At 27.7% G+C, this 40707-nt stretch carries 39 protein-coding genes and 1 other annotated feature (1 of these 40 cut by a window edge); of the genes, 32 read left to right on the forward strand and 7 right to left on the reverse strand.

From position 1 onward, the window contains the following. From Q3287_RS01320 to Q3287_RS01435, 24 genes are all read left to right on the forward strand, one after another. A protein-coding gene (locus tag Q3287_RS01320) for a UbiD family decarboxylase (RefSeq protein WP_407963389.1) crosses the window boundary here: on the forward strand, window positions 1–683 show its 3' end. It extends 709 nt beyond the left edge of the window; the window shows 683 of its 1392 coding nt (coding positions 710–1392); its start codon lies beyond the left edge, outside the window; it ends in the stop codon at window positions 681–683. 123 nt (window positions 684–806) lie between these two features. Beyond that, on the forward strand, window positions 807–2270 hold the full coding sequence (locus Q3287_RS01325) for a VanW family protein (protein WP_167640089.1): 1464 nt from the start codon (window positions 807–809) through the stop codon (window positions 2268–2270). 64 nt (window positions 2271–2334) lie between these two features. Next, window positions 2335–2928 (forward strand): helix-turn-helix domain-containing protein, encoded by a 594-nt coding sequence (locus tag Q3287_RS01330; RefSeq protein WP_054276403.1) that lies wholly within the window; start codon window positions 2335–2337, stop codon window positions 2926–2928. 129 nt (window positions 2929–3057) lie between these two features. After that, window positions 3058–4455 carry a tetratricopeptide repeat protein gene (locus tag Q3287_RS01335; protein ID WP_407963390.1) on the forward strand — a complete coding sequence of 466 codons (1398 nt, stop codon included), beginning with the start codon at window positions 3058–3060 and terminating at the stop codon, window positions 4453–4455. 179 nt (window positions 4456–4634) lie between these two features. Then, a complete protein-coding gene (locus Q3287_RS01340) occupies window positions 4635–5006 on the forward strand; it encodes a CidA/LrgA family protein (protein ID WP_054269922.1) in 372 nt (123 codons plus the stop codon). Then, the gene (locus Q3287_RS01345) at window positions 4999–5688 is read left to right on the forward strand and encodes an LrgB family protein (RefSeq protein WP_054269923.1); all 690 of its coding nucleotides are present in this window, start codon (window positions 4999–5001) and stop codon (window positions 5686–5688) included. Before Q3287_RS01340 ends, Q3287_RS01345 begins: the two co-directional genes overlap by 8 nt. A 522-nt stretch (window positions 5689–6210) precedes the next feature. Further along, a complete protein-coding gene (locus Q3287_RS01350) occupies window positions 6211–7077 on the forward strand; it encodes a YitT family protein (protein ID WP_054269924.1) in 867 nt (288 codons plus the stop codon). A gap of 241 nt (window positions 7078–7318) precedes the next feature. Continuing rightward, window positions 7319–8128: an MORN repeat-containing protein gene (locus Q3287_RS01355; RefSeq protein ID WP_054269925.1), complete on the forward strand. Its 810-nt coding sequence runs from the start codon at window positions 7319–7321 to the stop codon at window positions 8126–8128. 146 nt (window positions 8129–8274) lie between these two features. Next, window positions 8275–9339, forward strand: coding sequence for a CAP domain-containing protein (locus tag Q3287_RS01360; RefSeq protein ID WP_407963391.1), 1065 nt, complete (start codon window positions 8275–8277; stop codon window positions 9337–9339). A 27-nt stretch (window positions 9340–9366) separates the two neighbouring features. After that, window positions 9367–10086 (forward strand): polysaccharide deacetylase family protein, encoded by a 720-nt coding sequence (locus Q3287_RS01365; protein WP_054276406.1) that lies wholly within the window; start codon window positions 9367–9369, stop codon window positions 10084–10086. A gap of 21 nt (window positions 10087–10107) precedes the next feature. Then, the gene (locus Q3287_RS01370) at window positions 10108–10692 is read left to right on the forward strand and encodes an anthranilate synthase component II (protein WP_407963392.1); all 585 of its coding nucleotides are present in this window, start codon (window positions 10108–10110) and stop codon (window positions 10690–10692) included. 1 nt (window position 10693) lies between these two features. After that, the gene (gene pabB / locus Q3287_RS01375) at window positions 10694–12043 is read left to right on the forward strand and encodes an aminodeoxychorismate synthase component I (RefSeq protein WP_167640094.1); all 1350 of its coding nucleotides are present in this window, start codon (window positions 10694–10696) and stop codon (window positions 12041–12043) included. Beyond that, window positions 12033–12776, forward strand: coding sequence for an aminotransferase class IV (locus Q3287_RS01380; RefSeq protein ID WP_243193119.1), 744 nt, complete (start codon window positions 12033–12035; stop codon window positions 12774–12776). The genes pabB and Q3287_RS01380 overlap by 11 nt, the downstream gene beginning before the upstream one ends. Before the next feature lie 33 nt (window positions 12777–12809). After that, on the forward strand, window positions 12810–13511 hold the full coding sequence (locus tag Q3287_RS01385) for a hypothetical protein (protein WP_407963393.1): 702 nt from the start codon (window positions 12810–12812) through the stop codon (window positions 13509–13511). A gap of 25 nt (window positions 13512–13536) precedes the next feature. Beyond that, a complete protein-coding gene (gene folE / locus Q3287_RS01390; protein WP_054269932.1) occupies window positions 13537–14109 on the forward strand; it encodes a GTP cyclohydrolase I FolE in 573 nt (190 codons plus the stop codon). 64 nt (window positions 14110–14173) lie between these two features. Continuing rightward, window positions 14174–14965 carry a dihydropteroate synthase gene (gene folP / locus Q3287_RS01395; protein WP_161803429.1) on the forward strand — a complete coding sequence of 264 codons (792 nt, stop codon included), beginning with the start codon at window positions 14174–14176 and terminating at the stop codon, window positions 14963–14965. Window positions 14966–14975: 10 nt separating this feature from the next. Then, complete coding sequence (gene folB / locus Q3287_RS01400; protein ID WP_407963394.1) at window positions 14976–15341, forward strand: dihydroneopterin aldolase; 366 nt, start codon at window positions 14976–14978, stop codon at window positions 15339–15341. Beyond that, window positions 15334–15840 (forward strand): 2-amino-4-hydroxy-6-hydroxymethyldihydropteridine diphosphokinase, encoded by a 507-nt coding sequence (gene folK, locus Q3287_RS01405; protein WP_054269933.1) that lies wholly within the window; start codon window positions 15334–15336, stop codon window positions 15838–15840. Before folB ends, folK begins: the two co-directional genes overlap by 8 nt. Beyond that, the gene (gene aroF, locus Q3287_RS01410) at window positions 15821–16606 is read left to right on the forward strand and encodes a 3-deoxy-7-phosphoheptulonate synthase (protein ID WP_054269934.1); all 786 of its coding nucleotides are present in this window, start codon (window positions 15821–15823) and stop codon (window positions 16604–16606) included. The genes folK and aroF overlap by 20 nt, the downstream gene beginning before the upstream one ends. Before the next feature lie 222 nt (window positions 16607–16828). Beyond that, window positions 16829–18655 (forward strand): DNA primase, encoded by a 1827-nt coding sequence (gene dnaG, locus Q3287_RS01415; protein WP_227832485.1) that lies wholly within the window; start codon window positions 16829–16831, stop codon window positions 18653–18655. 17 nt (window positions 18656–18672) lie between these two features. Next, entirely contained in the window at window positions 18673–19839 is a 1167-nt protein-coding gene (gene rpoD, locus Q3287_RS01420) for an RNA polymerase sigma factor RpoD (protein WP_054269936.1), read from the forward strand. Between the two features lie 165 nt (window positions 19840–20004). Continuing rightward, entirely contained in the window at window positions 20005–20694 is a 690-nt protein-coding gene (locus Q3287_RS01425; RefSeq protein WP_054276412.1) for a class I SAM-dependent methyltransferase, read from the forward strand. Between the two features lie 13 nt (window positions 20695–20707). Next, window positions 20708–21805: a Nif3-like dinuclear metal center hexameric protein gene (locus tag Q3287_RS01430; RefSeq protein ID WP_407963395.1), complete on the forward strand. Its 1098-nt coding sequence runs from the start codon at window positions 20708–20710 to the stop codon at window positions 21803–21805. A 63-nt stretch (window positions 21806–21868) separates the two neighbouring features. After that, a complete protein-coding gene (locus Q3287_RS01435) occupies window positions 21869–22441 on the forward strand; it encodes a flavodoxin family protein (protein ID WP_407963396.1) in 573 nt (190 codons plus the stop codon). A gap of 63 nt (window positions 22442–22504) precedes the next feature. On the opposite strand, the gene Q3287_RS01440 is transcribed toward Q3287_RS01435, so the two are convergent. Then, on the reverse strand, window positions 22505–22972 hold the full coding sequence (locus tag Q3287_RS01440) for a pyridoxamine 5'-phosphate oxidase family protein (protein WP_407963397.1): 468 nt from the start codon (window positions 22970–22972) through the stop codon (window positions 22505–22507). A gap of 147 nt (window positions 22973–23119) precedes the next feature. Next, window positions 23120–23385, forward strand: a binding site (T-box leader). Window positions 23386–23552: 167 nt separating this feature from the next. On the opposite strand from Q3287_RS01440, the gene Q3287_RS01445 reads away from it, so the two are divergent. Beyond that, window positions 23553–24104 carry a tryptophan transporter gene (locus tag Q3287_RS01445; protein ID WP_054269941.1) on the forward strand — a complete coding sequence of 184 codons (552 nt, stop codon included), beginning with the start codon at window positions 23553–23555 and terminating at the stop codon, window positions 24102–24104. Between the two features lie 126 nt (window positions 24105–24230). On the opposite strand, the gene Q3287_RS01450 is transcribed toward Q3287_RS01445, so the two are convergent. From Q3287_RS01450 to Q3287_RS01460, 3 genes are all read right to left on the reverse strand, one after another. Next, the gene (locus Q3287_RS01450) at window positions 24231–24707 is read right to left on the reverse strand and encodes an HD domain-containing protein (RefSeq protein ID WP_054269942.1); all 477 of its coding nucleotides are present in this window, start codon (window positions 24705–24707) and stop codon (window positions 24231–24233) included. Window positions 24708–24825: 118 nt separating this feature from the next. Then, complete coding sequence (locus Q3287_RS01455; RefSeq protein WP_407963398.1) at window positions 24826–25917, reverse strand: DUF5808 domain-containing protein; 1092 nt, start codon at window positions 25915–25917, stop codon at window positions 24826–24828. Further along, window positions 25910–26299: a GntR family transcriptional regulator gene (locus tag Q3287_RS01460; protein ID WP_054269944.1), complete on the reverse strand. Its 390-nt coding sequence runs from the start codon at window positions 26297–26299 to the stop codon at window positions 25910–25912. Before Q3287_RS01460 ends, Q3287_RS01455 begins: the two co-directional genes overlap by 8 nt. Window positions 26300–26489: 190 nt before the next feature. Between Q3287_RS01460 and Q3287_RS01465 the strand changes: the two genes are divergently transcribed. From Q3287_RS01465 to Q3287_RS01490, 6 genes are all read left to right on the forward strand, one after another. Further along, on the forward strand, window positions 26490–26936 hold the full coding sequence (locus tag Q3287_RS01465) for a hypothetical protein (protein ID WP_054269945.1): 447 nt from the start codon (window positions 26490–26492) through the stop codon (window positions 26934–26936). 242 nt (window positions 26937–27178) lie between these two features. After that, complete coding sequence (locus Q3287_RS01470) at window positions 27179–27904, forward strand: response regulator transcription factor (RefSeq protein WP_407963399.1); 726 nt, start codon at window positions 27179–27181, stop codon at window positions 27902–27904. Continuing rightward, a complete protein-coding gene (locus tag Q3287_RS01475) occupies window positions 27891–29141 on the forward strand; it encodes a sensor histidine kinase (RefSeq protein WP_407963400.1) in 1251 nt (416 codons plus the stop codon). Before Q3287_RS01470 ends, Q3287_RS01475 begins: the two co-directional genes overlap by 14 nt. A 79-nt stretch (window positions 29142–29220) precedes the next feature. Beyond that, window positions 29221–29898: an ABC transporter ATP-binding protein gene (locus Q3287_RS01480; RefSeq protein WP_054269948.1), complete on the forward strand. Its 678-nt coding sequence runs from the start codon at window positions 29221–29223 to the stop codon at window positions 29896–29898. Further along, window positions 29899–32460: an ABC transporter permease gene (locus tag Q3287_RS01485; protein ID WP_407963401.1), complete on the forward strand. Its 2562-nt coding sequence runs from the start codon at window positions 29899–29901 to the stop codon at window positions 32458–32460. A gap of 233 nt (window positions 32461–32693) precedes the next feature. Beyond that, on the forward strand, window positions 32694–33968 hold the full coding sequence (locus Q3287_RS01490) for a 4Fe-4S dicluster-binding protein (protein WP_407963402.1): 1275 nt from the start codon (window positions 32694–32696) through the stop codon (window positions 33966–33968). Between the two features lie 55 nt (window positions 33969–34023). Here Q3287_RS01490 and Q3287_RS01495 read toward each other — a convergent pair whose 3' ends face one another. Then, complete coding sequence (locus Q3287_RS01495; RefSeq protein ID WP_407963403.1) at window positions 34024–37068, reverse strand: serine hydrolase; 3045 nt, start codon at window positions 37066–37068, stop codon at window positions 34024–34026. A gap of 206 nt (window positions 37069–37274) precedes the next feature. On the opposite strand from Q3287_RS01495, the gene Q3287_RS01500 reads away from it, so the two are divergent. Beyond that, on the forward strand, window positions 37275–37574 hold the full coding sequence (locus tag Q3287_RS01500; RefSeq protein ID WP_054276420.1) for a rhodanese-like domain-containing protein: 300 nt from the start codon (window positions 37275–37277) through the stop codon (window positions 37572–37574). 57 nt (window positions 37575–37631) lie between these two features. On the opposite strand, the gene Q3287_RS01505 is transcribed toward Q3287_RS01500, so the two are convergent. Next, a complete protein-coding gene (locus tag Q3287_RS01505; protein ID WP_407963404.1) occupies window positions 37632–38201 on the reverse strand; it encodes a TetR/AcrR family transcriptional regulator in 570 nt (189 codons plus the stop codon). A gap of 197 nt (window positions 38202–38398) precedes the next feature. Beyond that, entirely contained in the window at window positions 38399–40627 is a 2229-nt protein-coding gene (locus Q3287_RS01510; RefSeq protein WP_407963405.1) for a YhgE/Pip family protein, read from the reverse strand. Window positions 40628–40707 lie beyond the last annotated feature (80 nt).

Raw genomic sequence — 40707 nt, forward strand, 5'->3', positions numbered from 1 at the left:
ATATAAGTAGAGCTGAAGAGGCAAATACTTCTGGAGATTATGAAAGAGCATTACAGTATATAGAATATTTAAAAGAAGATTATTCAGATGATGAAAAAGTGCAAAGTCTAGAGAAAAAATATAAGAAGAATTTATCATTGTATACTTTAACATCTGATGACATCATAAATGTAATATCCAAAAAAAGTGGCAAGGATAAGTCAAATCTATCTATAAATTCACTTCCACAAATGATAAAAAATAATAAATATTATTATGCTGAAGTATATGAGTATGACAAATTAGTAAATGAGGTTTTAGTAAGTGCAAAAACTAAAGATTTATATTCATATAAAGATGGTAAGAAAGATTACAAAGTAGACTATGGAGATGGATACTTTAGGATATTAGAGGATGGAAGTTATCAATTTGGTATTACTAAAGATAAAGCTAAATTTGTATTAACTAATACTCTTGATGAAAAAGATAACAAATATAAAAAGGTTGAGATATTAGATATAGAGAAAGCTGAGAGGTATGTAAAGAGTAAAAAAACATTAGAAGAATTATTTGGGAAGTATAAAAATATTTATTATTACGCTATAGTAAACAAAGGATTATTTAAAGGTAAAGAGGTTTATGCTATTAATATTTACAATGAAAAAATATATGCCATATCAGAAAAAGGACTAAATGAATATTAATTAATTATATTGATAATGTTAAATTATTATATAATTAAAAAGTTTTTGGGTTTTTAAGGCAGATTATGTAGTAATATAATAGTAGGTGTATATAAATAATTTTATTGTAAGGAGAAGTATGGGATGAGTAATGTGAACAAAAAGCTAGTTATAGCCATTGGAGCTGTAGCATTAGTAGTCATAATTTTTATAGGCATAATGTGTGTGCAATTTAATGGGGAGAAAATAGCAAAAAACACATATGTTAATGGAGTAAACATTGGCAAATTGACTAAGGCACAAGCAAAACAGGAATTAAGTAAAAAATACAAATTAGAAAATGTTGAGTTTATCTACAATGATAAAAACTGGAAAGTTAAAAGTAAAGATTTAAATTTATCTGCAGATTTGGATAAAACAGTAGAAAATGCATATAATTTAAATAGAAAGAATGGTTTCTTTGGAAATCTATCAAAAACTATTTCAGCAAATTTTGGAAAGAAAAACAACTTAGTAGTAGTGACAAATTATGATAAAAATAAGCTAAAATCAGAAATGGAAAAGATAGCTAAAGAAATAGATGTAGAGGTAAAAGATGCAACACTTGATATAAGTGGTGAAAAAGTAAAAGTTGTACCAGACTCTGATGGTCTTAAAATGGATATTTCTAAGAGTATGGAGAGTTTTGAGAATCAAACTAAAAAAGGAAATTATAAGAATAAGTTAGTAGTAAAAGCTACTCCAGCAAAGATAAAAAAAGAGCAACTTGCTAATATAGACACAAATTTAGGCAAGTATTCAACAACATTTAAAACTTCTCAAGTAAATAGAAGTATAAACATAAAATTAGCAACAGATAATATAAGTAATGTATTACTTATGCCAGGAGAAACTTTTTCATTTAACAAGCATACAGGTAAAAGAAGTAAAGAAAATGGATATAAAAGTGCACCTGTAATAATGGAAGGTGAGATGGAAGAAGACTATGGTGGAGGAGTTTGTCAAGTTTCGTCAACACTATATAACTCTGTGTTATATGCAGGATTAGAAATTGTTAATGTAAAAAATCATACAATACCATCAAGTTATGTTCCAAAAGGAAGAGATGCAACTGTTGCAGATAGTGGAATAGATTTCTTATTTAAAAATAATCTAAAGCATCCAGTTTACATAAAAAATTACGTTTCAGGGAATCAAATTGTTTGCAATATATATGGAAGTGCAGAAGACAAACAAAATATAACGATATCAACAAAATTAGATGGTGTTTCACAAACTACAATGAAAAGAGTTAATGATTCTACAATGCCTAAAGGCAAAGAAAAAGTGGAAAAGAGCGGAAGAAATGCATATTCTGTATCAACATATAGAACATTTAATGATGCTAATGGTAAGAAAATTAAAACTGAAAAAATAGCTAATTCATATTATCCTAAGAAGGAAGGTATTATATTAGTTGGAACTATGGAACCAAAACCAGAAGAAAAGCCAAAGACAGATGAAAATAAAAACAATCAAAATTCAAATAATCAAAATAATCAACAAAAACCAGAAACACCACCAACTGATAATAAGCCTAATGAGACACAACCACAACCGCAAGCTTAAAGTTCTCAAGAATAGGATTTATGTAGAGTATTAAAAAATATAAATCTAAATAGGAGGGATTACTTTGAATTTAAATAATATAACGAATTACGTTCAAAGTATTTGCGAGAATATTTCTAATGTGTTGGATGTAGATGTTACTTTAGTTACAAAAGATTTAACTAGGATAGCAGGGACAGGAATATTCAGAGGTAAAATAGGAGAGACAATCTCAGAGAAATCAGTATACTCTCTTGTTTTAAAAGATGGAAAATCCTATGTTATAAATAAGGAAATAGAAGAGAACTGTAATCAATGTGCCAATAGAGAAAATTGTAAAGAGTTAGCTGATATATGTACTCCTGTTAAAATGGGAGAACATATACTTGGAATTTTGGGTATAGCTGCATTTAATGAAGAACAAAAGGAAAAAATACTTTCAAAAGACAAGGAGTTAACTGCTTTTGTAAGAAGTATGTCTGACTTAATATCTTTTAAATTAGATGAATTATATAAACAAGAAGTTAAGACTATGGATGACCTTGAGAGGGAAGCTATAGAAAAAGCTATAAAAAAATATGGAAGTAACACAGAAGGTATGAAAAAGGTAGCTGAGGCTTTAAATATAGGTATAGCTACACTGTATAGAAAAGTAAAAAAATTCAACATTAAAAGTTAGTAATATTGGAAAAAGGTAACCTTTTCACAAGAAGAAGAGGATTACCTTTTTTATTATGAGGATAATGGCAAAATATGTATAGTTTTGACTTGACATATTAAATATGTTATCTTAAATATATATTTTAGAGTGGAGGTGAGTATTATTTTAGTTAAAGATATAAAACAGGACATAGAAAACATGCCTAGAAAAATTTTAGATATATCTTTGATAGAAGATAATAAAAGTGATTTGACTTTTTTTAACATAGAAGAAGAAGATGGTGACGAGACACTAAAAGCATTAAAGCAGAGCTATGTGACTACAAATTATAAAGAAGAGACACTATTGAACTTACAAGGAGCTTTAAATTCAAAGTCAGACACAACATCAAAGGAATTAAAATTAGAATCATACAAAAGATATAATAATGCACTGGATTTGGCATATAAGAACTATATAACTAGTGCTATTAATATGGTGAATAAAGCTTTAGAAATAAATCCTAAAGATATTGATATACTAAATCTTAGAGGTCTTTTAAAGCTATTAAAATGTGACTTTGCTAAGTCATTTGAGAGCTTTTATACAGCTTTATGTTATGAAAATAACCATATATCGAGAAAATATGTAAATCTAATTTCATCTGAAGATTTTAAAACATTTTTAGGAAGGTACAATCATTCTATAAGATTTATAAATGAAGAATTAAATTATGAGTCAATACATATTTTGGAGAATATAATTGAGGAAGAACCTGAACTAATAGAACCATATGTGATTTTATCTTTGTTGTATGATAAACTAGGTAATGTAAAGAAGAGAGAAGGATACTTAGATAAACTTAAAGAGTTAGATAAGGATAATCCAGTATTTGAAAAGAATGAGGAAGAAAAAGAAGATACAAGTAAAAAAGAAGAAGTAAAAAAAGTTAAAAAGAAGAAAAATATTTTACCATATATTATAGTTGTTTGTGTTTTAGTAGGTATGGGTGTATATTTGATTCAAAGTAAAAAGAGAATAGAAAATTTAAATAATCAAATAAGTAGTAAAGATGAAAAGCTAAATGAAACTGATAAAAAGCTGGGAGAAACAAGTGAAAAATTAGAAAAAACGAATAAAGAGTTAAGTGAGGCTAAAAATAAAGAACCAGAAAGAGAGATAACTGTAGCTGATGAGGAAGATTTATACTATCAAGCTCTAGATTTAAAGAAAAATAAAGAATATGAAAAAGCCATAGATAATTTTAAAAGTGTAGTTTCTTCTGGGAAAACTAAAAAATATATTTCTGAATCAATATATCAATTAGCCATAACAAATAAGCTATTAGGAAATAAAGATGAAGCTATAAAATATTATAAAAAATATATAAATACTTATACTAAACATGACCAGTATTATGATGATTCATATTATGAGTTAGGGATGCTTTATTATGATAATGGTGATTTAAAAAATGCACAACAAACCTTCTATAGTTTAAGAAGTGAAGTTCCAGACAGCATGTATAACAATTCAAAAATAAAAGAGATTTTAAGTGAAAAATAGGTTTATATAGTTAAGTTTTTTGAAACAACCAAGTATGTATTTTATTAAATTAAAATAAAAATAAATTTAAAAGAGATTGTATCAAATTATAACTTTCTATTTGAAGAAAGATATTTGCTTGTTGAAAAAACTACAAATATGTGATTTGAAGCAATCTCTTTAGTTTTTGGAGGTGGAAAATGAAAGTTTTCAATCAGTTAGTAATAATTTTATGTATATGGGTCATAGGAGAGTATATAAGTTCCTTTATACAGGGAATTATACTTATTCCTGGAAGTATAGTTGGGATGCTATTATTATTCTTGCTACTACAACTTAAGGTATTAGATTTGAGTAGTATAGAAAATATAAGTGGATTTTTCCTTGATAATATGGCTATATTCTTCATCCCAGCAGGTGTGTCACTTATAAAATCATTAGACCTGATAAAGGAAAATGTACTAGTGCTTTTATTAGTCATATGCTTAAGCACACTAATAGTAATGTATGCCACTGGAGTTATAGTGGAAAAAATGATAAAAAAGAAGGAAGAAGGACAAAAAGATGTATAATGTATTACAAACGCCAGTGTTTGGTATAATAGTGACAATAGTATTTTTTAATTTAGGGAGATATATCCAACGAAAAACGAACAATCCTATATGTAATCCCATGTTAATTGCAATCGTAGGAATAATAGTGTTTTTAAGCATAACTAAAATTCCTTATGAGAACTACAAGATAGGAGCAGATAGTATAAATTTCTTTCTAGGTCCTGTTACAGTAGTACTTGCAGTTCCACTTTATAAGCAATTTGAATTATTTAAAAAGCATATGGTTGAAATTATTGTAGGTATAGGTTGTGGTATAGTAATTTCTTTTATATCTGTATTGATAATTGGTAAGATAGCTAATTCAGATGTAAGTATTATAAACTCTTTGATTCCAAAATCTATAACAACACCAATGGGAATATCTTTAGCAAATTCCTTAAATGGTATAGAATCAATAACGGTTGTGGCTATAATTTTTACAGGTATCTTTGGTGGAATGGTTGCTTCTACAGTATTTAAACTTGGAAATATAAATCATCCAGTTGCTAAAGGAATTGCGCTTGGAACGTCTGCACATGCTCTAGGGACTACAAAAGCTTTTGAACTTGGAGAAGTAGAAGGAGCTATGAGTGGTGTTTCTATTGGAGTATCTGGTACAATTACAGTAATATTAATTCCAATTATAATGAATTTTATATAAAAATAAAATTAAAATTAGTATTGTGGATACTTAAAACAAAATAAAATAAAAAAATTTTAAAATAAAAAGTGAATGAAAAAAATGCAAATAATGAAATAAAAAAATCATATACTGAAATTATGAAAACAAAAATTTCATTTAGCAATTAATTATGAACAGATAAATATTAAATTTAAATTTGCTAAGATAAGATAAATTACTGTAAAAATAGATATTTAGAAAAGAATACTATAAATTTACTATATTGCAAGTTAAATAATAAATAGTATCATATTGTGCTAGAAGGATTTTTATTTAAAGCATAAATGAGATGATTTGAACGTTTTTAAAGATTAAAATATAAAAAATTGCACTAGACATATATGAAAAAGATACTATAATAGATGATGTAATAGATGACAGTTCAAGAAATTATATAAAAATTTATTTGAAATATTATCTATTACATCAGGAATAATATAATATATGTAAAGATAAGTTTTTAAAATTCTAAAGATTTAGAAAGATTGAAGGGAGAAAGAAATGAGTGAAGTTAAGAATACCCTACAAAAACATCCAGTTTTAAGATATTCAACAATGTTATTTGGGATGTTGATGACATCTATAGGTATAAATGGGTTCTTAAGACCAGCACATCTGCTTAGTGGAGGTGCTACAGGTATAGCAACATCTATAAACTATTTGACAAATATAAATGTGGGTCTATTAACATTTTTAATCAATATCCCAATATTTATTTTAGGGTTCATATACCTTGAAAAAGAGTTTTGTATTTCAAGTTTAGTAAATATGATTGTATTTTCATTATTATTAGGTGCGACTCAGGAAATAAGTCAGATTATACCTATACATGATATATTACTCCAAAGTGTATATGGTGGGATACTATCTGGTTTAGGTGTTGGGGTTGTATTTAGAACTAGGTCTTCCCAAGGTGGTACAGATATAATAGCTGCAATACTAAAAATTAAGAAGAACATAGAAATGAAAGATACTGCTTTAGCAATAAATGGATTAATAGTACTTACAGGAAGTTTCTTATTTGGATTAGATTTAGCATTATATACTCTTATAGGTTTATTTCTAAATGCGTATTCAATGAGCTTCATTAAAGATGCAATGAATTATCAAAAATCTGTTATGGTAATGTCAAATGAAGTCGATTTAATAGCAGAAGATATAATGAAGAGTTTAGTTAGGGGTGTAACTTTTTTAGATGCAGAAGGTGCATATACTCATCAGAAAAAGAAAATTATATATACAATAGTTTCATCAAATGAGATACCAAAGATAAAAGATATAGCTTTGAAGTATGATAAAAAGGCCTTTATATCTGTAAATGATGTCACAGAGGTAAAAGGAAGAGGATTTAAAGCAAAAGATTTATAGAGAATTTTATAGGCTGAGAGCTATAATATATAAATTTATATTATGGCTCTCAGCCTATTTAAATTTAATAGGTGGAAGATAAAGATTTTATTAATGATTTGTGTATCACTTTAAAAGATGCTATTTTAAAATTAAAATTGAAAAAATTACTTAATGTGTAGAAAACATGACCACTATTAGGATATAATAAATTTAATGGATTTAGTAAAATATCTAGTAATAACGTTGGAGGAATGGCATTATGAATTTATCTAAAGAATATGTTAATTTGTATGATAATTATTTGAAATATATAAATGAAGTAAATAAAGAGATTAAAAGTATAAAGAACATGAAAAAACGTGTTTTAAAAAAGGGAGATTTTGCTCCAGAAAATGAAGTATTAGAATTAGAAGGAAAAACAATTCGTGATATAGATGAAGTAGATACAAAAAAACCAAAAAATAAAATATATAAATTTTCAAATGGGGATGTATATGTAGGTAAGTTTTTAGAGGGAAAGATGGAAGGTCAAGGCTCTTATACTTTTTTTGTAGATGAAGGAACAGAAATGGAGTACATAGGAGAGTTTAAACAAGATAAAAAAAATGGAAAAGGAAGTTTTGTATTTTCAAATGGAAATGAATATATAGGTAATTTTGAAGAAGATACAATGAATGGTATTGGAAATATGCTCTATAATAGTAAAGATGAGTATATTGGAACTTGGAAAAATGGTAAGAAGGATGGGAAAGGTATTTACAAGTGGAGTGATGGATGTATATATGCAGGTGAATTTAAAGGTGGAAAGATGGAAGGGTATGGTATTTGTTACAATAGTGAAGGCGAAATACTTTATGAAGGAGAATGGAAGAATAATTTGATTCATGGTAAAGGGACTTATATATGGGAAAAAGGCAAGAAATATGTAGGTGAATTTATGCATGGAAAAAAACATGGGCAAGGAACTTTTTATCTAAATAATGAATTGGTTTATGAAGGGACTTGGAAATTTGATAAACCATCCATTTTTGATAGAACATTAGATGAAATATTTTCTTTAAGACTGTAGCTTTATCTATTAGTAGGTAAAGCTTTTTTATAATACTTAGTAAATTTGAATAGGTATGAATGTTATTTATTAGTATATATTATCAGTATTAGTATAATAAATGAATATTAAAAAATTTTAATTCGATTTTATGAAGGAGGGATATATTGAAGAAATTAATTGCATTAGTGTTGGTAATACTTATTGTTTTATTTTATAGTCCTGAATTGTTAGAGGAAGTATATGATTTAAAAGAAAAAATTTCTCAAAGTGAAATATGGAATGAATTTTTAGACAAGATAAATATAGGTGACAATTCAAAAAAAGATAAAAAAGAAAAAAATCAAAATTTACAATTGAATAATACTGAAAATGAAAATCTAGATGAATCAGATATAAAGAGTTTTGAAAAAATAAGTCTGGGAGACAATTTAAATCAAGTATTATCAAGTATTGGGAAACCTGGAAGAATTGATACTAGTGAATATGGCTTTGATTGGTATGTATATAATCAATATGGAAAAGAATTTGCAATGGTTGGTGTTGAAAATAATGAGGTAGTAGCACTTTACAGTAATTCTATGAATTCATGTGAAAACCAAGATATAAAAATAAATCAAGATAGGCAAACAGTTAGAACTAGGATTACACCATTAAAATATAAGAGAAAAGGAAATACTAGATATATAATAAACTCAGAAAATCAATATGATATAATAAGTAAAGAAGGCAAGTATATTACAATTTTCTACGATATTCATGAAAAAAATAGAGTTTGTTCATATTTAATAATTGATAAAAGTACTGAAGATGAGTTTAAAGAATTATATCCAGATGATAGAGAAGAGCTTAAAAAATGTTTTGAACTAGAAGTTATAGACCTTGTAAATAGTGTTAGGAATCAAAGAGGATTAAATTCACTAATATACAGTGAACAAGCTACTTTGAGTTCAAGAAAGCATAGTGAAGATATGAGAGATAATAATTTTTTTGACCATATAAATAAAAATAATGAAACTCCATTTGATAGAATGAAAAGGGAGGGAATTGTATATACTTCGGCTGGGGAAAACATAGCAGCGGGGCAAATTAACGCAATATATGCACATGAAGCTTGGATGAATTCTGAAGGACATAGAAAAAATATTTTGGGGAATTATAATAATATTGGAGTTGGAGTAATATTTGGAGGAAGCTATAAAACATATTACACTCAAAATTTTTATAAATAACTAAAATGTTTGAAAGGAAGTTTAAAAATGACACCATGGAAAAAGAGGACAACATATAAGTGTTTAGTAGCGATAGTCTTGTTTTGTGGAATAATACTAGTATCTAATTTTGGTAAGGTCTCTGCTTTGATGACAGATACTAATGGAAATGTTTTAATTAAGCATGGTTCAAGGGAAAAAAAGTTAATAGCAATTACCTTTGATGATGGACCACATCCAAAAGAAACTAGCCAAGTTTTAGATGTATTAAAGAAATACAATGTAAAAGCTACTTTTTTTATAGCTGGTAAACATGCTCAATGGTATAAAGAACCATTAGTGAGAGCCAGTAAAGAAGGGCATGAAATAGGAAATCACACTTTTAATCACCCTGATATAAGTAATTTAAGCTCTAATCAGATAGAAGAGGAGATTGTTAAGTGTGAGGATATCTTAAAAGAAGTGACTGGAAAGAAACCTACATTATTTAGACCACCATTTGGAAGTTATAGAGAAAAAGACTTAATAGAAATTGCAAAAAAGCATGACTATAAAGTTGTTTTATGGACAGGTGTAGATGTGAAGGACTGGAAAAATCCTGGAGCTAACAGTATTGCTGATAAAATAATTAATAAAGTACAAAATGGAGATATAATACTTTTACACGATTATGCAACTAATGATACAGTTGAAGCTTTAGATATGTTTATCCCAAAAATGATGGAAAAAGGCTTTAAATTCGTAACAGTTTCTGAGTTAATAAAATAATTTTTAGGGGGGGATTTAAGTATGATTCTAATGATAGACAATTATGATTCTTTTGTGTATAACCTAGTACAATACATAGAAGAATTAGGGGAAATAGTCGTAGTAAAGAGAAATAATGAAATCAAAATAAGTGATATTGAAGAACTTAATCCAGAGGTAATTGTATTATCTCCAGGACCATGTTCTCCAAAAGAAGCTGGTGTTTGCATAGATATTGTTGACTATTTTAAAGGGAAAAAGCCTATACTAGGAATTTGTTTGGGTCACCAAACTATTGGATATGTTTTTGGAGGAGATATTATAAAGGCACAGCAACCTGTACATGGAAAAGTGCACAGTATAAACCATATTAGTAAAGGGGTTTTTAGTGGTCTTAAGAATCCTTTGAATGTCACTAGGTATCATTCACTAATAATTGATTCTAATAAAGTTCCTGAAGAACTAGAAGTTACAGCAACAACTGATAAAGGTGAAATAATGGGAATTAGACATAAAAAATACTTAATAGAAGGAGTACAATTTCATCCAGAAGCTATTTTATCAGAGTATGGTCATGAGATGCTGAAAAACTTTATAACAGAAGCTAGAGAAAGGATACATATGTAATATGATAAGAGAGATAAACACTAAACTTAATTCTTTTGAGATATTTACTATTTTTAGAAACGAACATGACAGTTTTATATTAGACAGTGCTATGGATAAAGAAAAATTAGGAAGATATTCTTTTATAAGTAGTAAGCCATTTAAGGTATTAAAATATAAAGATACTGACGAAAATCCATTAGAATTTTTAAAAGAAGAACTAAATAAATATAGAGTTAAAAATGATACTAACCTTCCATTTATAGGAGGAGCTGTAGGATATTTGTCTTATGATTTAGGTAATTATATGGAAGAATTGCCTAGAAGTGCTGTAGATGATATTGGGATGCCTGATATGTATTTTGGTTTGTACAATCATGTAATAGTTGTAGACCATCTTATGGAAAAAACTTACATAGCTACTCCAAATATAGATATGAAATTAGAAGAAAAGATAGTTGATGATATCGAACAAAAAATACTAAAAGAAGAAGAAAAAGGTATAGATAATATATGTTATCAAGAAAAAGAAGTTAAACCTATAAGACTTAAATCTAATTTCACAAAGAAAGAATTTAAAAATGCAGTTCAAAATGTTAGAGAGTACATAAGACAAGGGGATATATACCAAGCAAACTTAACGCAAAGGTTCAGTGGAGAAACAGAACTTACAAGCTTTGAACTATACAGAGATTTAAGAAGATTTAGTCCAGCACCATTTGGAGCATTTTTAAACTTTGATGATGTACATATATTATCAAACTCTCCAGAAAGATTTATAAGATGTATTGATAAGAAAATAGAAACTAGACCAATAAAAGGTACTCGTCCAAGAGGTAAGGATAGGGAAGAAGATTTAAAGCTTCAACAAGAACTTAAAAATAGTGAAAAAGATAGAGCTGAATTACTTATGATAGTGGACCTAGAAAGAAATGATATTGGTAGAATATCTAAAACAGGAAGTGTAAAAGTTCCAGAACTATTTGTAATTGAACCATATGCAAATGTAAATCACTTAGTTTCAACAGTTGTAGGTGAATTAAAAGATGATAAGGATGCTACTGATATAATAAAAGCTACTTTTCCAGGTGGTTCTATAACAGGAGCACCTAAGATTAGAGCAATGGAAATTATAGATGAATTGGAGCCAACACAAAGAAGTGTATATACTGGTTCAATAGGTTATATAGGTTTTAATGGTGATATGGATTTTAATATAGCAATTAGAACAATAATAAAAGATGATAGAAAGGTTTATTTCCAAGTTGGAGGAGGAATGACTTGGGATTCTGACCCAGATGAAGAATATCAAGAAACAATGGATAAAGCAAAATCTATAATGAAGGCTTTGAGGGGTTATTATGAAGAATAATGTAGGTTTTGATAGCAGTTTAAGTAAGTTTGGAATTGGTTTATTTGAAACTATTAAAGTTGAACATGGTATAGCAATAGATTTAAATCTTCATATAGAAAGAATGCTTAATTCAATAAGGTGTTTAGAACTAGATATAAAGCATGAAAAAGACTTCTTGATAAATGAGATTAATACATATATAAAAAAAGAAACTATTGTTGATAAAGCACTTAGAATTACTGTTTTTGATAAAGGTTACAATATATCTATCAGAGATATCCCATATAATCAAGAAACATATGAAAATGGCTTTAAGTTAACTGTCTCACCAATCATTAGAGGAGATAGTTTGATTCATAGACATAAAACTACAAATTATTTTGAAAATATATATACTAAAAATTTTGCAAATAAAGATGGTTATGATGATGGTATATTTGTAAATTCAGTGGGTGTAATCTTAGAATGCTCTATGAGTAATATATTTTTTATAAAAGGAGAAATAGTATATACTCCTAGTGGTAAATTACCAATATTAAATGGAATAATAAAAAAGAGGATTATAAATATTTGTGACGAATTACATATAGAGTTGGTAGAAAATGAAATTAATATATCAGAAATTAGTAGTTTTGATTTTGTTTTTGTCACAAATAGTCTTATGGGAGCTATGAAAGTTACAGAAATTGACAAAATAAAATTTTATGAAAAAAATGCTATTTTCGATAAAATAGTAGAATATTTAAAGTAAATTAAAATATTAACAATTTGTTGGAGATAAGAAATGATAAGTTGTGTTTATAAGGTATATAGTGAAGAGATAACAACGATAATAGAAAATCCAAATACTTTAGCAGTATTTTTGGTTGGTTCTAGTAAAGACTTAGATTTTGCTCTTCACGATGTAGAAATAAATGATATTGATATATTCGTTTTTGTAAAAAAGGGGGAAAAACAAGAGCGAGTACTGTTTGAAAAAGAGGGAATAGAATTTGACATAAACTATTTTTCAAGAGATGGTGTAAAAAAATTATTATCAGATAGAGAGTATTTCTTTATTAAAGAGATGAAGGATGCTAAAGTTCTATTTGATAAAGAGCAGACATCAAAGAATATAAAGGATATAAGTAGGGATATTTACTTAAAAGGGCCTAAAAAAATGTCGCTGGAAGAAAAGTCTTTTTTAAAACAAGATATTGGGGGAAAAATATCAAATTTAAAAAATAAAGAAAAATTTGATGTTTTTGAATATCATTTTTTGACGAATTTATATTTAAAAGATATAATAATTGGGTACTTTAATATAAATGATAATTGGGTACCAAAAGATAAAAAATTGCTAAAAGTTTTGGAAAAAGAAAATAATGAGCTTTTTGAACTAGTATCAAAGGTAAGTGAAAGTTATGACTATCAAAAACTTTTAGATGTTTATAATTATATTTTTAAAGAAATTGAGACAAAAGAGATTATAAAACTAATCTTCTAGTCACAAATCAATGGGGGGAGTTTAAATGAATAAAGTTGATAAAGAAAAGATACAACATGCAGTAAGGGAAATATTGGAGGCAATTGGAGAAGACCCAGATAGAGAAGGTCTAATTGAGACTCCAAATAGAGTTGCTAGAATGTATGAAGAGATATTTTCAGGTCTTACTGAAGAACCAAGAGACCATTTAAAAGTTCTTTTTGCAGATGAGAAACATGAAGAATTAGTCTTGGTAAAAGATATTCCATTTTATTCATGTTGTGAACATCACTTAGTTCCTTTTTTTGGAAAAGCTCATATTGCTTATTTACCAAAAGGAGGAAGACTTACAGGTCTTTCTAAACTTGCTAGAGTAATAGATACATTGGCAAAAAGACCACAATTACAAGAAAGAATTACTAAAAATGCTGCAGATATAATAATGGAAGAATTACAGCCTTATGGTGTTTTAGTTGTAGTGGAAGCAGAGCATATGTGTATGACAATGAGGGGTGTGAAAAAGCCAGGTTCAAAAACTGTTACATCAGCAGTAAGAGGTATATTTGAAAAGGATATTGCATCTAGAGCTGAGGCGATGAGTCTTATTACTATGAAATAGTAGTTGTTGTAGATATAATCATTTGTTGAGATATAAAATTTAATTTAAGGGAGTGTCAGTAATTGTGTTTGATTATGGTAAAAGAACTTATATAATGGGAATATTAAATGTAACTCCAGATAGTTTTTCAGATGGAGGAGATTTTAATAACTTAGACATAGCAATAAAACACGCAAAAGATATGGTTGACCAAGGCGCTGATATAATAGACTTAGGAGGAGAATCTACACGTCCAGGTCATAGTTATGTAGACTCAGATGAAGAACTAAGAAGAGTAATCCCTGTAATAAAAAAACTTAAACAAGAATTAGATATACCAATATCAATAGATACTTATAAGGCAGATGTTGCAGAAGAAGCACTAAAATTAGGTGTTACTATGGTAAATGATGTTTGGGGTCTTAGAAAAGATAAAAATATGGCCTCTGTAATAGGTAAATATGATGCAGAAGTATGTATAATGCACAATCAAGATGGGACAAAATATGAAAAAGATATAATGGAGTCAATAAAGGACTTTTTTGAAGAAAGCATAGAAATGGCAATTAGCTGTGGAGTAAAAAAAGAAAAAATAGTACTTGACCCAGGAATAGGATTTGGTAAGGATTTTGAACAGAATATAGAAGTATTAAGAAGGTTAGGCGAATTGAAAGACTTAAGCTATCCTATTTTACTTGGCACATCTAGAAAATCGGTAATAGGTAAGGTCCTTCCAGTTGAACCAAAAAAAAGATTGGAAGGTACAATAGCTACTACTGTACTAGGTATAAGAGATGGTGTAGATATAGTTAGAGTACACGATGTTTATGAAAACTTAATGGCAGCTAGAATGACTGATGCAATATATAGAAAGTAGGTATAATATAATGGATAAAATATTACTTAGTAATCTAGGATTCTATGGATATCATGGTGTGCTTAAAGAAGAAAATTTTCTAGGTCAGAAATTTTTTATCGACATGGAGCTTTATGTTGATTCAAGAGAGGCTGGACTTAGTGATGATATAAATAAATCTGTAAACTATGCTGATGTTTACAGTGTTGTTAAGGATATTACTGAAAATAAACAATTTAATCTTTTGGAGGCTTTAGCAGAAAATATTGCAGAAGAGGTCTTAAATAAATTTGTGCTTATAAATGGAGTCATGGTTAGGGTTAGAAAACCAGAAGCTCCTGTGAATGGAATTTATGACTATTTTGGTGTTGAGATAAGGAGAACAAGAGATGAATAAGGCTTATTTGGGAATAGGTACTAATATGGGGGATAGATTTAATAATTTATCAGAGGCATGTGAGCTTTTAAGAAATAGTGAATCTATCTATAATGTAAAAGAATCAGGATTATATGAAACAAAACCATGGGGATATACAGAACAAGCAGATTTTCTAAATATGTGTGTAGAAATAGAAACAGAGTTTGAACCATATGAGTTGTTAGAATATTGTCAAAAAATAGAGAGAGAACTACACAGAGAGAGAATAGTACGCTGGGGTCCAAGAACTATAGATGTAGATATACTATTTTTTAATGATGTAGTCTCTACTGACGAAAAACTATTAATACCTCATCCAAGGATTCAAGACAGAGCTTTCGTTTTGATACCACTTATGGATTTAAATGAAGAACTTCTAATAAATGAAAAATCAATAAAAGAACATTTAAACCTCCTATCTGCTGAAGAAAGAGAAGAAGTAAAGGAGCTTGTAGGTTATGAAAGAAAACCTATTTAATGGTAATTCAAAAATAGAGATAAATACAAATAATAAAGAGATAGTTGTAAAAAAAGACAAACTTATAATAGCTGGACCATGTGCAATAGAGAGTTATGAGCAACTTTTAATGACTGCTAAATTTGTAAAAAGTCATGGTGCAAATATTTTAAGAGGTGGAGCATATAAGCCAAGAACATCACCAAACTCATTTCAAGGATTAAAAAAAGAAGGTCTTGAAATATTAAAAGCAGTCAAAAAAGAGGTTGGCATAGCTGTTATTACAGAACTTATGGATGTAAGAGATATGGACGATCTGTATAGTATAAGTGATATAATTCAAATTGGCTCAAGAAATATGCAAAACTTTACACTTTTAAGTGAAGTAGGAAGACAAAACAAACCTGTTATGTTAAAAAGAGGAATAGCATCGACAATTACTGAATGGATAGGTGCTGCAGAATATATAGCAATAGAAGGAAATAGCAATATTATAATGTGTGAGAGAGGTATAAGAACATATAATGATTATACTAGAAATACATTAGATTTAGCTGCTGTACCTATTATCCAAAAAGAAACAGGTCTTCCTGTTGTGGTAGATCCAAGTCATGCTACTGGAATTAGATACTTGATAAAACCTATGTCAATGGCATCACTTGCATGTGGAGCTGATGGAATAATGGTAGAAGTGCACCCTGACCCAGAAAATGCTCTATCAGATGGTGCCCAATCTCTTTGTTTTGATGAGTTTGAAGATTTAATGGAATCAATTAAGAATTATTAAAAGAGGCAAAAGCCTCTTTTTTATTCGTAATGGTTATTGATACGAATTTACAGGTTATATATAATTTAATAGTTAGACCATTTGATATAAATAAAGACTTAATATTGATATAATTAATATAAAAAATAAAAATTTTTTGATTAATAAGAAGGATATCAATAAAAAAAGTCGAATTCTGTATATTGAGTGATTGACAAATTTAGAATATAGTGTAGAATAGAAATGTTAACACAAAAAATTACACCAGAAGGTGATAATATGAATGATATAAAAGACATTATTGAAGAAATAAAGGCTAGATGCGATATAGCAAGTATAATATCTGAATATATGAATATAAAACAATCTGGAGCTAATTATAAAGGATTATGTCCATTTCATGGTGAAAAGACACCATCTTTTTATATAAACACATCAAAACAAATTTATAAATGTTTTGGATGTGGAGAAGGTGGAGATGTAATAAATTTCGTCATGAAAATGGAAAATTTGGATTTTATGGATGCTGTAAAAATTTTAGCAAATAAATGTGGTATAGAAATTAACACTAACATGAATGAAGAGACTAGAATTAAAATAGAAAAATCTAAAAAATTCCAAGATATTCACACAGAAGCTGCTAGATTTTATCTTTCAAACTTGTTGGGAAGTAAAAATCTTGGGTATGAATATCTAAGAATAAGAGGACTAGATGATAAAATTATTAAGAAATTTGGTTTAGGATTTTCTTTAGATTCATGGAATTCACTTATGAATACTTTAATCAGTAAAGGATATAAAAAACAAGATTTATTGGAGTGCGGTCTAATTGCAAAAAACAGAGATGGAACTAATTGCTATGATAAATTTAGAAATAGAGTTATGTTTCCTATATTCGATTATAGAGGAAATATAATAGGATTTGGGGGAAGAGTATTAGATGATTCTTTGCCAAAATACTTAAATTCTCCAGACACAATAATTTTTAATAAAAAACAGAACTTATATGGATTAAACTTTGCTAGAAAAAATTTAGAGAGTAAAACTATAGTCTTAGTTGAAGGATATATGGATTTAATTTCGCTTTATCAGTATGGCATAAGAAATGTAGTAGCAACCCTTGGAACAGCCTTGACTGAACAACAAGGCATTTTAATAAAGAGATATGCGGACACTGCTATTATATCTTATGATTCTGATGAACCAGGAATAAAAGCAACTTTAAGAGCTATGGATATACTTACTAAATTAGGTATTAATGTAAAAGTATTGGATTTAAAAGATGCTAAAGACCCAGATGAATTTGTAAGAAAATATGGACTTAATGATTATAAAAAAGCTATGGATGTTTCTACTCACTACATAAAATATAAAATAGATCATCTTAAAAAAGAATTTAATATTCAAAAAGATGAAGAACGAGTGAAGTTCGCAAAAGAAGCTTCTAAGATTATAAAACAATTGACAAGTCCTGTTGAAATTGATTTTTATACAAAGTATTTAAGCAATCAAATAGATATTAATGTCGAGTCTATAAAGAGAGAAGTGTATGGTAAAAATTATAATAAGCCATATAACAACAAAAATCAAAAGAAAGCAGAAGAAAAAATAATTGAAAAAGTCGAAGTCAGACAAGATGGAAAACAATTAGTTGAAGAGACTCTAATAAAAATAATGTTAGAAGATAAAAAAATTAGAGAAATAGCGTTACTAAAAGTAGAAGAAAGTGATTTTTTATTGAAAGAAAGTAAAGAAATTTTAAATTACATGATTAAAAATCAAGAATTGGACAAAATAACTATTGACAAATTGAAAAGTTTAAACATATCCGAAGAATACTTAAAAGAATTAAATTCAATTTCTTTGAATAGTATAAACTTAGAGAACACAAAAGAAATAGAAGGAATAGTAACAAATATCAGAAAAAATTCATTAGAAGAACAAATTAACAGCTTGTTGAGAGAGCAACAAGAATTAGAAAATAATAATGATATGAAAGAGGTAGATGGTAGAGTTATGGAAATTGCTTTAAAAATAGTTGATATAAATAAAATTTTAAAGAGCTTGTAGAGAAAGGAGGTTTGAGTGTGGAAAATAAATCGAATAAAAAAGAGTTAAAAAAAGTTACTGCTAAGACATTAATAGAAAAAGGAAAAAAGCAAGGTTCATTAACACTTGCAGAGATAATGGAAGCTTTTTCAGAGACTGAACTTGATAAGGACCAAGTAGAAAATCTTTATGAGACTTTAGGAAATCTGGGAATAGAAATAACAGAAACAAAAAATTATAAAGCTGATATAGATTTTTCGACTACTGATGATGATTTAAGTATTAGCAACCTGGATGAAGATACAGAAGCGATTTCACATGAAGACTCTTCTGCAATAGAAATAGAAACTGTGGATTTATCTTTACCAAAAGGGATAAGTATAGATGACCCTGTTAGAATGTACCTAAAAGAAATAGGAAAAATTCCTCTACTTAAACCACATGAAGAAGTTGAATTTGCTAGGAGAATGCACGAAGGTGATGAGATAGCGAAACAAAGGTTAGTTGAGGCAAACTTAAGATTGGTTGTAAGTATAGCAAAAAGATATGTAGGAAGAGGTATGCTTTTCTTAGATTTAATACAAGAGGGAAATTTAGGTCTTATAAAAGCAGTCGAAAAATTTGACTATACAAAAGGATATAAGTTTAGTACTTATGCAACATGGTGGATAAGACAAGCCATAACACGTGCCATTGCAGACCAAGCTAGAACTATAAGAATACCAGTTCATATGGTAGAGACTATAAATAAGCTAATAAGAGTATCAAGACAACTACTTCAAGAACTTGGAAGAGACCCAAAACCAGAAGAAATTGCAAAAGAAATGGAAATGACAGAAGATAAAGTAAGAGAAATAATGAAAATAGCTCAAGACCCTGTGTCTTTAGAAACACCAATAGGAGAAGAAGAAGATAGTCATTTAGGAGACTTTATTCCAGATGATGATGCTCCAGCCCCAGCAGAGGCAGCAGCATATTCTTTACTAAAAGAACAAATAGAAGATGTACTTGGCTCATTAAATGATAGAGAGCAAAAAGTATTAAAACTTAGATTTGGCCTTGAAGATGGTAGAGCTAGGACTCTTGAAGAAGTTGGAAAAGAGTTTGATGTAACTAGGGAAAGAATAAGACAGATAGAAGCAAAAGCACTAAGAAAATTAAGACATCCAAGTAGATCAAAAAAACTTAGAGATTATTTAGATTAAAAAGATACATCATTAATGTTTTTGTTATAAAGGCCATGGGATAAGTGATATCTCATGGCTATTTTGTAGTAGAGATTTAATTTTATTTTTTATAATAACCTTAATTTAATGATTATAATTTAATATAAAGACTATAAATGAAGGCAATTGAAAGGAGATATATATTTGAAATTAACAGATAGATTATTAAAAATAGCATCATTGGTATCAGATGGTAAAAAAATAGCTGACATAGGAACTGACCACGGATATATACCAGTATATTTGTTAAAAGAGGGAAGAGTACCATTTGCAGTATTGGCAGATGTTAATAAAGGGCCTCTTGACAATGCACATAAAGAGGTCATACAGAACAATCTTTTAGATAAGGTTGATTTACGACTGGGTTCTGGTATAGAGGTTCTTGAAGTAGGAGAAATAGAAGAAATAATAATTGCTGGTATGGGTGGAATTTTGATAAGTGAACTTCTTGAAGCTAAAAAACAAGTGGCGCATAATGTAGAAAAATTGATACTACAACCTATGCAAGCACAAGAAGAACTCAGACGTTATCTTTTAAATAATGGTTATGAAATCTCAGAAGAAGTTTTGGTGAGAGAAGATTTTAGGATATATGAAATAATAGTTGCCAAATACACAGGTAAAAATACTATAATAGAAGATGAGATATATTTTGAAACTGGAATAAAACTTTTAGAAAATAAGAACTCTCTTTTTAATGAATTTATAGAAAAAAAGATAAAGACATATCGTGCTATAGTTAATAACCTAGAAGGAAAGAATGGGGAAGCAATAGACAATAAGAGAGAAGATAGTAAGACTGCAATAAAAAAACTTGAAAATTTAATAAAATAAATTGGAGGTATATATGTTATTAAAGAGTCTAACTAGAAAAATTGAAAAAAAGTATCCTCTAAACTTAGCTGAGGATTGGGACAATGTAGGTCTTATAGTTGGAGATTTTGATATGGATGTAAAAAAAGTATTAGTATCTTTGGAAGCTAATGAAAATGTTATTGATGAAGCCATCTCAAAAAACATAGATTTAATTGTGACACATCATCCTTTTATATTTGGGAAAATTAATAAGATTAATAGTGCAGATTTAAAAGGTAGGCTTATACAAAAACTTATTAAAAATGATATAGCACTTTATTCTATGCATACCAACTTTGACATAGCATTTGATGGTCTAAATGACTATTTTATGGAGATTATGGAATTTGGTAACTCAAAGGTTTTAGATGTGACTGAAAGCGAGACTTTATATAAACTTGCAGTATATGTACCATGTAATTATTCAGATGAATTGAAAAGAGTTTTAAGTAATTCAGGAGCAGGTCATATAGGAAATTATAGTGATTGTGCATTTTTAATAGAAGGTGAAGGACAGTTTAAGCCATTAGAAGGCTCTAATCCGTTTCTTGGAAGCATAAATGATATAGAAGTTGTAAATGAGGTTAAAATTGAAACTGTAGTGCCACAGAAGCTTTTAGGTGGGGTAATAAGTTCTATGTTGGATGCACATCCTTATGAAGAAGTAGCATATGATTTGTACAAGTTAGAAAATAAAGGGAAGACATTTGGTCTAGGTAGAGTTAGTAGACTTGATGAAAGTATGACATTAGAAGACCTTTCAAATAAAATAAAAGAAAAATTAAATATGAAACATATCAGGGTAGTTGGAAATCTTAATACAAATATAACCAAAGTAGCAGTTGTAACAGGAGCTGGTTCTGAGTTTGTAAAAAAAGCTAAGAGACAAGGTGCAGAAGTATTAATAACTGGAGATGTAAAGTATCATGAAGCACAAGATGCACTTGATATTGGAATGTGTATAGTAGATTGTGGTCATTTTGATACAGAAGATATATTCAAAGATGTCATGAAGAGATTTTTGAGAGACTTTAATGAAATTGAAGTAATAAAAAGTGATGTATATTTGAATCCATTTAGTATTATTTAGTAGTATTTAATTATAAAAAATACTATATAAAAAATAAATTTGAATTTACTTAGGGGGATAAAGATGAAAGCAGCAGTAATTTTTCATAGTGTTTGTGGGAGTACATATTTATTAGCAAGAACATATAAAGAAGTGCTTGAAGAAATGGATATAGAAGTAGATATGTTTAAAGTAAGTGACGAAGTTGCAAAAACACTTCTTCAATATTATTTAATAAATTCTAAAGAATATAAAGACGAGTTTGAAAGTGTAAATATAATTAAATCTGGAAAAGAATTGCTAGACTATGATGCTATATTTATGGGTTCGCCAACATATTATGGAAATGTATCTGGACCAATGAAGATGTTTATGGATAGTTTTTCTGATATTTGGGTAGGTGCTCCTTTGAGTGGGAAAATATTTGGTTGTTTTGCCACAGCAGGTTCACAACATGGAGGAGGAGAGCTATCTTTGCAAGCAATGAATATATTTGCTCAACATATGGGAATGACTCTTTTATCAGTTCCATGTACAATAAGAGGAGGACATCCAGCATATGGAATACTACATATAGCAGGTGATAACTCTGATATAAGACCAAATGATGATGTTAAGCTGGGGATAAGAGATTATCTAAAAAGAATTAGTCTATAAGAATGTCAAAAGAAAGTGCCTAAAAGTGGCTATATAGCTACTTTTAGGTATTTTAATATGTTATTATAAACGTGAAACTTTGCCAGAAATATGGTCGATTTCTATTTTAACTACAGTTGTTAAATTTATGTCTTTCTCTATGTATTTCATTCCCTCTTCAAAAAATCCTTTAGAATATTTTTTTATGATTTCTACAAGAGCATTTTTCTTTTCTTCATCTTCTACAGTTGAAGCTTTTCCAAACACTATAGCACTGGAATATGTAGTACTAAATTTGTCTGGAATAACATTTTCATTAGCAACTACTAAAAAAGAAACTTTGTTGTTTTTTGATATATTATCTAATTTATGACCATTTCTTGCACAATGGAAGTAAATAGAATCATTAAGATACACATAGTTTACAGCTACTCCATAAGGATAGCCATTTTCAGATATAGTGGAAAAAGTACCAAATTCACCATTTTTTAACACTTCTACAGTATCTTCTTTTGTCATTTCTCTCTTTTTTAATCTCATTTCTCTAAACATATTATCATCCTTTCTAATTTTGATTATTAAATTAAATTTTAAAACATTTACAAAGATTATACTATGCTTTTTACAAATTTAAAATAAAATAAAAATTAGAGTTGACAATTATAAAAATTTAGAATATTATAATAGCAACAGCAAATTAAAAATCCTATGACAAGGAAGAGTAATTATGTTTAGCTTCAAGATAGAGAGCTGAGGATGGTGGAATCTTAGCAAGAAGGAATATAGTGAATGGACCTTAGAGGAATGAATTGAAATCATATTATTATGAGAGTAGACTTTATCGTCAGTCGCACGTTACAGCGAATAAGGTATGTAAGTACCTGATAATGAGATGTATAAGAAATAAGTTTATGTTTATTTTTTATATAATTTAGGTGGCAACGCGGATAATCTCCGTCCTATTAATTTAGGACGGAGTTTTTTATTTTACAAAAATTTCAAAATAAAAATATATAAATGATATAAAAGGTGGTGAAAAAGATGTTATGAACTCTCAAAGCTAATGAAAATGATTTAGAAAATTGGCAAAGAAATAAAATAAATATTAATAAAATTAGGGGGAATTATTACAATGAAATCAAATACAAAAAAATTAACTTTAAATGCTATACTCTTAGCTATGGGATTATTAATACATCAACTTACACCTGCTATAGGACTTCCAATGCAACCAGATATATCTCTAGCAATGATGTTTATAATAATGATATTGAACAAAGATGATTATAAAATTTGTCTAGTGGCAGGAATTGTGACAGGAATATTTGCAGCATTAACAACTAAATTTCCAGGAGGTCAAGTTCCAAATATACTTGATAAAACTGTTACAATAAATATAATGTTCATGATAATGTATATAATTTATAAATTACCATTTATGAAAAACTTAAGTAATAAAAAGCAAGACTTAATAGTAGCTACAATAATCTTTCCAATAGGAACTATTGTGAGTGGAACTGCATTTTTATTGTTTGCTCAAGTAATAGTAGGTCTTCCTGGAGGTTCATTTATAGCATTGTTTATGGTTGCAGTAGTACCAGCAATACTAATAAATTTGATAGCTGGTTTACTGTTATTTAAGGTAGTAAGCATGTCTATAAGAAGGGTAAGTTATCAAGGTTAAATATTATTGCTTACAATGATATTATAAAAAAATAGTATTTTAAAGAATAAAATAATAAAAGAGGTATTAAGTTATAATACTTAAGACCTCTTTAAAGTTAAATTTTAACTATGCTAAAGAAATATTCTATACATGGTAAGGAGATAGTAAAGAATGTATCTTTAAAGTCTCAACCAAACAGCAAAATTTATCCAACAAACATACAATTAAGGCCTCTTTGTATCTAGGAGGCGTAATTGTAAGTGGCCACATATGTTTTAAAATTATGTCTGTTTCCATTTCATTTATTTGAAAAAATAAATTCGCATTTTTTAGTGCTTCTTTAGGATGAGTAAATCCGTGTAATCCTTTTCTATCCCCTTTGTAATGCCAGTCATAAAGGAAAAAGTCGTGTAATAAAGCTCCTCTAATAACACTTTGAATATCAACATTTAGATGCAATTTTTTACATAATAGATAACTATAATATGCTACTGACAAACTATGTTCAAGACATGAAACATCGCCGTGATGAGGAAATGTTCTCATAAGTTGTACTTGTTCTGAAGAAAGTATTTCAGAAGCACATTCATTAAAGTATTTGATTTCAGCTTTTGACAACATTATGCAAATCTCCATTTCTAGTAAAATATAAATACTATATTTCAATGATAATATGAAATATTTCTTATCCTACAAAATATAATACCCAATAATACAAGTAAGATACCTTTTATGGTATTTAAAGTAAAAGAGATTTTATTAGGCTAAACAATGAAAAAATTAAAAGTAAAGCTATAGCAATATATATTATTTTTCCTATAGGATTTCCAAAATTTACAGTATAACCAATACCAAATCTCTTATCAACCATTAATGATGGGTCGTTTGGATTATTGTATATGATGCCTGCTATCCAATGTTTTTCATCATCTTCTGGAGAATAAGAAGAGTTAGACTTTAAATTTGGAGACTTAATATATGTTAACACTAAATAAATTATAACCACAAATGTTGCTATGGTCATAGCAGTTGATAAATTTGTTTTTATTGATAAAAAAGCAATGAAAAATTGTATTGTCATTAAAATCATCAATATCAAAAATAAATAACCAATTTTGTTTAGATATTTAATGTTTTCAGTTCTACTTTCTTCAATTCTATTTGAATCTATCTTAATTCTTGACTTTATAGAACCAATAGAAGTTATATATAATAAAACGATTAAACAGAATGCAGTGCCTATTGATTTAAACACATTAAAATATGATTTTTCCATAAAAGAATTAGGTGTCCCATTTATATTCCAATTTATAACAATTAAGTTTGGCAGTTGATTATAATTAGATGCTATAAAAATACTCATTCCAAAAACAAGTAGTATTGGTATTAAATATAATATTTTAAACCTTTTTATTATTTTATCTTTTTTATTTAAGAAATCCATATCTACTATTAATTTTGAATCCATATCTATATGACCTTCTATAGAATAAATTTCTGATTTAAACTTTTTAGCCTTTTTATGAGTACGAATATACAATAAACTTTCATATAATAAAAATCCAGTTATACTAATAAAATAGGAAAATTCTAATTTATCAGATGTAAGAACTAGAATAAAAACTAATATAAAGTCTATAATAAAACCTAAAGATAAAAGTTTTTTGAATTTCTTATCTAGCATTATAAAGTCAGTATAGTTTTTGTGTTCTTGGTCTATAGAAACTCCATAAATATGTTTATTACCTACTAAATATGGCATAAAATAAAATGTGGCATACATCAAAATTAAAATTGGGAATATTGTAAATAGACATTCAATCTTACTCATAGTATTTCACCTCATATTTGTCAAATAAAGTTGAACTTAGCGATAAAAATTCTTCTTTGCTGATACCTGATAAATAAGATTTTGCTACTAGAAGTTCTAAGTCAAGCTTATTTTTTTGACGAGTGGAATTGTCTATTTTCATTGGTAGCTTAGCAACAATAGCACCTTTTCTTCTATCAATATTTAAGAAGCCCTCTTCTTTTAGCTCATTATAAGATTTATTCACTGTATGTAAATTTACACCAATGTTTTCGGCCATACTTCTCACAGATGGAAGTGATTCGTTTATTTTCAATTCTCCTGAAGCTATAGCTTTAGTTATTTCTTCTTTAATTTGTACATAAATAGATTTATCACTATTAAAATCTAGATTTAGAACCATAAAAAACCTCCATTATGCTTTATAAATGAAAAAGACTGTTATACATATAGTATAACATAAAAAATAATATCGAACACAAAATATAAATTTATATTTGTAAAAATTGTAATTTAAAAATAACCTAATTTTTATCAAAATAATACAGATACTATCTATAGATATAAATAAAAATTAGAAAGGAGAAAAAAATATGTTAACATATTTAATGAAAAGACAAATGCATAAAAAAGATGATGGAATGAGTAAACCAATGATGTTCACAGGAGCAGTTCTTACAGGTGTGGGTGCATATGCTGTATATAAGATGGTAAAAAATCGTAAATCTAATTCTCAAATGGTTGATACAAATTATTATAGAAATAGTGACTATGATGACTATATGTATGACGAATTTGATTATGACTGTGATTGTAGAGACAAAAAACAGGATTATGAATATGAAGAATTAAAAAAAAAAGTAAAAGAATTTAATTCAAGAAGAATAAACTGTGAAAATTGTCCACATGTATCTCAGGAAGAAATGATGCAATATGTAAATAGTGTTAAAGATATAAAGAATGATATTGATGTACATGAAGACGATAAAAAAGACAATATTTACAAAGAAGAAGAATATAAGAAGTATGATGAAGAATAAATTATATTCTAAATAGTTAAATAGTTATATTAGATTATTTAACCTAAAGTTTCTAAAATGTAAGTTGTAACTTAACTTGAAGAAATTAGTATTATTCTTATGAGAGTTAAGTAATAACTTACATTTTTGTTTTTGTAAGCTTTAATAACCCTTTGTGACTATTTTGTAATTTTAGATATATTTTAGTATATAAGGTATTTGTGTATAATAAAAACTGTATAGGTAAATAATTTAAAATCAAAATGAAAAGAAAGGAAATAGTTATGTTAAAGTTATTAATAGTTGAGGATGATAGTACTATATCTTTTGGAATAAAGTATGCTTTAGAGCAAGAAGGATTTAGTGTAGATATAGCAAAGGACTTATTAAGTGGAAAAGAAATGATTTCTTCTAATGAATACAGCATGATACTTTTGGATGTGACATTACCAGATGGAACTGGTTATGAATTGTGTCAATATACAAGAAAATTCTCTCAAATTCCAATAATATTTTTGACTGCTTGTGATGAAGAAGTAAATATTGTAATGGGTCTTGATATGGGTGGAGATGATTATATAACAAAACCTTTTAGAATTAGAGAACTAATATCTAGAATAAAAGCTGTTTTAAGAAGAAAAGGCAATACTTCAGAAGAAGCTAAAAAAATGCTTAAATTTGGTGAGTTAAGTATATATACATTAGAAGCTAGAGTATATAAAAATGAAAAAGAAATATTTCTGACATCAGTTGAATATAAACTTCTTCTAATTCTTATACAGAATAAAAATACAGTTTTAAGTAGAACTCAAATATTGGAAAAACTTTGGGATGTAACGTATGATTTTGTAAATGATAATACTCTAACTGTTTATATAAAAAGACTTAGAGAAAAAATAGGTGATGACTTATGTGAGCCAATATACATAGAAACTGTAAGAGGCCTTGGTTATAAATGGATAGGAAGTGAAAATAATGTTTCTATATAATCCAGAAGTGAAGAGGTTTTTCAGTAAGTATATTGTTTTGATGTTTGTTGCTATTACTATATCTGTTGGGTTTAGTATAATCAATATGAATATAACTAAAGGTATGATTGTAAAAAATAATCAAGCTATAATAGGAACACTGTCTAGTAAATATCCAAATTTAGAAAGAGAGATAGTAGATATAATAACTCAAGGAAAGTCTATGAGAAATATAGACTATGGAGAGAAAATATTAAGTAAGTATAATTATGATAAATCTATTAAAATAAACACTGAGCCTATAATTTCTAAACTAGTTTTAGATACTATAAAAATAAATATAATCTTGGTATGTATAATATTTATTTTAATATTTATATTGGTTGTTAGCTATTTTAAAGTAATGTACAATGATTTATCAGATATGACTAAGTATGTTTACTATAGTTCAGAAGGAAAACCATTTGATATGAAAAATAAAAATCAAGAAGGTCAGGTAGGTCTTTTAAAAACTGAACTATTGAAGATGACGACAATTCTTAATGAAAAGGTTGAACTTTTAAAATCAGAAAAAATATTTTTAAATAATACAATCTCTGATATATCACATCAATTAAAAACTCCTATGACTTCTTTAATAATGTTGAATGACTTGTTATATAATGATATACCATGCGAAGTAAAAATTGATTTTTTGGATAAGATAAAGAATCAACTAAATAGAATGGACTGGCTGATTAAAAGTATGCTTAAACTATCAAAAGTAGAAGCAAAAGTGATAAAGTTTAAAAAAGATAAGATAAAATTTAGTGAACTTATACATAGAGCAATACAACCAATGAAAATACCTATGGAAATTAAAAATCAAAAATTAACTATAGAAGGAAATGATAATGTATCTTATATTGGTGATATTGATTGGTCTGTGGAAGCATTAGTGAATATAATTAAAAATTGTATAGAGCATACTCCTGAATTTGGAAATATAAGTATGACATATAAAGAAAATCCATTATTTTCTGAACTAATAATAAAAGATGATGGTGAGGGAATAGATAAAAAAGATATACCACATATATTTAAACGATTTTATAGAGGAAAGAGTAGTTCAAAAGAAGATAGTGTAGGTATAGGTCTTGCAATGTCAAAATCCATAATAGAAAGCCAAAATGGAGATATCTATGTAAATAGTGAAAAAGGAAAAGGAACAGAATTCCATATAATATTTCATAAAATGTATGCTGATAATAGTGACTAATCTGTAATATTTAATTCACTTTATAGTAATAGCTAAAGTCTAATATATGAAGTATAGAATATAAATATTGGAGGTAGCCATGGAAATTTTAAGAGTAGAAAATCTAACTAAAAGTTATGGTAAAAATGAAACAAAAGTTGATGCTATAAAAAATGTAAACTTATCAATTGAAAAAGGTGAGTTTATAGCAATAACAGGTCCAAGTGGAAGTGGTAAAAGTACATTATTGCATTTGCTAGGAGGTGTTGATAGACCTACTAGTGGTAAGGTTTATATAAATGATGTGGATATCTATAATTTGAAAATTAAAGATTTAGCAATATTTAGAAGAAGAAATATAGGTCTTATATATCAATTTTATAACTTAATTCCAGTCTTAACTGTAAAGGAAAACATATTGCTTCCAGCAGAACTTGACAATAGAGATATTGACAAAGAATATTTAAATGATTTGATGAAAACATTAGGTCTAAACGATAGAGAAAAACATCTTCCAAACCAGTTATCAGGGGGTCAACAACAAAGGACTTCTATAGGACGTGCTTTGATTAATAGACCTTCTATAGTGTTGGCAGATGAACCAACAGGTAATTTAGATAGTAAAAATTCAAAAGAAATACTAGGATTATTAAAACTGTCAGTAAAGAAATACAATCAGACTCTAATAATGATAACTCATGATAAAGACATAGCACTTCAGGCTGATAGAATTATAGGTATAGAAGATGGAATTATAAAAAGTGATGAGGTGATGTAGATGAATTTATATACATCACTAACTATTAGATATTTAAAACAGAATAAAAGAAGAACTATTGTAACTATAATTGGGATAATACTTTCAACAGCTTTAATCTGTGGTATAGGAAATATATTTGAAAGTTTCATGGATTATCAAGTAAGAGAAACTATAAAAAATGATGGAAGTTTTCATGTTACATTCCATGATGTAAACAAAAAGAATATGGAATATGTAACAAAATCAGCTGAAATAGAAAAACATGCATTTACTAAGCAAATTGGATATTCTAAATTGGAAAATAGTGAGAATGGTATATTAAGTATAAAACAGTATGATAAAAATGCCATGGAGGGATATCAAATTTCTATAAAAGAAGGTAGATTGCCATCTAAAGAAGGAGAAATTGTTCTAAGTGAAAATGTTATTAATCTTATGGATGATAAATTAAAAATAGGAGACGAAATAACCTTAAAAGTAGGAGACATGTTTGACTCAAATAAGAAAAAGATTGATAACATGGTATTTCATGAAGGTGATTATATAGCAAATGAAAAGGATAGCACTTTTAAATTAGTTGGTATAATTAAAAAGCCCGGATTTGAGCTTTATGATGAGATTACAACTGCTATAACTTACTTTAATCCTATGATTGATTATAAAGGAGCAATGAACATCTCAGTAACAGTAAAAAATCCTAAAGATGTGTATAAAATAAGTAAAAAAATAAGCAAAAACATATATCCAAATAAAGATGAAGAATCAATTTCTGATATGGTAAAATACAATGAACATTTATTGAGATTACAAGGCGCCAGTAAATATGAGAATATAAATAGTTCTGTAAAATCTATAATTGCATTAGTAACTATATTAGTAATTATATGCACGATTGCTACAGTTTATAATTCTTTTAGTATTTCTATAACTGAACGAAAAAAACAGTTTGGAATATTAAATTCTATAGGTGCTACATCTAGCCAAATTAAAAGGTTAGTCTTTATAGAAGGTATTATAATTAGTTTAATTGGAATACCAATAGGACTAATATCTGGGACAATAGCTATAGACTTATTATTTAAAACTATAAATAAGTATTTTACAGAATCGATTGTTACACAGATGAGTTTACAAATAGTGTATAACCCAATAATAATTATTGTTAGTATAATAATAGTTTTATTTACAATATTTATATCAATTCTATTACCTGCAATAGCAGCTTCTAATGTTTCTCCGCTTGATATAATTAAGAACAGTGGAGAGTATAAAGTGAGAAAAGTTAAAGATTCAAAGCTTATCAAAATTATTTTTAAGACTGAAGGAGTACTTGCATATAAAAATATGAAAAGAAATAGAAAAAAATTCATAGTGACTCTTTTTTCTTTAATGATAAGTATAATAATATTTATATCTTTTAGTGGATTTACATTGCTTTTGTTAAGAGGTGAGGAAATTAGAAGTTCTCAAAGAAACTATGATTTGTATCTAACTGCAAAGGGTACAGCTAGACCTATTGATGATGTCATAAGTAAACTACAGGATATTCCTGAAATAAAGAACTTTGAATTCGCAACAGGTCAATCTATGTCTATAAAAGTAAGTGAAAATAAAATAAATAAATCCAAGGAGGATTTAATTAAGGAGTATTATCAACAACATAAGAGTGGAAATAGTTATGAATACGACTTTAGCAATAATGAATTAAATTTTCCAGGAGAGTTTGCAATAAAAAATAAAACAAATAATTTAGTAAAAGGTTCTTTTGATAAGGAAAAAGCAATTAAAGAAAATGGTGTGATACTAGTTAGAAAAAGCTACTTTGAATCTAGAGGTAAGAAAGGTATAGTGGAGTTAACTAATTACAAAGTTGGAGATACACTAAATTGTAAATATCTTGATGACAATGGTTCAAGTAAAAAAATGAAGATTAAAATTCTTGCGATAACTGATGAAGAACGTTTAGGAATGGGATATCAAAATATGGGCTTGCAATTTATAACTTATGATGAAGTTGCTAAAAATTTAGGTCTAAAATTAAATAAAAGTCTTATATTTATCGATTTAGGAGGAGATGTTCAGACTAAGAAGAAAATAGAATCTTTAGCTGATAAAAATAATTTTAACTTCCATGATGAAAGTGCAGGAGGAGAAGAAGAAAAACAAAATCTAAAAGTTGTCAAAATATTTGTATACGGTTTTATAGTAGTGATATCTCTAGTTAGTGTTACAAATATACTAAATACAGTAAGTACAAGTATAAATCTAAGAAAAAGAGAGCTTGCTATAATACAATCTATAGGAGTTACCCCTAATGGATTTAGAAAAATGATATATTTAGAAAGTTTTATTTATGGTATACTGTCTTTAATATTTGGGATACCAATTGGTATTGGAATGACTCTAGTTATGAATAAACTTATTTCAGGTGTAATTGAGTTTTCCCCTGTCATACCATGGGCAGCAATAGCTATATGTATAGTAAGTGTTTTTATAATAACTTTTATAGCAGCTTATATACCAATGAGTAAATTGAACAAAGAAAATATAATAGATAATATAAGAAGAGAAAGTATCTAAGTATAAAAGTAATTTTTAAATATATAAAATATTATTAAAATCGTTTAATTGGTATAAACTATTATTATACAAATTGAACGATTTTTTATTTATATAAGAAATCTAATAAATAAATTACTAGAGGTATTTAACTATTTAGAAAGAATTGGTATTATATAAGGTAAGGGGTTAGATAAAGTATTTATAAATAAGTATAAATATTTGATTTTATTGGAAAACAAAAGAAAAAGAAGGTGATTACTATTTCTCATATAACTGCGAAGAACATGTATAAAAGTTTAGAGGAAAGAATAAACAAGTTTCCACAAGGGGCTCCACCATCAGATACATTATACAAAATACTAAATGTATTATATACAGAACAAGAAGCAAAATTAGTAGCTCAGCTTCCAATAAAGCCTTTTAGAGTAAAAACAGCAGCTAAAATCTGGAGTGTAAGTGAAAGTGAAGCATATAGAGTATTAGACAAACTTGCAAGTAAGGCTCTGATACTAGATATAGAAGATAATAAAGGGAAAAAATATATAATGCCTCCTCCAATGGCTGGCTTTTTTGAGTTTGCTATGATGAGAACAAGACATGATATAGACCAAAAACTTTTAGCAGAACTTTACTATCAATATATGAATGTAGAGGAAGATTTTATTAAAGACTTATTTTATTCAACAGAAACAAAGCTTGGAAGAGTGTATGTTCAAGAGGAAGTTTTGACTAATGATAATGAAGTTAGTATTTTAGATTACGAAAGAGCTACTCATATAATCGATGAATCGACTCATATAGGTGTAAGTATGTGTTACTGTAGACATAGAATGCAACATGTTGGCAAAGCTTGTGATGCTCCTATGGATATATGTATGACATTTGATAATGTAGCAAATTCTTTAATAAATAATAAGTTTGCAAGACGGGTAGATAAGATAGAATGTAAAGAATTGCTTCATCAAGCATATGAGCATAACTTAGTTCAATGTGGAGAAAATGTTAGAAAAGGAGTTACATTTATATGTAATTGCTGTGGCTGTTGTTGTGAGGCATTAGTAGCAGCTAAAAGATTTGGAAATCTTCATCCAGTACAGACAACTAGTTTTATACCAAATATAAACCATGAAAGTTGTGTAAAATGTGGAAAGTGTATAACTGCATGCCCTATAGATGCAATAAGCAAGGTCAAGGAAAATGATAAAGAATATATAAAAATTGATGAGGATAGATGTCTAGGTTGTGGAGTTTGTGTTAGAAATTGCCATAAAAATAGTATTATGTTATTAAAGAGAGATGAAAAGATAATAACTCCAGCAAACTCAGTACATAGAGCAGTTCTAATGGCAATTGAAAAAGGGCAATTACAAAATCTAATTTTTGATAATAATGCCTTAGCTAGTCATAGAGCTATGGGAGCTATACTATCAGCTATCTTAAAACTTGAACCAGCTAAAAAGATTTTAGCTAGTAAGCAATTAAAGTCAGTGTATTTAGATAAACTATTGAGTATGAATGATAAATAGATAAAAAAGGGCTATATTTAAGTAATATTACTTAAATATAGCCCTTTTTAACATGTTAAGCTATTTCTTTGATTTGTTTAAATGAATTCTCATTTCCATTTCCACCAATTTGTGTTACAGATTTAAATCTCATAGTTTTAAATAGTTCTTTTTGATTATAATCTAATAAATTTCCTACTAATATTACAGGAGACTTAGTTTTTCCAGCTAAAACTCCAACAGATAATCCATCTATTAAATCATCTTGTTTATTGATTCCGTTTTTTGCAACATATAAGTTGTCTATCTTAGAATCTTTATAAAATTCTTTTATTACTTTTGCATTAGTTTCATTTCTAGTGCTACCTGATATTCTTTGTGGATTTTGAAGTTTACTTTCTATATTTTTAGAAACTGTATATTCTCCACCAATTACATAAGACTTCTCAATTTTTTTGTTTTTAAACAAGTTGTTTATTTCATCTATATTACTGTTTTCATTAGTAAGTATTATAGGCATATCATTTTGAGCTGATACAGCTCCAATGCTTACTGCATCGGCTAATCCTTTTTCACCATTAACTATTGAAATCTTTGATATGTTACTAATATTATTCAATTCTTTAGCAATGTTCATAGAAGTTTGATATCTATCATTTCCTGAAATTCTAGATACAGAAATATTATTTGATTTTATAGTATCTAATGATTTTTCATTTACAGAAGCTTCTCCACCAACTACATACACATTTTTTACTTTTAATCTTTTCAATTCAGTCAAAGTTTTTTCATTTATTTGAGAGCTTCCAGTTAATAATATAGGAGCATTCTTCTTATATGCAAGTGGTGTTGCAGCTAAAGCATCTGCAATTGCTGAGTCATTTATTAAAACTGCATTTTCAGCATTTTCCCAACCTGCTTGACTTATTTTAATAGAAGTTTCATATCTATCAGTTCCTGTAAGTGTACTTGCATTTACTTCATCTTGGTACGCAACTTCAAATTTAGCATTTGGACTTCCTGAGAAAACAATTACGCCTCCTTTTGGCAATCTAACTCTATTATTTTTTGTAACTAAAGAATAGTTTACAGGAACTCCTTTATCATCATAAACAGCAAAAGACGAATTTTGAGGAAGATTAACTTCTATTTTTTTATTTGCTATATCGTCACCAATTTTATACCATTTTGCATAACCATTAGATGCTAACTCACATGTAAAAGATTTTTCTGATGGTAAATTAGTTATAGAATCTTCACTAACATATGTCTGTGTGGCAAAAGTTAAATACTCTGTACCATTTTCTTTATGAAGTTTAATATCAGCTAAGTCACGTCCCATCACACCAGGTATTTCTATAAAAGCATTTGAGTTATTTTCATCTGCTATTTTAGTATTAGCTATATAACCAGGAGTTCCGTCAGAAAGACCAAGAACTGCTTTTACAGAACCAAACATATAGTGTTGAGAAGTATATTTTTCATCTACTATATAGTAGCCTTTATCATTCCTTTTTTTCCATGCTTCTTTTACGCTATCTGATATATCATTATTATCTACTCTTTGAGCTACATAATACAAACTTGCTGTTTGACCTAATCCAGGGACATCATCATAAGAGCTCATATTTAAATATGTAATGTTATTTTTTTCTTTTACAAATTTTAAGCAACTATTACCCTTTTCAGATACAAATCTATCTTGACCTATGTATACATACTTATCTTCAGGTCCATTTTCTAGATAAGGAGAAGACACTGTTAAAGTACCATTATCATTAACATCAATTTTTATCATATTTGAAGAAGCGTAAAGACCACTGTTTTCTTTTAAATAACTTGGCATTTTAACTTGTTGTGGTTTACTGAATGTTTTATCAGGTTTTATTTCTTTAATTTTACCTTTTTCTTTTAGAGCAGATAGTAAAAGTTCTTGTCCAATTATTTCATTAAGTTGACTACTTCCACCAGAAGAAACAACTGCAACTGCCATATTTTCATCTGGAAGCACTGTAAGATTACTGTGGAATAGTAAAGAGTCTCCACCTTTTGTAAGAGCCTTTAAGTTATATTGATTAAATGGATAAGTGTTTACACAATCCCATCCTAAACCATATCCAAGTATAGAATCTTCTCCTTCAGGCCATAGACCATTTAAATATTCTTTGTTTTCCATAGCTTTTACTGAAGAAGGTGAAAGAATACCATTTGAATTTTTCATAAACGTTTGTGCAAATGTACATAGATTTTCTGAACTTGAATATAAACCACCAGCACCTATAGTATTAAAATTATCTTGTGGTACAGCATCTTCAAAATAAGGTACATAGGCTTTTGCAAGTCTTGAGCTATCAAAACTATCTTCTGGAGTTTTTGTATTTTGTAAATTAAGAGGACTGCTTATGTACTTGTCAATAAAATTAGTAAATGGCATACCAGATACTTTTTCCACTAAAATTTCAGCTAAAGTAAATCCATCATTACAATAGACAGAAAAAGCTCCTGGTTTAGCTTTTAATCTTTGTTTCTTTAATTCTTCTAGGAAACTATCATGACCATAAGAATCATTGTCTCCCAATAAAAGAGCATTTTTTAAAGAACTTCCCATTAATCCTGATGAGTGGTTTAATAACATTCTTGGAGTGATTTCCTTGTATCTCTCATCAGCCATTTTAAACTCAGGTATATAATTTACAACAGGAGTATCTAATTTTACTTTTCCCTCTTCTACTAACTTCATAACAGCAGTAGTAGTAAATATTTTACTGATAGATGCAATATTATACATATTATCCTTAGTTAAATTTTTATTATCTTGTCTACTGTAGACTCCACCATTACCAGAAATCTCAATTTTACCATTATCAATCAAAGCATATTGAGCATTTTCAATTCCATACTTAGATAATAAAGTTTTAATTTTCTCTTTAGCAAGAGCTTTAGTTTTTGGATAAGATTCTGAGTTTTTGCTATAATCATTTAGCTTTATGTCAGAACTTTGATATTTCTCCGAGTTATCTTTTACATTACTATCAGCAAAAGTAATATTTGGAGTAGCAGTAAATAACATACTCAATACTAATGTACTAGATAATAATTTAGAGAGCCTTTGCTTAAACATATTACACTACCTCTTTTCCCTTTTAATAATTTATAATTAGCATAACATTCTTAATTATTTAAATCAACAGATTATTATTAATAAAAATTTTTTAATAAGTATACCTTTTTGTATAGCTGAGAAAAATAAAAAAGAATATTTGTTGCTGTATGAAGAATAAAGGGTATAAGTAACATATACAAATAAAATGGAGGAATCTTAGACATATGTACAAGAATATAAATAAGAAACAACTTAAAGAAATGATGAAAAATGAAAATGATATTTTATTACTAGATGTAAGAACTAAAGATGAATTTAGAGAATGTAAAATAGAAGATGCTATAAACATATCTTTACAGGAGCTAATCAATAATATAGATGAAATTTATGAGTATAAAGATAAGAAAGTAGTGGTTTATTGTAGAAGTGGTCATAGAAGTGTTACTGCATGCAATTTATTAGCTGAGGAAGGATTTGAACATCTGTATAATTTAAACTCAGGAATAATTGATTATCTTAATTAAATTATGTAAGTTATATTGAATACTGAATATATCCCTGTTTATTAAGCAGGGATATATTTAGATGTTCATAAGATAACTTAGGAACGAACGAATTTTTTCTGATTTTTCATTATTGGAAATATCTTTACGCAATAATATACCTTGTTGACCATATACACAAAAGTATGTTGTTGTGTCAATATCAGGGACATTAATTTCTCCTCGTGAGTTAGCTAATTCAAGTTGTTTTTTTACTATGGGAATAAGTTTTTCACAAATTTTTAAAGATAATTGGTCATGAATTTTTTTACTCTTTTCTCCATGGCATACTTTATAGTAAGGGTTATCATCAGTTTCTATATCAATAAATGTAGGAACTTCTTCAATAATTTGTTTTAATGTTTTATCTGCATTGTCTATAATAGTAGACATTTTGTCCACTAAAGTCTGTGCATAGTAGTCTATAGCACTGTCAAATAGGTTTTCTTTTGATGGAAAATAACGATAACATAATCCTTGTGCGACATTCATATGTTTTGCAATATCAGTTATAGAAGTTTTCTCATATCCATTTTCATAAAACAATTTTATTGCAGTATCTAAAATTTCTTGTTTACGTTCACTTGGTTCTTTAGTAATACGTGTCATATAGTATCCTCCTTATAATTTCAAGTACATAATAACATAAGGAATTTTTAAAGTCAATGAATGAATATCAGTCATTTAAATTACATAATAAATTTTAATTTTGAAGTTAAAAAAGGTAGTAACTGAGAAGTTACTACCTTCAATGTAAATATTAAGCACTATTTCTAAAAAATATATTTAAATACAGAATTGATTTTTTAATGACCAGTTAAATTACTATCACCAAATTTATCATTGAATGGTTTTATAATTCTGTTTATAGGTCCTTTTAGAAGTACATTTAAACAAATAGATAGAATCATAAATAACAACAGAACTAATATATCTTTAGTTAAATTTGGAGCATATATACCACCTACTGCTTCTCTTGTAGCGCCTATTGCATAGGTAAATGGCATTATAGGGTTTATTCTTTGGAAAAATGTAGGTGTAACCTGTATAGGGAATGTACCACCAGAAGAACCAATCTGAACTACTAATAGTACTATTGCAATTGCTTTTCCTACATTTCCAAATACAGAAACTAAAGAATAAACAATAAAGTTAAATACCATACTAGTAAACATAAGCAGAAGTATCAATAAAATTGGATGTTTTGCTGTTACTCCTAATAATAGTATATCTCCAGTTCCGATTATGAAGCCTTGAATAAGAGCTATACTTAGAAAAGTAAGACCTCTTCCAAAATAAATTTCATATGGCTTATAGTTTCCATGTACAGATGTAGATAATAATGCAGAAAGAAGCAATATACCTACCCATGTAGAAAGAACACTATAAAATGGTGTCATTGCAGAACCATAATTTTCAATTGGATATAATTTTTCTGTTTTCACTTCAACAGGTTCCTTTAAGAAGTTAGACTTGGTTAATATATCACTTTCAAGTAAGCTGACTAATTTTTTCATATCTTCACCATTACTAATCTTACTTAAATTATTAATCAAGTCATCCAACATTCCTTTTGCTAGAGGAAGTTTTTCTCTTATTAATGATATACTTTCCTGTGCATTTCCTGATAGACTTAGAGAAGTAGTCAGTATTTCTTCAACCTTTGGAAGTTTTGCTTCTGCCTTGTCTAGTACAGTGATTATATCATTTGCTACTTTTATACTGTTTGAAAATATGCTATTTATAGGTTTTGATATTTTTGAATCAAAATTATTTAAAATATTTAAATTAATTCTTCCGATACCATTTGATAAACTTAAAACGTTATTTAATGTACTTATAGATGGTTGTTGCCCAGATATAACCTTGTTTTTAATGTCATTCAATGTTGATATAGAAGAATCTATTTTATTGTTAGAGTCTTCTAAGTTATCTATTACATCATCCAATCGATGGTTTGATGTAAGCTGATTTAATTTAGTTAAAAAGTCTTCTAATGTATCATTTAAAGATTGTAAATTAGAAAGCTTTTCTGATAAATTATCTATCAACTTAGGTACATCTTCGCTTCCACTATTTACGGCATCAATTAAATTTAGTGTAAGAGAAGAAGCAGAAGATGAAAGGTCAACCATTAAATTTAAATCAGATTTTATAAGAGGAGAAAGTTCATCTAAATTATCATTTGTATCCTCTAAGAATTTCTTTAAATCATTTGATAACAGTTTTGTATCATTTAAAGTCTTTTTAATTGTAGGTAAATCTGATTTAATATCTTTAACTGTATCAGACAACTTTGAAGTAGCATCAGAGGCTAAATCAACAGTCTTATTTATATGGTCGAATCTCTTTTGAAGGTCGATAAGAGAACTTTCAACCTTTGTTAATTTTGGAAGACTGTGTTCAATTCCTGCACCAACTCCATTTGATATACCAAGAACAATTTCACTTACTGTTTTCACTATAGTCTGATTAACTTGCAACTGTATTGTAGAAGCACCTTTATCAGTAATTTTTGGTGCAACTGCATTTATTTTTTCATTTACTGTATAAATAATTTCACCTTTTTTAACATCATCTGTAATTAATGATGTTAAATCTTTTGTAAAATTCTTTGGAATTTTAAGTGATGCATAATAAGTACCTTTTTTAACACCTTCAAGAGCGGTTTTTTCATCTACAAATTGCCAACCTAAACTTTTATTATCCTTAAGTTGTTCAATTAATTGGTCTCCTACATTAATCTTCTGACCTGCTATTTCATTTCCTTTATCTTCATTTGTTACTGCTACAAGCATATTAGCGGTACTTCCATAAGGGTCCCAAGATGCCTTTATATTAAACCAGGCATACAAAGAAGGTAAAAAAGCAAGTCCTACAACTATTACAAGTACTGCATAATTTCCACGTATATCTTTTAGGTCATTTTTAAAAATTTCTAATATATTTTTTAAACCATTTGAAGGTTTTAAATTCTTGATATTATTCCAGTTTAAAACTTCTTTTAAACTATTAGTTTTTTTCAAATGTCTCACCTCCTAAAATATTTTGATAGAGAAAAAGTTAGATTTATAATCAATTTTAAATTATATTACTTTTTAGACAAATAGTAAAG

It is taken from the genome of Clostridioides sp. GD02404 (assembly GCF_045898275.1).
Lineage (GTDB): Bacteria > Bacillota > Clostridia > Peptostreptococcales > Peptostreptococcaceae > Clostridioides > Clostridioides difficile_A.

Bases quoted from the DNA above. Each gene is read 5' to 3' on its own strand.
- Q3287_RS01380 (WP_243193119.1), top strand. From the start codon at position 12,033: ATGAAGAATAATGTAGGTTTTGATAGCAGTTTAAGTAAGTTTGGAATT.
- Q3287_RS01500 (WP_054276420.1), top strand. From the start codon at position 37,275: ATGTACAAGAATATAAATAAGAAACAACTTAAAGAAATGATGAAAAAT.
- Q3287_RS01340 (WP_054269922.1), top strand. From the start codon at position 4,635: ATGAAAGTTTTCAATCAGTTAGTAATAATTTTATGTATATGGGTCATA.
- pabB (WP_167640094.1), top strand. From the start codon at position 10,694: ATGATAAGAGAGATAAACACTAAACTTAATTCTTTTGAGATATTTACT.
- Q3287_RS01470 (WP_407963399.1), top strand. From the start codon at position 27,179: ATGAAAAGAAAGGAAATAGTTATGTTAAAGTTATTAATAGTTGAGGAT.
- Q3287_RS01480 (WP_054269948.1), top strand. From the start codon at position 29,221: ATGGAAATTTTAAGAGTAGAAAATCTAACTAAAAGTTATGGTAAAAAT.
- Q3287_RS01465 (WP_054269945.1), top strand. From the start codon at position 26,490: ATGTTAACATATTTAATGAAAAGACAAATGCATAAAAAAGATGATGGA.
- folK (WP_054269933.1), top strand. From the start codon at position 15,334: ATGAATAAGGCTTATTTGGGAATAGGTACTAATATGGGGGATAGATTT.
- Q3287_RS01325 (WP_167640089.1), top strand. From the start codon at position 807: ATGAGTAATGTGAACAAAAAGCTAGTTATAGCCATTGGAGCTGTAGCA.
- dnaG (WP_227832485.1), top strand. From the start codon at position 16,829: ATGTTAACACAAAAAATTACACCAGAAGGTGATAATATGAATGATATA.
- Q3287_RS01370 (WP_407963392.1), top strand. From the start codon at position 10,108: ATGATTCTAATGATAGACAATTATGATTCTTTTGTGTATAACCTAGTA.
- aroF (WP_054269934.1), top strand. From the start codon at position 15,821: ATGAAAGAAAACCTATTTAATGGTAATTCAAAAATAGAGATAAATACA.
- Q3287_RS01455 (WP_407963398.1), bottom strand. From the start codon at position 25,917: ATGAGTAAGATTGAATGTCTATTTACAATATTCCCAATTTTAATTTTG.
- Q3287_RS01485 (WP_407963401.1), top strand. From the start codon at position 29,899: ATGAATTTATATACATCACTAACTATTAGATATTTAAAACAGAATAAA.
- Q3287_RS01450 (WP_054269942.1), bottom strand. From the start codon at position 24,707: ATGTTGTCAAAAGCTGAAATCAAATACTTTAATGAATGTGCTTCTGAA.
- Q3287_RS01365 (WP_054276406.1), top strand. From the start codon at position 9,367: ATGACACCATGGAAAAAGAGGACAACATATAAGTGTTTAGTAGCGATA.
- Q3287_RS01385 (WP_407963393.1), top strand. From the start codon at position 12,810: ATGATAAGTTGTGTTTATAAGGTATATAGTGAAGAGATAACAACGATA.
- Q3287_RS01345 (WP_054269923.1), top strand. From the start codon at position 4,999: ATGTATAATGTATTACAAACGCCAGTGTTTGGTATAATAGTGACAATA.
- Q3287_RS01430 (WP_407963395.1), top strand. From the start codon at position 20,708: ATGTTATTAAAGAGTCTAACTAGAAAAATTGAAAAAAAGTATCCTCTA.
- folE (WP_054269932.1), top strand. From the start codon at position 13,537: ATGAATAAAGTTGATAAAGAAAAGATACAACATGCAGTAAGGGAAATA.
- folB (WP_407963394.1), top strand. From the start codon at position 14,976: ATGGATAAAATATTACTTAGTAATCTAGGATTCTATGGATATCATGGT.
- Q3287_RS01445 (WP_054269941.1), top strand. From the start codon at position 23,553: ATGAAATCAAATACAAAAAAATTAACTTTAAATGCTATACTCTTAGCT.
- Q3287_RS01355 (WP_054269925.1), top strand. From the start codon at position 7,319: ATGAATTTATCTAAAGAATATGTTAATTTGTATGATAATTATTTGAAA.
- Q3287_RS01440 (WP_407963397.1), bottom strand. From the start codon at position 22,972: ATGTTTAGAGAAATGAGATTAAAAAAGAGAGAAATGACAAAAGAAGAT.
- Q3287_RS01505 (WP_407963404.1), bottom strand. From the start codon at position 38,201: ATGACACGTATTACTAAAGAACCAAGTGAACGTAAACAAGAAATTTTA.
- Q3287_RS01495 (WP_407963403.1), bottom strand. From the start codon at position 37,068: ATGTTTAAGCAAAGGCTCTCTAAATTATTATCTAGTACATTAGTATTG.
- Q3287_RS01350 (WP_054269924.1), top strand. From the start codon at position 6,211: ATGAGTGAAGTTAAGAATACCCTACAAAAACATCCAGTTTTAAGATAT.
- Q3287_RS01435 (WP_407963396.1), top strand. From the start codon at position 21,869: ATGAAAGCAGCAGTAATTTTTCATAGTGTTTGTGGGAGTACATATTTA.
- Q3287_RS01460 (WP_054269944.1), bottom strand. From the start codon at position 26,299: ATGGTTCTAAATCTAGATTTTAATAGTGATAAATCTATTTATGTACAA.
- Q3287_RS01475 (WP_407963400.1), top strand. From the start codon at position 27,891: ATGTTTCTATATAATCCAGAAGTGAAGAGGTTTTTCAGTAAGTATATT.